Here is a 57,671-nt window from a genome sequence, read left to right as displayed (position 1 = left end):
CATTATCACGAACATTCATGCGCTCACGAATGGTTCTTGCCATACGCGATAGACCAACACCAAACTGTCCTGCTAACTGCTCTCCTACAGTTCTTACACGACGATTTGATAAGTGATCAATGTCATCAACTTCTGCCTTTGAGTTTACTAATTTAATTAAGTTTTTAATGATGGTAATGATATCTAACTTCGTCAATACCTCTTGTTCGATATCAATATCAAGTCCTAATTTTTTATTCATTCTGTAACGACCTACCTCACCGAGGCTATAACGTTGTTCAGAAAAGAATAATTTATTAATAATACCTTTTGCAGTATCATAATCTGGCGGTTCAGCATTTCGTAACTGACGGTAGATATGCTCAACAGCTTCTTTCTCTGAATTTGTAGGATCTTTCTGAAGCGTATTATGAATGATCGCATAATCACCCATATTATCATCTTCTTTGTGTAACAAGATCGTTTTTGCACCAGATTCTAAAATCTCTTCTATATGTTCTTTTTCAAGAATCGTATCACGATCTAAAATAATCTCATTACGCTCTATAGATACCACTTCACCTGTATCTTCATCAACAAAATCTTCATGCCATGTTTTTAATACTCTTGCCGCTAATTTGCGATCTAAGTATTTTTTTAAACCACTTTTAGAAACCTTTACTTCATCAGCCAGATCAAATATTTCAAGAATATCTTTATCACGCTCATATCCAATTGCTCTAAACAATGTAGTTACTGGTAATTTTTTCTTTCTATCAATATAGGCGTACATTACGCTATTGATATCAGTAGCAAATTCAATCCAAGAACCTTTAAAAGGTATTACTCTTGCTGAGTATAACTTTGTTCCGTTGGCGTGAAATGACTGACCGAAGAAAACTCCTGGAGAACGATGTAATTGTGAAACAACTACACGCTCGGCACCATTGATTACAAATGTACCGCTGTGTGTCATATAAGGAATAACACCTAAATACACATCTTGTACAATGGTTTCAAAGTCTTCATGTTCTGGATCTGTACAGTATAATTTTAAACGAGCTTTTAAAGGTACACTATATGTTAAACCACGTTCAATACATTCTTGAATTGAATATCTTGGCGGATCAACAAAATAATCTATAAACTCTAATACAAATTGGTTTCTCGTATCAGTGATAGGAAAATTATCTGAGAATGTTTTAAATAAACCTTCATCACCTCTTTCGTCTGCCTTCGTTTCTAATTGAAAGAAATCTTGGAAAGACTTAATTTGAATATCAAGAAAATCAGGATAGTCAGTAGTTAATTTGGCTGATGCGAAGTTTAATCTTTCAGTACTTTTTGTTGTTGACAATGGAGAAAATTTTAAGTTAAAACCTATGAAAATATATGAGCGATTATATACGCAAAATGGTTTAGGTCATTTCGGGATTGATTCCGAAAGACCTAAACCTAAATTGTTTAAGCTAAAAAGAGCTTACTTAAGCTCAACTTCAGCTCCAGCTTCTTCTAAAGATTTTTTAAGACCTTCAGCTTCGTCTTTAGAAACACCTTCTTTTACAGGAGCAGGTGCACTATCTACGATACCTTTAGCTTCTTTAAGACCTAAACCAGTTAATTCTTTAACTAATTTTACAACAGCCAATTTAGCTCCACCAGCTGCTTTTAAGATCACATCAAATTCTGTTTGCTCATCTCCACCACCAGCTGCATCACCACCAGCTGCAGGACCGGCTACAGCTACAGCTGCAGCAGCAGGCTCTATACCGTATTCTTCTTTTAAAATATCTGCTAATTCATTAACTTCTTTTACAGTTAAGTTAACCAATTGTTCTGCGAAATCTTTTAACTCTGCCATTTTAGTTTGTTTTAATTTTTATTATTCTAAGTTTATTGTGTGTGTTTAATTCTCTTTTTCTGATAATGTTTTTAAAATTCCAGATAATGTACCACCTCCAGATTGTAATGCTGAAATAACATTCTTAGCTGGTGATTGTAATAATCCAATGATTTCACCTATTAATTCTTCTTTAGATTTAATATTTACTAAAGTGTCTAACTGCTCATCACCAACATAAATTGATTCTTCAATATATGCTCCTTTAAGCAATGGTTTTTTAGATTTTTTACGGAATTCTTTAATAACTTTCGCAGGTGCATTACTTACTTCAGAAATCATTAAAGAAGTATTTCCTTTTAATATTTCTGGTAATTCACCAAAATCTTTATCAGATTTTTCCATTGCTTTAGAAAGCAATGTGTTTTTAACGACCGCCAATTTAACGTTTGCTTTAAAACAAGCTCTACGTAAATTAGTAGTACTTAATGCATCTAAGCCTGAAATATCAGCTAGATAGATAGTACTATTATCAGTTAATTGGCTCGTTAAATTATCTATTACTTGTGATTTTTCTTCTCTAGTCATAATTGAAAAAATTTAACTTACTTATACAACTGATTTTGCATCTATCTCAATACCAGGACTCATCGTACTAGACATGTAGATACTTTTAATATATGTTCCTTTTGCAGTATTTGGCTTTAGTTTTATTATTGTTGATAATAATTCTTGAGCATTTCCTGCAATTTTATCTGCATCAAAAGATGATTTACCTACAGCAGCATGAACGATACCCGTTTTATCAACTTTAAAATCGATCTTACCACCTTTTACATCTTTAACTGCTTTAGCCACGTCCATTGTTACTGTACCAGTTTTTGGGTTTGGCATTAAACCTCTAGGACCTAAAACTCTACCTAAAGGACCTAGTTTACCCATAATACTTGGCATGGTTACAATAACGTCAACATCTGTCCATCCTCCTTTTATTTTTTGAAGGTATTCATCTAAACCTACATAATCAGCTCCAGCTTCTTTAGCTTCTGCTTCTTTATCAGGAGTAACTAATGCTAATACTTTAACATCTTTACCAGTTCCGTGCGGCAATGTTACTACACCACGTACCATCTGATCAGCTTTTCTAGGATCTACACCTAAACGTATTGCTAAATCTACAGATGCATCAAACTTTACTTTTGTTACCTCTTTGACTAAAGCAGATGCCTCAGTTAAAGTATATGCCTTATTAGGCTCTACTTTAGCTCTAGCTTCTTTTTGCTTTTTAGTTAATTTTGCCATCTTTCTATAAAATTATAAAGTTTAAACAGGTGCGTTTCCTTTTACTTTAATACCCATTGAACGAGCAGTACCAGCCATCATTTTCATTGCAGACTCGACAGTAAATGCATTTAAATCGGGCATTTTGTCTTCAGCAATCGTACGAAGCTGATCCCAAGTTACCGTAGCAACTTTCTTTCGGTTAGGCTCACCAGAACCTTTTTTAACTTTAGCTGCTTCTAAAATTTGTACTGCAGCTGGTGGAGTTTTAATAACAAAATCAAAAGATTTGTCTGTATAAACTGTAATAGCTACAGGTAAAACTTTACCTTGTTTATCTTGAGTTCTCGCATTAAATTGCTTACAGAACTCCATGATGTTAACTCCGGCAGCACCTAAAGCAGGTCCAACAGGTGGCGAAGGATTAGCTGCACCTCCACGAACTTGTAATTTTACAACCTTACTAACTTCTTTTGCCATTTTTTAAACTTTAGCGTTATGATCTCACAAATGTTGGAAGCTATTGTGATCTCAAATATGTAACATTTATGAAATTTTTTCTACTTGCATATAACTTAATTCTAATGGTGTTTTTCTTCCGAAAATCTTCACCATTACTTCAAGCTTACGCTTTTCTTCATTTATTTTTTCTATGGTACCATCAAATCCATTAAACGGACCATCAATCACCTTAACTGTTTCTCCTATTATGTAAGGGATCGCTATATTATCACTCTGCACGGCTAACTCATCTACCTTACCTAACATTCTATTCACCTCAGACTTACGTAATGGTACAGGATCACCACCTTTTGTTTCTCCTAAAAATCCAATAACACCAGTTACAGATTTAATAACGTGTGGTAGTTCGCCACTTAAATTTGCTTCTACCATAATGTAACCAGGAAAATAAACACGCTCTTTGTTTATTTTCTTACCGTTACGAATTTGAATAACTTTTTCTGTAGGCACTAATACCTGATCAACATAGTCACTTAAACCCAAGCGCGCTACTTCGTTTTCGATATAGGTCTTTACTTTATTTTCTTGACCACCTATAGCCCTAACTACATACCATTTCTTCACAGAATCAGCCATTATCTATTATTTAAATAGGTTAAAATATTGCTCTAAGCCTAATTGAAAAACCTTATCTACAGCAAATACAGCAAGTGCAAACAATACTGAAAACACCGCTACTACCACCGTAGATTTCTGTGCTTCCGACATCGGAATCCAACTTACTTGTGTGTTCAATTCTTTAAAAGAATCTTTTATATAGTTTACAATACTCATTTTACTTTTTTTGTATGGAAAACGTATTTCCAAATTTATTAGCACGGGTTGAGAGACTCGAACTCCCGACACCTGGTTTTGGAGACCAGTGCTCTACCAACTGAGCTAAACCCGTATTTGGGTTTTAACTTTACTTTGAAAAAAATCAAAATTAGCTTACACCCGTATAGAATATAAGGTGCTTCTCTTTTCAAAGAAGCACCTATCTATAATATATCTAACTAAAAACTAGGTGTGTCTTATAAAATTTCAGTAACCTGACCCGCACCTACCGTTCTACCACCTTCACGGATAGCGAAACGTAAACCAACATTCATTGCGATTGGTTGGTGTAAATCAACTGTAATTGTAAGGTTATCACCTGGCATTACCATTTCTACTCCATCAGGTAAGTTAATTGTACCTGTTACATCTGTAGTTCTTACGTAGAACTGTGGACGGTAGTTATTATGGAATGGTGTGTGACGACCACCTTCTTCTTTTTTAAGGATATAAACCTCTGCCTTGAATTTATCATGTGGAGTTACAGAACCTGGCTTACAGATTACCATACCTCTTTTGATATCAGTCTTTTCAATACCTCTTAATAAGATACCTACATTATCTCCAGCTTCACCTCTGTCTAATATCTTACGGAACATCTCAACACCTGTAATAGTAGATGTTAATTTTTCAGCTCCCATACCAATAATATCTACAGCATCACCTGTGTTAGCAACACCAGTCTCAATACGACCAGTTGCTACAGTACCACGACCTGTAATTGAGAATACATCTTCGATTGGCATTAAGAAATCTTTTTCAACCTCACGTACTGGTTCTTCGATCCAAGAATCAACAGCTTCCATTAATTCCATAACGGTATCTACCCATTTTTGCTCACCATTAAGTGCACCTAAAGCAGAACCTTGAACTACAGGACCGTTATCACCATCATACTCATAGAAAGAAAGTAATTCTCTTACTTCCATATCTACTAATTCAAGTAATTCTTCATCATCAACCATATCACACTTGTTTAAGAAAACAACCATACGTGGTATACCTACTTGACGACCTAATAAGATATGCTCTCTCGTTTGTGGCATTGGTCCATCAGTAGCAGCAACTACTAAAATAGCACCATCCATTTGAGCAGCACCCGTTACCATGTTCTTTACATAATCCGCGTGACCAGGACAGTCAACGTGTGCATAGTGACGGTTAGCAGTTTGGTATTCTACGTGTGATGTATTAATAGTAATACCTCTTTCTTTTTCTTCTGGAGCATTATCAATAGAATCAAAATCTCTCTTCTCTGATAAACCAGCATTTGCTAATACAGTAGTAATAGCAGCAGTTAACGTAGTTTTACCGTGATCAACGTGTCCAATAGTACCAATATTTAAGTGTGGTTTGGAACGATCAAAAGTTTCTTTTGCCATGATTATTTAATTTAAATCTTAGTTATATATATTTAGTATTAATCTTTTGTTTGTTTTGAGCCAATGACGGGATTTGAACCCGTGGCCTCTTCCTTACCAAGGAAACGCTCTACCCCTGAGCTACACCGGCGTAAAGTTTTTAGTCTCTTTTACAGGAAAAGATTTCTGCCTTCGCAGAAATTTTAGAGCGAGAGACCGGGTTCACTTCGGCTACGCTCAGCACAAGCTTCTCACACCTGCACTTTTCTTTAAAAATGAAAATCTTACACAAAATTTTCATTTTTGATTTTCAATGAACCTTATTGAGCGAGAGACCGGGTTCGAACCGGCGACATTCAGCTTGGAAGGCTGACGCTCTACCAACTGAGCTACTCTCGCATTTTATCAGAAAATTTAAAATTTCTGAGTTGATAATTTCCGTTAAATAATGCTTGGATTATCTCACTTCGTTCGATGATCCTATTCGGGTACCCCGAACATTAATTTTAAATCTCAAAAAGTTTATAAAAACAAGTTTTTACCACTTTATCAATTTAAAACTATGTGGGGAGAGCAGGATTCGAACCTACGAAGTCGAAAGACAGCGGAGTTACAGTCCGCCCCAGTTGGCCGCTTTGGTATCTCCCCAACATTATTTTTATTCAAAGAACTTATATTTTTGAGCCGATAGAGGGACTCGAACCCACGACCTGCTGATTACAAATCAGCTGCTCTAGCCAGCTGAGCTATATCGGCTTATTTGTTCATTTTTTTGCATAAAAAAACAAACCGCTTTTTCTAACGGTTTGCAAATGTATAAAGTTTTCTTTTTTCTACAAAACTTTTTGAATTTATTTTTGAGAATTTTTATAAATGATGGGCGCGCTGTTTTTCTTTTCTTTTATTAAGCTGTCTTCGCAATGAATCTGCAGCTAAATCAACACATTCTTCAAACGTTCTACATTGTTTTTTCACCATGAGTTCTCCACCAGGAATATTTATTTTAATTTCAGCAATCTTATTTTCTTTTTCACTCGTGTTTTCAACTTTTAAATAAACATCAGATCCAATAATTTTATCATAGTATTTCTCTAAGTTATTAACCTTATCTTCTATAAAGTTTACCAACTTTCTGTCAACATTAAAATTTACTGATTGAATATGTACTTTCATAAACGTTAGGTTTTTGAGCTTCTCGGATGCGCTCGGTTATACACTTTCTTTAATTCATTCAAGCTGCTACTCGTATATACTTGCGTTGAAGCTAAGCTCGAATGACCCAACAATTCTTTTACAGAATTTAAATCTGCTCCTTCATTTAATAGATGCGTTGCAAAGGAATGCCTTATAATATGTGGACTTTTCTTTACTTTCGAAGAAACTTTACTAAAGTAGTTATTTATTACTCGATATACAAGTGTTCCATAGATTTTGTTTCCTTTTTTAGTAATGAATAAGACATTGTTATCTGTAAAATATTCCTTTCGAAAATCTAAGTACAAAGTCACTGTTTCTTTAATAGATTTCAACAAAGGAACGTAACGTTCTTTATTACGTTTCCCTAATATCTTAATCACTTCTTGCTGCAAATCTATATCTGAAATTTTAAGATTTATAAGTTCAGAACGCCGCATGCCTGTTGAGTAAAATAACTCTACAATAAGTCGATTTCTTATCGATTCGAAATCATTATCATTTACCAAACCTTCGATAACCAAACGCATTTCATCTTGAGAAAAGGGTACATGCATTTTTTTGGCAACCTTTAATGCCCTATGCTTTGCTAATGGGTTTTCTGCAATAGTTTTAGTTTTTAATAAAAATTTGTAGAACGCCTTTAATGAACTAATTTTTCTATTAATAGTTCTATTTGTAATCTCTTGATCAACCAAGAAAACAATCCAAGAGCGAATTTGTGAGTAATTGATATTTATAACGACATCATTATCAAAGGTAGATTTACAAAAAACTTGAAATGCCAACAGATCATCTTCATAAGCTTTTACAGTATGAGGTGAATACTTTTTTTCTAGCGACAAATACTCAGTAAATTTTTTAATAGGCATAAAAAAACCGTTAGCAAACAAAACTACAAATTGTCTTTGTTATTTACTAACGGTAAATTTTAAGTTTCTAGTGTTTTAGAAATCTATAACTCTTCTTTTGATCTAATACCTTGAACGTATTCTGCTTTTTGAATTTGCTTACGCTTTAACACAGAAGGTTTTGTAAAATGCTTACGTTCACGTAACTGTTTCATTGTTTGTGTACTTTGAAACTTACGTTTAAAACGTTTTAACGCTCTATCAATATTCTCACCATCTTTTACTGGAATTATTAGCATATTTTGATCCCTCCTTTCATGTCGTCTATGTATTTGTTTTTTAAGTTTTGGGCTGCAAAGATAAAAAGAATTTAAATATCAACAATTTAATTGCAATTTTTTTAATGTAAAAATGATATATTCGTCACCATGAAAAAATTGATTCGACTTACTAGTGTGCTTATAGTAGCACTTATCATCTTTTCGGTATTATTTTTTTTATGGGCTTCTTCACCAAATTTTTCAGAAAAAGAATATGAAAAACTCATTACAAATGAGCAGTTTGATACTGTAAATACAGATTCTACCTATAATATTATTACCTATAATATTGGTTACCTCAGCGGAATGACAAATAATAAAGCTGTTGAAAAACCAAAATCATTATTTGATACTAATTTAAAAAGAGTAATGTATTTATTTGATTCGATTAATGCGGATATTATTGCATTTCAAGAAATAGATTACCAATCTGCGAGGTCATATGAAGTGAATCAACAAAATGAAATTGCTGCTATTGGGTATAAGTACATTGCAGAAGCCGTGAATTGGGATGAAACCTATGTACCATTTCCGTATTGGCCTCCAACCATGCATTTTGGCAAGATGCTTTCTGGGCAATCTATTTTAAGTAAATATCGGTTAAAAGATCATAAACGCATTGTGTTAGACCGTGTACAAGATGCTCCATTTTATAGAGATGCTCTCTATTTAGAACGCTTAGCGCAACTGGTAAAAGTAACACTAAATAATAAAGAAATAATCGTAATTAATGTTCATTTAGAAGCTTTTGACAAACCTACACGAAAAAAACAATTTGAATATGTAGTTGATTTATTTAATAAATATGCTTTAGATTATCCTACAATCTTACTAGGTGATTTTAATAGTGAAGCACGTAATAAAAATGCAGTAATTCAAAAATTACTTAATACACCTGAAATTGGTAATGCTGCTTTTGATAAAAACAATATTATTAATACGTATGACACTAAAGATCTGTTTGAACGTATTGATTATATCTTTTATACCAAAAATTACATTGAATATGTTGATGGAAGAGTATTACAAGAGTTCGGAGATGCTTCAGATCATTTACCCGTACTAATGCAATTTAAATTAAAATAACTCTTTTTCTCTAATCAGTTTCTTAAGGATTACGATTTGACCGAGATGATAATGCGTATGCTCAACAGTGCCTTGTAAGTTTCTATAATAGTTTCCATATTTTTCTTCGACAAAGGTCTCCCAAAGTTTTTCTTCAGATAATTGCTCAACCAAAGTAGCAAATCGTTCACCATCTTGCCATACCTTATTAAGTATGTTTTCCCAATCTTCTTTTGATGCAATCTCAGGAACATCAAAACTAAATTTATCATGTGCATTCAGTTCTTTTCCTTCTAATACTCTTATGGCGGCTGCAATAAAATAATGTATATGAAAGGTAAGCGCTGCGATGGTATTAAACGAATTTATTTGAGTAGTTGCTTCTTGCCAGGTAATATCTTCGAGATGTTCTTTTAAAAAAGACCAGGTCCAGTTTTTACCAAAATGTACTTCTCTAAAATGCTTTGCTATCTGTTGAGTTGTTTTCATTTTTTAGTTAGTTCGCTTATCGTAAAGATACGGTTCCGTTTTAATACCATCGCAGCGCTTAGTACAAGTTACCTATATCGACTGATATAGCGAAGTTCGAGGAAAATTCGTTAAGAAACAAACTAAATTAAAAAACCTCATCGAGGTGATGAGGCTTTTAATCTTTAAAAGATTATAATTATTTAGGGTCTAAAATCAAATCAATTCTCTCAAGAACATCTTGTAAGTGATACCTACTCATTCTATCTCTAGTAAGACTAATAGAAGCCCTAACATCTCTTTTTAAAGTCTCTAATTCTGCTCTGGCAATTGAACGAATATCCGACTGACTTATATTCACTCTCGTAGGCTTAAAATAAGGACTATTAAAGTTAGGTATATTTTGCTTTTCAGTCGTCATTAGATATTTTAATCTATCTACATACGCCTTTTGTAAATTTCTTTTATAAGTATCTATTTTTCTGCCTGTTCGTAATTCACCCCAAACGCCTTTTCGTAGATCATTCATCATCGAAATCAAGGTGTACGCATTCGAGCCATTCAATGTCTCATTTTCAATCATTCTAGACATTCTTCCAAAATCTAAAATATTATTGAGGGTTCTTACTTGTAATCCTCTCATACGCTCAACAGTACCTGCGTATTCAGTTTTACCAATGATGTTTTTATCTAACATCCACATAGGTGTATTGAACAATTCCTTATTTACAAATTGCAATGCTTTGCGTTGCTTATCTTTAGCAACATGGGTATATACAGCACCATCTTGATCTGCAGTTTTATAATATTCATAGACACCACCAATATTATTAGATACATGACCCATGTAACGGTTAAACTGCCCCATTACTTGTCCGTGCATGGTTTTTAGATCATCATATGTTTCGCCGTCTTTGGTAGTCCACTTTTCGAGGTTCGGTACAATACGTTTTAGGTTTGCTATACCATAGGTACTTGCTTTTACTGCATCATCACCTAAATCTTCTGTTTGCGAACTCGGATCTACAACACTAAATACTTGCTGATGGCCAAATCGATACATCGGATCACCTGCATGATCGGTAATCCATTTATCTAAAGTTTTCTTTTCGTCTTCAGCCGTCTTAGCGTCTAAAATAGGACGATATCCCCAACGAATCGCATGTTTATCATACACACCAATATTTGGCATTAAAGCAACTCCTTGATCGCCTGGTTGTGCTACATAATTAAAACGTGCATAATCCATAATGGAAGGTGCCGTACCATATTTTTGTGTAAATGAAGCTGAACGTAATGAATCGACTGGATACGCAACACTACTTCCCATATTATGTGGTAACCCAATGGTATGCCCAACTTCATGTGCAGAAACAAATCGAATTAAACGCCCCATAACCTCATCTTTAAATTCTAAGGTTTGTGCCTCTGGATTAATCGCTGCCGTTTGTACAAAGAACCAATTACGTAATAACAACATTACGTTATGATACCAGTTAATATCTGATTCTAAAATTTCACCAGATCTAGGATCGCTAACGTGAGGGCCGTTTGCATTCGGTATGGGTGATGCTAGATAACGTACTACTGAATACCGAACGTCTTCAGGGCTCCATTCAGGATCTTCTTCTTTTGTAGGTGGATCTTTAGCAATAATGGCATTTTTAAACCCTGCCTCTTCAAAAGCTACTTGCCAATCTTCAATACCTTGTTTGATATATTTACGCCACTTTTTAGGAGTCGCTCTATCTATATAATAGACAATTTGCTTTTTAGGTTCTACTAATTCTCCTCTTTTAAACTTCGCAATATCTTCATCTTTAACTTCTAGACGCCATCGATCTAAAAAGCGAATCGTTTTTGTTTTTTGTGCTTTATCTCCATAATCAGCTTGTCCTCTGGCGAACCATCCTACGCGTTCATCAAACATTCTGCGTTTCATAGGTTCTTTAGGCAATAATATCATAGAATTATTCATTTCTACCGATACTGTACCCGTGCTTCCGTTTGATGGAGGTGCACCCGCAGCATATGTTTTAACATGACGTGCTTCGATGTTTAACGGATAACTTTTTACACTTTCTATAAAAGATTTATTAGCATCAAGCCTGGAAATTTTATACTGTTTCCTTCTAAAATCAGGCATACCTAATGCCTTTACATCTTTATTGAATAAATCTGTTACATCTATTACTGTTGCTGTAGAATCCTTACTAAATGCTTTAATAGGAAATGTATATAATACAGGTTCGAAGTTTGAATTAACAACCGCTTCATGAACTGGTAAGGAATCTGCAGCCACCACTTGGTGCGACACTACCCTTAGTACTATTTTCTTTCCTTTTTTCTGCCAACGGAGTACCTGTGTATTCGCTTTTCCTCCTCCAAAACCGATGCCTGAAGCGGTTTTAGCGATACGGGTTACCATCAACATTTCACGTTCTAAAAGTGAATCAGGAATTTCGTACAAGAATTTATCATCTATTTGATGCACCTTAAATAAACCTTCATCGGTCTTTGCATCTTTAGTCACCACCTTACTGTAAGGTTGAATTGCTCCTTTTTTCGGTTTAGGTTTCGGAGCGGTTGCTTCTGTTTTTCCTCTCTTATTTTTCTTTTTTGATTTTTTTTGCGCTACTACATCAGTTGTAAAACCGACCATAAATAACACAAGTAGTACTTGAGTTAGTTTTTTAATCATGTGTATAAATTTATTTGATAGTAAGTCTCAACTTTAATAAAAAAGTTACAATACAAAATTAACAAATGTTAGCGAAATATTTCTTAAGGTACTGTTAAAGAAAAAACCAGCTTAAAGCTGGCTTCTTATATTTATGTCTTCATAAGTTCTATTTCGTTCCGTTACCACAAGAGTCATTATATTCTTGTACAAAAGCTACTAAACTTTCTTCTGTATTCGAAAAAGAACCGTCTTTAGCTAATTGTGCTAATTCAGGGCAATCAGCAACTAGCTTCGCTAATTTCTTTTTAAAGCCTATAGAATAGGCTAGTGATGATGTAGATTGACCTTTCTTGTCACCTGCTTTTTTAAATACAAGTTCTTTTTTATATTTATACAAGCCTAGTTTGTCTGATTTGTGTAATACCCTTACGAAATGGTATTTAGCACCATCTAAACTCACAACGTTACCTTGTGACTCTGTTTCAGAATTTGGCTTAAATTTTACTGCTTCATATTTTCTACCATTTGCTACAAAAGAAACATTCTCTTTTGCAAAATAGTTTTTAGATTTAACCTCATCATCATCCGTTAAAGTCATAATCTTCACAGCATTCTTAAAATAGTTTGTAAGATCTAAAGAAGACATGTCAACATCATTTGTAAGTTTTAAGGTAATCTTACCTTCAACTGTTGTACCATCAGCCTTAGTAAACACTGTTTCAATAAATTTATCTTTAGCAACTTCTTTTTCTGGAACTGCTGCTACTTGTGTTTCAGCTACCTCAAGCGCATCTGAATTATCAACAGTTTCAACTGGAAAATGACGTGAATTCAATTTATTGATTGTAAATAATTCTTTTAAACGATTACTTTCTTTTAGTAGCTTTTTACCATCACTCTTATCATAATCGTTTTCAATTACTTTGTTTGCGAACTCAATAGCTTTGTCTGGCATATCAAAATGATAGTATAAACGACCAATATTATAATAACTAGCATACTTCATTTTACGATGTTTCTTTTTATCTTCAGGGTACTTAGGTACGACACTCATAAAATAATCTACAATAGGTTGTAAATTCGGCTTTATTGCATCTAAAGATTCATCATGAGAAATTTTACCTAATACTTCTTTTATATCGGCTAAAGCTTTTTTGTGACCATCGTAATCATTATTCTTTTTTGAATCTAAAATCCAAAATAATTCATTGTATGTATAAGGTTCATAACCATATAATTTATTTAAGTTTTTATTAATTCTATAAATAGCATTATTAATAAACTCATTTCTAAACTTATCTTTTAAGTTTATAGAATTATTCTTGTAATAACTTGCAGCTTTCGTATATGAATTATACTCATTACCCTTATAGGTATTCTTTGAACTTCCTAAGGCATAAGAAAGTGGTTCTCCTTGAGAGTTTTGAATTTTATAAGAGCCTCTTGTAGAATAGGTAATTACCGGAGTATAATATCTTTCGGTACTTGTTACATTACCATCTTTATCTTTATTTACTTTTTCTCTTTTAGAGATTTCAACATTATCAACTATGATATTACCAATGTTGATATCAACGTTTAAAGTTCCTTCTTTGTTTAGTTTTTCAAAACCATAAATCTTAATTTCATTCGCTACTCTAGAATTATTAGAACTTATAGCATATGTTCTGAAGTTTTCATCAAGAATTGGTTCTGTTGGAAGATTGGTATATTTTACTTTTATATACTCTCGATCTAGATCTACTTTTTGTGCATTGATAGTTATAAGACCTAAAAATAAAATGGTTGATAGTAATAGGTTTTTTCTTGTCATGTTAGGGTTTTTAAATTTTAATATTTCCTCAAACGCAAGAAGCATATCATTATTTTATCAAAATCTATTTTTATTTTTACTCATAAAATTATGCGTGATTAAGAGTAGATAAAAAAGACCCCTAATTTACTAGGAGCCTTTTTGTAAAACGATCACTACATTATTATTTATATAACTCTTCTAAGACTAAGCTTTTTTTAAAGGTTTAATTATGTGCAAAAAAAAGCAGACTACTCAATAAATTAGAGTATTGAATTTTAATTATTTAACTAGCTATTCCGCTTGGAATTCCTTCATCTAAAATTACTGAAATTTTCTATTCAATTGAGGATGTTTTGTATAGAACTCGTTCCTTTCTGGTAAAAAGTCTATTGGTTAATGGTAAAAAACGAATTAGAACCTCAAAAATGAGTCTATTTGAGGTAATGCCCGTTCAAATTCTTTTTCATGTATCAGACTATAAAACTTTCAAAGACTTTTATCTTGATTATGTATCTAAGCAGACTTCTTATTTCACAAATTTGGTCTTCTATAACCGTAGGATAGAGCTTAAGAAAAAGAGCCATTGTTGAAACTATTTTCGATCAACTCAAAAACATATGTCAGGTCGAGTATACCAGACATCAAAATGTAACCTGTGACCAACTATTTTAACAATATCTTTTCTGCCTTAATAGCATACAACTTTAAAAATAATAAGCCTTCTTTAAAAACATAATCTTATAGGTACTAATGAGCTCTATTTACCTTTTAGTTATATCGAACTCAAGTTAATTATTAAACTTTAATCTTCTTCGTTATAATATACTTTGTAGTATTTCATTTTTTTAGCTTCATCGTAACCACGTTCTAGATATTCTTCAGCTGCATCTGGGGCATCTACATCTAACTTTATCTGAATATTAGTATCTAATTTGATTTCTGTTTTAAACTTCCGCTTTTCTTTCTTCAGCACTGCTTCGGAAACAGGAAACTGATTAAAAACGACTAAGTTTCTATCTTCTTGAAATCTACTTTTATAATCATCAAACCATCCTTTATGTTGCTCTTCATCAAAAACAGAGTCTCTAAAATCATGTACATTTACAAGCTCATTCTCCTTAAAAAAATCGACTGTTCTTGCTAAGAATTGACCCTGCATTTGATTCCCTAATTCTTCTTTTACAATTTCTTCAGAGAAATCTTTACACATCTCTAGATACACCTGTGTTTGACGATTGGTATCATTCGCATATTTTATATTTAAAAAGTTCTGAATCCAATATTGTGCATCATAATTATTATTATCAACAGATAAAACAGTATTACCGTCGTCATCAGAAGAATTTAAAATAAGACAACCTTTGTCTAATTTTTTGGTACTGATTCCTTTTTGCACAAATACATCAAAGCTCTTTTCTTCCATATAGGTTTGAAAAAAATCTACCTTATTCTCTATTTTGAAGATACCTAGCGCTTGCGTTGAGGCTTCTCTATATTCAATATCTTCAAATAAAGCAACGATTACATCTCCAGTTTTTATTTGAGCCGAATTCGATTGTTCATATAAATGGTTAACAATATTTTTTGAAACCTCAACAAAACGATTATGATCTTCAAATACTTGTTTAGAATAGCTGTTAAGCTCATTTAAATTGATGTCGGCATGATGATTAAAGCGATACGCTTCGGTAGTGGTAACAAATGGCTTCAATAAGAAAGGTACCATGTTGTTATAACTTTCTTCATCAAATGTAATTACATTTTCTGAAAAAATAGTAGTTGCTTCATTAAACTTATTACCAACTTTATGGATGATACATTTAGAGATTATAGCTTTATTTCGTTTGATCATTTTATCAAATTTTAAAGCTGCAAAGGTACTTTTATTGAAAAGATTATAACATAAAAAAACCGAGGAAAACTCCTCGGAAAACTAGATTGTTTATTTAGCATAAGGTTTTTAATCTATTTTAGAGAGGATTGAATAACTAATACGGTTTCCTTTCTTGTTATAATCTTCAGATTTTACGAGACCAACGCCTTCTGCTAACCATTGTTTTGATGTTCCTGTACGTTTCATTCCCATTTTAAATTCGGTAGTATGAGAAATTACCACACAATCAAAAGTACCAGCAGGTGTTGTAATAGTTTCTTTAGCTTCTACTTTACGATTCACCATGTTAATATCCATTTTCATTTTCATAGGTGCCATATTAATAACTGCATTCATATTTGCATCTGGTAGCATTTGACCAGTTTCGAGATTATTAGGTATATCTAGATTTGTGCCTGTCATATCTATTTCCATGTCTTTATATTGTTTCATAAAATCGCCATTCATTAACGATTTAAAATCAATAGAAATTCCATCATCTTTACAAAGTACTTCATATTCAGATGTAAATACTTCTTTATTCTTTTTATCATAAAAAGCAGCACTCATTATCGCAGCATTAGCCGTTACATTTTTAACCTGATATTTAGTAGTTCCGCTGAGTTTATCTTTTTTATCAAAAATTTGAATTTCAAAAGTTCGACCATCTGTTAGCGGATAATATTTACTGCAATTGGTTTGACTATAACCAATAAATGCAATAAAAAATAATAGCAAAAAATAAAAAAGACATTTTTTCATAGCATATTTTTAATTAAAGCTAAGGCTACAAAGATTATTATATCATTCCATAATAAAGTTAAAATAAAAGAAAACCCTCTGCTTTTAAAGGGGAGAGGGTTTGTAGTTCTTTTTCTTTCTCATAACAATACATAACTCTTTCACAGCAATTACATTTTCATAGCTTTCGTAATTGTTGAACAAATATCTATACAAACATCGGTTACACAAAGTAAGTTTGTATAAATGGTATGAAATATTGTATAATTTTCAACCGCTTAATATGAAATCATGATAAATGACCATTTATACTTAAATTAGTACAATGCATACATGATTCTATTAAAATTACCTTACAATAAGTTAAATTTGATATAAAGACTATTGAAATGCTAAAAGCAGTTATTATCGATGATGAACCCAAAGCCATACAAGGGCTTTCTTGGGAACTAAGCAATTTTAGTAAAGATATTGAAGTAATAGCAACATTTACAGAACCCGATAAAGCTTTTGATTATATAAACAATACTACTATTGATTGTCTTTTTTTGGATGTTGAAATGCCTACAATGGATGGTTTTCAATTTTTAGAAAAAATTAATAATAAAGATTTTGCCGTCGTAATTACCACAGCATATAACGAGTATGCAATTAAGGCTCTCAAAAAAGAGGCTATTGATTATTTACTAAAACCTATAGATTCTGATGATTTAAAAGAAACTATAGACAAAATAAAGAAATACAACTCACGTATCATTGATGCAGATAAATTTGAACGTATATTATTGAATTTTAATAATAAGCTAACGCATAAAAAAATCACTATTAATACTGATGGTAAATTAGTTTTTTTAGAACCCAATGATATTATCTATGCTGAGTCTGATGGTAATTATGCTACACTCTTCTTACAAAATGGTAAGAGTATATTACTCACAAAAAAACTAAAGGAGGTAGGTGAAATGCTACCTGATGATGGTTTTTTTAGAGTTCACAATTCGTACATTATAAATTTAAATAAGATAAAAGAATATTTAAAAACTGACGGATATGTTGTACTCGAAAATGGAAAAAATATTCCGGTATCTAGGCAGCGAAAATCAGATTTTTTAGGGAAGGTTTAAAAATATAAAATGAAAAAACTTCTTTGTTTCATATTGGTTATTATGTTTTTTCAAGGGTCTATTTATGCCCAAAAAAAGAAATATACGGTTGATGATAGCATTGATAGTATCTTAAAATTTAGACCCGCAACCTATAAAGAAATCAATGATATTATTCGATATTATAAAAGAGACACTACAAAGCTTAAACATATTATCAAAAGATTTGGAGAAGCTGACTATTTAGTAGGTAAAACATACGCATTAAATATTTTAGGTACTAGATATCGAAACTATTCAGAATATAATAAAGCTATAAAAATCCATCAAGAAGCACTCGAAGTTGCTGAAAAAGCTAAGAGTGTAGAATTTCGCGTTTTTAGCCTCAATATGTTAGGCGTAGATTATAGGAAATTAGATGCTAATAGAACGGCATTAGATTATAATCAAGAGGCTTTAGCATTAGCTGAAACAGTAGAAAATCCAGACTTAGGGTTACGTCGTAGCATTGCGGTATCTTATAATAGTATAGGTAACATATATATACTTTTAAGGCAATATGAACTTGGTATTGAGCAATTAAAAAAGTCGCAAGAAATAGAAAAAAGTATTAATAATACATATGGTCTAGCCATTAATTATCAAAATATAGGATCTGCTAAAGAAGCAATGGGTAAACTAGATGAAGCATTAGAACATTATGAAGAATCTTTGGCAATAAATAACCCTAGTAATACGCTTGGTCGGATTATTTGTAAAAGTAGTATCGCACGTATCTATATAAAACAAGACAAACCTAAAGAAGCACTCAAACTCATTGAAGAAAATATACCTGAAGCAGTAGAGCTCAATAATAAAAAATACTTATCAGCTGAATATATAAATAAAGGATGGGCGCTAACTAAAATAAAGAGATACGAAGAAGCTGAAAAAAATTTACAAAAAGGGTTAGCATTAGCTCAAAAATATAATGTTCCTTCAACTGCGGTTGAAGCGTACAAACACCTTTACGAATTAGCAGAAGCGCAAGGTGATTATAAAAACAGTTTTAAGTATTACAAATTTGCTGATGAAATTGATAGGGAACTTGTAAGCGATAGAAACATTCAATATGTAAACGATCTCATTATAAAATACGATAGTGAAAAGAAAAACAATCAAATTGAAGTGTTGGCGAAGCAAAATGAAATTGCACAGTTAAGCTTAAGGCGTAATAAAACTATTTGGCTTACCAGTCTCATATCATTATTTCTATTAGGGACAATTCTATATTTACTATACAGACAACGACTAAATAATAACGATAAACGTATTTTAACACTTGAGCAAGAGTTGTTGCGTATTCAAATGAATCCACATTTTATTTTTAATGCGCTCAATTCTATTAAACTGTACATTATCAATAACGAACAAAAAAACGCCGTACACTACCTCAATAAATTTTCAAAGCTGATTAGAAAAATTTTAGAAGCTTCTAAAGTTAAAGAAACTTCCTTAGCAGAAGAATTAGAAACCATGGATTTATATATGAGTATAGAAAATATACGCTTTTCTAATGAAATTCAACATGAAACAACAGTAGATCCATCTATAAACTTAGACACTATAAAAGTACCTCCTTTGCTATTACAACCTTTTTTAGAGAATGCAATCTGGCATGGGTTATCTTCAAAAAAAGGAACTAAGAAAGTTACCATTAATATTAGACAACCTAATAAGCAATTTATTGAAATTGAAATTGAAGATAATGGCATTGGTAGAAAAGAATCTGCTAAAATAAAGGCAAAAAAGGTAATCAATCGAAAATCTATAGGTATTAATTTAACCAAAGAGCGCTTAGAAAATTATGTGAAAGATTTTCAGAATAGTTTTTTACTCACCTATAAAGATTTGGTTGATAATGATGATAATGCTCTTGGCACCAAACTTATCTTACAACTACCATTATCTTAATTTGTCAGGAAAAACCCTGATTTTCAAAAGGAAAACTCCTGGTTTTTATTTAAAATCAAAAGCCAATTGCTCTGGGAGGAGTTTAAATGATTTTCTATGATGCTCAGTAATTCCGAATTCTCTAATAGCATTTCTATGCTGCTTCGTTGGATAGCCTTTGTTTTGTTTCCAATTATATTTCGGAAAATCATTATGAAGTTCTTGCATATATTGATCGCGGTACGTTTTGGCAAGAACAGAAGCTGCCGCTATACTTAAATATTTACCATCTCCCTTAATAATTGTTTTATGCGGAATTTCTTGATACTTTTTAAATTTATTACCATCAACAATAATAAATTCTGGTTTTATATTTAATGTATTAATAGAACGATGCATTGCTGTAATAGACGCATTTAAAATATTTACACTATCTACTTCTTCTTGATAAACAAAGTTCACCGCATACGCTAAAGCATTTTCTTCTATAAAAGGACGCAGTGTTATACGTTGCTTTTCAGTAAGTTGTTTTGAATCATTTAAATAAGGATGCTTAAAATTCTGTGGCAATATTACAGCCGCAGCCACTACAGGTCCAGCGAGACAACCCCTGCCAGCTTCATCGGTACCCGCTTCAAGAGTGAAACCTGAATAATTTTGTAGTAACATACTAATCAAAAATAGTACTAAATGTTAACACCACATTTATATTTTTGGCAAAACTTTTTGATTCAAATAATGTACCTTTGCGCCTATTAGTAATAAACCTATGCAAAAGATATTTTTCGTATTTCTTTTTTTGCTAACCTCAACCCTAATTTTTTCTCAGATAAGACCTATAGGTCAGAGAGATTCTGGTAATCTAACAAACTTTCAAGATTCTATTAAAAATCTGAAAGAACAAAAGATAAAACTCTCTGGTAAAACTACCTATAAGGATTACAAGATTATACACTATAAGTACGACACAACCTATGTAGATACCACCTTATCTATGCGAAAATATCATCGATTTAATTACATTAGAAAAGATGATTTTCAATTATTACCCTTTCATAATCAAGGACAAACCTTTAACTCTTTAGGATATGATTTTGAATCTATTTCTTTATATCCAAAAATGGGTGCTAGCGCAAAGCATTTTAACTTTTATGAAGTTGAAGACGTAAATTACTATCGCGTAGCAACACCAACTACCGAGCTTATGTTTCGTACCGGCCTTGAACAAGGACAGGTATTAGATGCCTTATTTACTTTTAACACTTCTAAAAGATTAAATTTTTCTATGGCTTATAAAGGATTACGCTCATTAGGAAAATATCGTACCGCCTTGAGTAGCCATGGTAACATGAGAATTACAGCTAACTATCGTACTAAAAATAATGCTTATAACATAAGAGGACACATAGTTGCTCAAGATCTTACCAACGAAGAAAATGGTGGATTAACAAATGAATCTATTGTTAGTTTTGAAGCTGACGATGAAAATTTTGATGACCGTGCACGTTTAGCCACAAATTTTAATGATGCAGATAATGTATTACGTGGTAATCGCTATTTTCTAGAACATGATTATAAGATATGGCAACGTAAAGATTCTTTAAATAACACGAAATCTTATTTAAAAGTAGGTAACATTGTCAATTACGAACGTAAGCATTATGATTTTAGACAAGGCATGGCATTCACATCAGGATTTGGTGATTCGTTTAACACTGTTATTGATGATAAGTTACGTAATACTACTTTGAATACGCAGGCATATTTAGCTTTAAAAGCTCCTATTGTTTTAGGCGAGATAAAATTTAAAGCTAATTATTATGATTATAATCATGGCTATACAAGTGTTACCAGAGTAAATAATCAAGATATTCCTGCTGAGCTTAATGGAAATACAATAGCTATTGGTGGTGAATGGAAAACTAAGTTAAAGAAATTTAATATCGATGCCGAAGTTTCAACTATTGTAAGTGGTGATCTAACAGGTAATAATTTTAGAGCTACCGCAAGCTACGATCAAGATAGTTTATTCTCATTTAAAGCCACTTTACTAAATAATAATAGAGCACCTAACTTTAACTTTTTATTAAATCAAAGTACTTATTTAGCCTATAATTGGCAAGAAAATTTTAGAAATGAAATTACGAGGAGTTTATTATTTGATCTACAATCTAACACATTGTTAAATGCAAGTGCACAAATAACACAACTCGATAACTACACCTATTTTGGTGAAGCAATTGGTGATGGGCAAACATCGCCACAACAGACCACAGAGACCATTAACTATTTAAAAATTAAAGTTTCTAAAGACCTAAAAATTGGTAAGTTTGGTTTTGATAATACTATTATGTATCAAAAAGTTACCAATGGCTCTGCTATCTTTAGAGTTCCAGAATTTGTAACTAGAAATAGTTTGTACTTCACTGATCATTTATTTAAAGGAGATCCTCTTTATTTACAAACTGGTGTTACTTTTAAATATTTTACTAAATATTTTGCCAATGCTTATAATCCTATTTTGTCAGAATTTCACTTACAAAATAATCAAGAAATTGGAGGATATCCAGTATTTGACTTTTTTATAAATGCCCAAATACAACGTACGAGGCTTTTCTTTAAGATAGAACATTTTAATTCTAATATAGATAGTACCAACGATTATTACGTTGCACCTACATATCCATACCGAGATTTTGTAATACGTTTTGGGTTAGTCTGGAATTTCTTTATTTAACTTAACACCAAGTGGTTTAGCAGGCAGGTCTTTTATCCAAATACTACCATACTTTTGGGTTAAATATCTAGCCACCTTTTGGTTGTTTTCGGTTGCTTTTTTAAAAGATAAAGGATCAATAACACAATTTTCTTTTATAAATCCAACGCCATATTTCTCTTTAAAAGTTATAAACTCAGGCGGTATCGAATTATCTATTGCATGTATAACAAAATTTAAATCTGTATCAAGATCTTCGCAGATTAAATTACCATAAGTTACATTGGGTTTTATAATTTCTTTTGCGTGAGAGGTATAGGCTAAAAAGACAAATACAACACATAGTAATACTCTTTTCATAGTAGTAGATATAGGTTGAATACCTTAAAGACGACTAATCGATGAGAGAGTTGCAAATTTTTATTGAAGTTTCCCTGTAAGTTGCCTTATCTTAATATTGAAGCCAGCAAAAATTAGAGTCATGAATGGGCTTAAATAATTAAACATTGCATAAACGAAATATTCTCCCACACTTACTCCTAAAACATTAGATTGATAGGCTCCACAAGTATTCCAAGGAATTAGTACAGAAGTTACTGTACCTGTATCTTCTAAAGTTCTACTTAAATTTTCGGGGGCAAGTCCTTTATCTTCATAAGCTTTCTTAAACATTTTTCCAGGTATAACAATTGCCAAGTATTGATCTGAAGCTATAGCATTTAAACCTAAGCAACTAACAAAAGTGCTAAAAAACAAACCAAAAACAGAAGTTGCTAAACTAAGCAGAGATTTCGTGATTCTGGCTAAAGCTCCAATAGCATCCATAATACCACCAAATACCATAGCACAAATAATTAAAAATATTGTCCACAGCATTCCTTTCATGCCTCCAGATGAAAACAATTCATTCAATTTCTCATTATCAGTTGCTATTTGAGTATCTACAAAAACAGAATTAATGATCGATTTTAAATTTGAAGAGGATAAAGTTTCAAGAATACTTGTTTGAAAAATAATAGCAAAAATAGCTGCTAATATTATGCCAGTACCTAATGCTAACAAAGGTTTTATTTTTAATAGTATTAAGCCTATAACCACTAAAGGAACAACAAATAGCCAAGGGGTTATGTTAAAAGTATTATCGATAGAAGTTAATAGATTACTAATATCAGCATTTCCGCTAGTTTCTATGTTCATACTAATAATACTAAATACAATTAATGTGATTAAGATAGTAGGAATTGTTGTGAAAGTCATGTACTTGATATGAGTAAATAGATCAGTACCTGCCATTGCTGGCGCTAAATTAGTAGTATCACTTAATGGAGACATCTTGTCTCCAAAATATGCTCCCGATATTACGGCTCCAGCTATCATGCCTGGTGATATTCCTAGAGCACTACCAATACCAACTAGTGCTATACCAACCGTTGCCGAAGTGGTCCAAGAACTTCCAGTAGCAATAGAAATTACAGCTGCAATTATAACCGAAGCAGGTAAAAATATAGATGGATTTAATACTTGCAATCCATAGTAAACCATGGCAGGAATAACACCACTGACCAACCATGTTCCAGCCAATGCACCTACCAAAAAAAGTATCATTATAGGTATAAATACGCTCTTCCAATTTTCCCATACTTCTCTTAACATTATTTTCAAAGAGACTTTATTCCAAAAACCGACTAAAGCAGCAACTAGACCACCTATTAATAAAATATATTGATTTGAATAATCACCTAACCAAGCTCCATCTGCAAAAAAAATATTGTACGCTAATAAACTCATTAAGATAAAAACAGGGATTAAAGCTTCCCAAATGTTTAATTCTTTATTCTCAATAATCTTTTGATTGTCTATTTTTATTTCAGAAATAGTATTTTCTTCGTTCATGTATATTCTTTTAATAGGGTAATGATACAAAGAAATATAGTTTTATGCAATGCAATAGAACAATACCCTAGTTTAAAAATTAGTAAATTAGAGGGCAATTTAAATTTCTCATCATGAAAAAACTAACAGACTTATTACTTATTACGGTTATTGCAATCGGAACCTTTGCATTCGTAAAAAAGAATGATACTCCTGTAAAATCAGACACATCAGTAGATGAATTTCTAACTTTTTTAGAAGAAACCAAATCTTATACTATTGAATTAGCTGAAGCTATGCCAGCCGACAAATATACATTTAGACCCCATGATTCTATTCGGAGTTTTGGAGAACAACTAGCACATGTAGGTATGTCATCAAAATTCTTATTAGATATATTTGTAAAAGGCGGAGACATGCCAAGTCAAGAAGATTTTGCCAAGGCCGCAAAAATGGAAAAAGAAATGGGTAGAGATAAAGAAAAAGTGATCGCTACTATTACTACTACCTTTAAAGACATTAAAGATACCTACAAAGGCATGTCAGATGAGCAAATGAAAGAAAAATTTAAAGTTCCTTTTGACCCAAAACAACCAGAATTTTCTAAAAAAAGAGCTTTTAATTTTATTAAAGATCATATGATTCATCACAGAGGGCAAGCGCTTGTCGCATTACGTATGCAAGGTATTAAGGCACCAAGGTATAGATTGTACTAAAAAAGGAAAAGAAAATTTAGGCCTAAATAATTACGTTATCATTAATATTTCTATTTTCTTTGTGTGTTGTATGAAGATAGTATTAATTTTTGTAATGCTTATTGGTTTTTCAGGTTACGCTCAAGTTGGAGGGGAGCGCGTATTCAATTTTTTAAACATAACCACTTCAGCTAGGCAAGCTGCCTTGGGAGGAGAAGCATTAACCTTACGCAATGATGTGAATCAACCTTTATGGAATCCGTCTATCATTACCAATGATATTGATAATCAGGCATCCTTGAATTATATGGATTTTTTAGCAGACGTAAATTATGGCTCTGCTACCTTTGCCCATGTCTTTACCAGACGCGTAGGCACTTTTCATGCAGGAATTACTTTTGTAAATTATGGCGAGTTTATTGGTGCCGATGAAAATGGAGTAGAAACAGGCACTTTTAAAGCAAGAGATTTAGCATTTCAAGTAGGCTATGCGTACGATTTACCTATTGCCAACTTTTCTGTAGGTGCAAATCTTAAATATATAAGCGCTACGATAGAAAATTTTAGCTCTAGTGGTATCGCTGCCGATTTTGCTGTTTCATACTATAGCGAATTCAAACCTTATATGTTTACAGCTGTTGTTAGAAATGTAGGATATCAGCTATCTGCTTTTGATGAAATACGAGAAAAATTACCTTTAGAAGTAGCAATAGGAGCTTCGTATAAATTAGAGAATATTCCATTGCGTTGGCATATTACCTTAAATAATTTACAGCGTTGGAAAATTGCTGTGCCTAATCCTTCAGACGGGCAAACTAGCATTGATGGCGAAACCTCTGAAGAAGATATTACTTTTTTAGGAAATGCTGTACGTCATATAGCTTTTGGTGCTGAGTTTTTTCCTGAGAAAGGATTTAACTTACGATTGGGTTATAATTTTAGAAGAGGTAGAGAGTTGCGGTTGACAGAGCGTAGAACATTTGCAGGATTCACAGCTGGCTTCGGATTAAAAATGGGTAGATTTAAATTGCACTATGCCTTTAGTAAATTTCATCCGGCATCGAATACAAATACATTTTCATTAACTATTGATTTGGCTAGAACAGGTTTTAAACGTCATTAATTTTGAGTACAAAACGAAAAATAATAATTGCTATTGATGGATATTCATCTACGGGAAAAAGTACGATTGCAAAACATTTAGCAAAAGAGTTAAACTACATATATGTTGATACGGGTGCTATGTACCGTGCTGTTACCTATTATGCTATGCGACATGATTTTATTGGGTCAGATTTTTTTAAGAGAGAAGCGCTTATAGCAAAATTAAAAGAGATACAACTAGAATTTCGCTACAATGATAATCTACGATTTTCTGAAATGTATTTAAATGGAGAAAATGTAGAAACAGCCATACGTACCATTGAAGTGTCTAAATTGGTTAGTAAAGTATCTGAAATCTCTGAGGTTCGTAAGAAACTTGTAGAGCAACAGCAATATATGGGAAAAGATAAAGGTTTGGTGATGGATGGGAGAGATATTGGTACAGTGGTATTTCCAGATGCTGAGCTAAAACTATTTATGACTGCCTCACCAGAAAAAAGAGCGACACGCCGCTATAAAGAATTGCTCGACAAAGGGCATAAGGTTTCGTATGAAGAAGTGTTAGAGAATGTACAAACCAGAGATCGTATCGATTCGACTCGTAAAGATTCGCCACTTGCAAAAGCGAAGGATGCTATTGAGTTTGATAATAACGATATGGATTTACAAGAACAGTTTGAGAGGGTTTATAGCTTAGCGATGATGCGAATTGAGGGTAATTAATTTTACAATTTCGCTTATCGGTTCTGGCTATGATTAGTACGTACTAATATGCAAGTTCTAATCCGAATTCACTTGCTTTATTTATAATTCCGATTATACGGTCTTGATATTTTTCGTCTACACCCAATTCATGAATTCCGTTCGTAGCATTGTAAAACATTTTTTCCAATGCTACATAATAATCTTCGTCCCAATATCCAAAATCTTCAATGACCTCCAAGCAACAGGCAACATAATGTAATTCCAATTCCACATTAAGTTCTGTTATTTTCATTTTACGGACGGTCCGTATTATTTTTCTAGCCTCGGTTTCACGCAACTGCATATGCCGTCCACTTGGATAAACATATCTTTCGATTTCTTTTTTATATTTCTCTACAAGTTGCTTGATTTCTCCAGTTGCAAAAACGTCCAAATAGGTTTTTACGGCTGGTATTTTTTTGTACATCTCAGAAACCAACTTAATGATTTCAGTTTTGTCCATTCCGTTTAATTCTTTCTTTACTTCTCTGAAGGCCATTGCGACTATATTTTTTTCAATTTTTATTTGGTTTTTAACACATTACCTATGAAAAGTAGCGAATTTTAAAATCACTATCCTCCAGAATTATAATTTACCTTAAATTTATAAAATTCATTTCGGTTAAGGAATCAAGTCGCTATTTTTTATAGTATTGTTGGTATACGTTTTTTTTTATTTCATTTTTTATTTTAAATTTGTAACCATTGTATAAGGTTATGTAATATGGTTACAAAAGATTATTATTCGCTTTCGGAAGCGGCAGAAGTGTTAGGTAAGAGCAAAGAGACTTTACGTAGATGGGACAGAGATGGAAAGTTAGATGCACTTCGTGAACCAGTTAGTAATTATAGAGTTTATCGCAAAGAAGACATTAATTCTTTAATTGAGCCTTTATTATCCGAAATAGATAACAATATAGACAATACTGAAATCCCTCATAAAGATTATAGTGTTCTAGAATTATTTGCAGGTGCTGGTGGTTTAGCAATTGGTTTAGAACAATCAGGAATTAAATGTATGGCTTTGAATGAAATAGATAAATGGGCTTGTAAAACATTAAGAGAAAATCGACCTGAATGGAATGTTTTAGAAGGTGATGTAAAAAATTTCAGTTTTGCTAAATACAAAAATGAAGTTGAAATTGTAACAGGTGGTTTTCCTTGTCAGGCTTTTAGTTATGCAGGAAAAAAATTAGGACTAGAAGATGTAAGAGGAACTTTATTTTATGAATTTGCGCGTGTAGTAAAAGAAGTTAATCCATTAATTTGTGTTGGCGAAAATGTGAAAGGTTTACTCTCCCACGATAAGGGAAAGACGCTACAAGGAATGATTTCTATTTTGAATGAGATTGGATATAATGTTGTCCCAGTTCAAGTATTAAAAGCTATTAATTATAATGTTCCTCAAAAAAGAGAAAGATTAATTTTAGTTGGAATAAGAAAAGATATTGATGTTGAATATGAATATCCAACACCATATAATGTCATTTATAATTTGTCTGATGCTCTTAAAAAAGGTGATTTATATGATACAGATGTACCTAAATCAGAAGGCTCTAAATACCCTGAATATAAAAAGCTGATTTTAGATTTAGTTCCTCCAAAAGGATATTGGAGAGATTTGCCTCTCCACATTCAAAAAGAATATATGGGTAAGAGCTTTTATCTAGGCGGAGGAAAAACTGGTATGGCAAGAAGGATAGGTTGGGATGAACCTAGTTTGACATTAACTTGTAGTCCGGCACAAAAGCAAACAGAAAGATGTCATCCAGATGAGACACGCCCCTTTACCGTCAGAGAATATGCTAGAATTCAGACATTTCCCGATGAATGGAAATTTGCAGGTTCAATTTCGCAACAATATAAGCAAATTGGAAATGCAGTACCTTGTAATTTAGGAAAGGAACTTGGTTATTCTATTATTAAATTTCTAAATGAAGTTTATTCAAAATCAAATAAATCCGAATCCTCTATTTCTTTGGCTAAAGCGATATAACCTTTTTTGAAAAATTCTTCTGTGTCCAAGTTTAATATCATTTGGTCAAGATTGGAAACCAGCTTATTGTAGAAGTTTTCATACCCTGTAAGCCTGTGCCAAAACTCTTTACCAATTATTACAGGAAACTGCTTGTCAATTTTTTGGTAATGCTGACTTAATTGGTCTTCTTCGCCATAAAGAACACCTAGAATCAAATCAGAATTATTTAAATTCATTGAATTTGTCCTTGCTAAATTGGTAACAATTGTAAATTTTTTCAAAAGTGGATTTACATCTTCTGAATTTATTGTGTTAGGACCTGATTTAAGTTGACACCATTTTTTTCTATTGTCAATTTTGTCTGTAAATTCAATATCCATTCCTTTTATTAATGAACCTTGGGCAAGACCAAGTTCAACAAACATATTTTGAATTCGAGCCCCAAATGATGTGTTTATAGAAGTTCCTAAAATCCTGGGATAGTAAAGAGCTTTTGCAATACCTATTGGAGTGAAGTCATTCTCAAGTATTTTAGATAAATACTTAACGATAATTGGATTGATTTTATATGATTTAAGTTTAGAATGAGTTTTTAAAGAGTTTATTTTATGATTTTCGAAAATTTTATCTTTAAAATATTCTGTAATTATTTCTAAAAGTTCATTTTCAGTCATATTCAAATATAAACTTTTATTTTCTTTGAAATACGAAATTTCTCAAATGTGTGCGAACTTAAAGATATGGTTCTAGTTTAATGAACTATATCCACTGATAAGCGAAGTTCGTAGAAATTTTGGTAAGAATCAAGCTAAATTACTAAGGTATATTTAAATACTTATGAGTCTGTAAAGAGATTTTCCATTTGGGGTGTTGCATTACATAATCCACTAATAGTGGTGTCATTTTCTCTTGTTTGCTCCACTCAGGCTGTAAAAATAATTCACAAGTAGCACTAACTTTTGCAGCTTCGGCTTCAGCAAAATCAAAATCACTCTTATTATGAATAATCATTTTCAATTCATGAGCCTCTTTGTAAATTTTTTCTAAAGGTAATTTTGTTTTTTTAGGTGATAAACAAATCCAATCCCAAGTTCCCGATAGTTCGTACGCACCCGAAGTTTCGATATGTGTTTTACAATTTTTTTCTTGAAGCCTGTTCGTAAGATAACTCATATCCCACATAAGTGGTTCACCGCCCGTGATAACAACAGTATCAGAATATTTTTTAGCATTTGCTACAATAGTATCTGCATGTGTTGGCGGGTGTAAATCGGCATTCCAACTTTCTTTGACATCACACCAATGGCAACCTACATCACAACCACCAATTCTAATAAAATAAGCAGCGGTACCTGTGTGGTATCCTTCTCCTTGAATGGTGTAGAATTCTTCCATCAACGGAAGCATTTCTCCTTTGTGTACTAATTCCTTTGTTTTTATATCCATTATTTAACTGCAGCAATCACATCGATCTCTATTTTAGCATCGATGACCAAATCGGCGACAAAGGTAGTTCTTGCGGGTTTATTTTTAGGGAAATATTCGCGAAAAACTTCATTAAAATCTGCAAAATCATCTTTATTGGTTAAAATGACTGTACATTTTGCCACATGTTCCAAATCGGAGCCATTCGCTTCTAAAACCGCTTTAATATTTTCTAAAGCTTGGGTTGCCTCTGCTTTTATTCCGCCTTGAGCGATTTGCAAAGAATCATTATTGAAGCCTACCTGTCCTGTCAAATATAGGGTATTACCAATACGAACTGCTTCAGAAAAAGGAGCACTTTTTCTACGTTCAATTTTTGATTCAATAAATTCAATAGTAGATGCTTCAGTCGAAATTATTTCTTCAATTTCTTTTTCTTCATTTTGTGTAGTATTACAAGCTAAAAAAATCAATAAAGCGATTGTAATTAGTAAGAAAGTTGTTTTTTTCATAAGTATAAAGTTAAGTGCAACGAAGATACAAAATACGCGTATTTTAAATATGAAGGTTTATTTTTTGATTTGGCATTATAAATCTTATTTTTATAGCTAAATTTAAATCAACTGAATACAGAATGAGTCAAAAGGAAAAATTCTTTAACTATATAAACGAAGGTTATAAGACAAAAGGAGATTTTATCACGTTAGGAGGTGCCATGCTAGGTGAAGAAACTGTCACAGAAGCCTTTGTAAAAATACCTTTAAAAACCTTAAATCGTCATGGTTTAATTGCAGGAGCCACGGGTACAGGTAAGACAAAAACCTTACAGGTATTAGCTGAGAATTTATCTGATAAAGGAATTCCGGTATTGTTAATGGATGTAAAAGGTGATTTAAGCGGATTGGCGCAACCAAGCCCTGGGCATCCTAAAATTGATGAGCGTCATGAAAAAATAGGATTGCCATTTGAGGCAAAACCATTTCCTGTTGAAATATTAACGATTTCTGAACAAGACGGTACGCGTATGCGAGCTACTGTTTCAGAATTTGGTCCGGTTTTATTATCTAGAATTCTAGATTTAACGGAAACACAAAGTGGTATTGTAGCAATTTTGTTTAAGTATTGTGATGATAAGAAATTACCCTTACTTGATTTAAAAGATTTTAAGAAAGTACTTCAGTTTGCTACCCAAGAAGGTAAGAAAGATATAGAAGAAGAATACGGTAGAATCTCTACAGCTTCAACAGGGGCGATCTTACGTAAGATTGTAGAAATAGAACAGCAAGGAGGTGATCTCTTTTTTGGGGAACGCTCTTTTGAAGTAAATGACCTTGTCCGTGTTGACGATAATGATAGAGGTGTAATATCGGTATTACGTTTAACCGATATTCAAGATAAACCAAAATTGTTCTCAACATTCATGTTGCAGCTTCTCGCAGAAATATATAGTACATTTCCTGAACAAGGAGATTCTGGGAAGCCAGAATTGGTGCTATTTATAGATGAAGCACATTTAGTATTTGACGAAGCTTCAAAAGCGCTATTAAGTCAAATTGAGAGTATTGTAAAATTAATTCGCTCAAAAGGTGTTGGCGTTTTCTTTGTAACGCAGAACCCTAAAGATGTACCAGAAGATGTACTAGCTCAATTAGGTTTAAAAATTCAGCATGCGTTACGTGCTTTTACGGCAAAAGATAGAAAGGCCATTAAATTAACAGCAGAGAACTATCCTGATTCTGAATATTATGAAACCAAAGAGGTATTAACGAGTTTGGGAATAGGAGAAGCTTTGGTATCTGCACTCAATGAAAAAGGGATACCTACACCATTGGCCAGAACAATGCTGAGGGCTCCTATGAGTAGAATGGATGTGCTATCATCATCAGAATTAACAGATCAGATCGCAAAATCTGATATTGCCAAAAAATATAATGAAGAAATAGATCGTGAGAGTGCCTATGAAATGTTGAATGGTAAGATCGATGAGATTGCAAGGCAAGAAGAAAAAGAACGTAAGGCAGCCGAGAAAGAAAAGGAGCGCAGAAGAGAATCATCAAGAACAAGGCGAAGTACACGTATGAATCCCGTTTTAAAAGTGGTAACAAGTGCAACGTTCATAAGAGGTGTGTTAGGTGTTTTAAAGAAGGTAATAAGATAAATATGAGACAAATTTTAGGTATTTTAATGATATGTTTTCTTTTTGTACAATGTAAAAAAGAAAATAATTTTACGATTGATAAAGGTCAATTAGGTAAGATTACAGATAAGACACAAACTCAAGAATTAAAAGAGATCTTTGCTAAAGATTCTTTGGTAAGTAGAAAAGGAGAAGGTGAGTTCGCCGATGCGCCATTCGATGAGTATTTGGTATATGAAAAAGGAGGTAAACATTTGTTGACTTTGATCCCTAAAGAACAGCATGATTCTATTTCTGTTATAGAGAGTATTCAAATTTTTGATAGTAGATACAAAACGGCAAAAGGACTCAATTTGAATTCTACTTTTAAAGATATTATTGATAATTATACAGTTAATAAAGTTGAATCTACTTTTTCGAATGCAGTATTGTTTGTAGATGAGTTAAATGCAACAATTGCCATCAATAAAAAAGAGATTGGTCTCGAGGAGTTTAGTTTTCAAAAAGTGCGCCTAGACCAAATACCTGATAATGCGAAAATTAATTATTTTACACTTTGGTTTGATTAGATAGCATTTTCGATATCTCGAAAATAACTTATGGAAGAAGAACTTAAAAGCTTATCGAAACGTGCTGTAGAAAAGTATGTTGAAACTAAGAAGTATTTTGCTAAGCTAAAGAAGAAAAATCCCAAACGATTAGACTTTTTAATGCAAGAATTGCATGACGATGAATTTGAACGTACTAATTGCTTAAACTGCGGTAATTGTTGCAAAACTACGAGTCCTATATTTACTGATAAAGATATTACGCGTATTTCGAAGTATTTAAGAATAAAAGAACGACAGTTTGTTGATCAATATTTACAAAGAGATGAAGACGATTTTATGGTACTAAAAAGCGCCCCATGTACTTTTCTTGATATTTCAGACAATACTTGTTTTATCTATGATGTGCGACCCAAAGCCTGTGCAGAATATCCACATACCAATAGAAAGAAGTTTATTCAACTTACAGACATTACCTTAAAGAATACAGAGGTATGTCCTGCGGTTTTTACTATTGTTGAAGACTTGAAAAAGAAGTTACCACTTTAGTAAGCAACCAAAAGTTAACAACTGCATTATATAAGCAAACCGTTACTCATGAAAAAAGTTATATATCTTTTTGCTTTTCTAATGCTTTTTGTAGGCTGTAATTCTGATGATAATTTACATGATGAGTTGAATGAGAATCGTCAACTTTGGGAGTCAAAGCAAATCGTTGATTATCAATGGAAGGAGCGTTTAAGCTGTTTCTGTGATGGTCCTTTAGAGCGTGATGTTTATGTATTGAACTTACAAAAGGATAAAGTTGAGTTTGACGAAACAGGTTATGATCCTGAATTTTTAGAAGAAGTAAGAGCACGTGTTTTTGAGAATGCGCATACCGTTGAAGATGCTTTCAATTTAGTGGAAGAATTATTAAATGGTAGTGCTGATTCTTTTAAAGTTGAATACGACGCTACATATGGATACCCCAAACTCATTGGTATTGATTACCATGAAAATGCTATCGATGATGAAATTGGATATATCTACACTAATTTTGAGATTATCTCTAATTAATTAATCGTAAAGAAGATACTTCTTTCTAATGTTTTTAAATTTTTCTAAATCTCCTTGCCAGGTACTTCTAATTTCTTCAGCCGATAAACCTTGTTCGATTTGTTGTTGTAATTTAGTAGTTCCTGCATGAACAGTAAAAGTTGGCCCAAAGAATTTTTCTGATGTAGGAGTTCTCTTATAAGCATCGATCAACCATTCTAAATTCACTTCACTTAATTGTTCCTGTTGCCTAAGATCAACACCGTTGCATAACTTGCCTTTATGTTTTGGGTATTTAGCACCAAAATTGGCTTGTGGGGTATAGCTAAAATCAGTTTTAGCAAAAAATGGAGCACCATAGATTTGAAACTGCATTTCTGTACCACGCCCTGCATTAATGGTTGTACCCTCAAAAAAACCAAGACTTGGGTATAAGTTGATCGCTTTGTCATTAGGTAGATTTGGTGAAGGTCGTATGGGTAAACTATACTCAGTTTGATGCGTGTAATTTCGTAACGGAATTACGGTTACATCACATTTAATTCCATTAGCCAACCAACCTTCTTCATTGATCATATTGGCATATTCACCAATAGTCATTCCATATACTAATGGAATAGGATTCAATCCTAAGAAACTTCTGTGCTCTAGCTCTAAAATAGGCCCATCTATATAATGTCCATTAGGGTTGGGTCTATCTAAGACGATGACTGGTATTTTTGCTTCAGCACAAGATTCCATGACATACTGTAATGTTGCGATATAAGTGTAAAAACGCACGCCGACATCCTGAATATCAAAAACTACAAGATCAAGATCTTTAAGTTGTTCTTGTGAAGGTTTTTTACTTTTTCCATGTAATGAGATAATAGACAGTCCTGTTTTACTGTCTTTACCGTCTTCTACATGTTCGCCAGCGTCTGCTTTGCCACGAAAACCATGTTCGGGAGCAAATACTTTTTGAATTTTAATATTTCGGGCTAATAAACTGTCCACAATATGAACGTGCGCTATTCTACTGAATTTTGTAGCATCTAAAATTTCATTTGTATGCGTATCAACACCGTCATTTATTTTTTTAAATATAACTGAAGTTTGATTAGCAACAACTCCAATATTTTTATTTCTTAAAAGTGATAGGTATTTTTCGGTGTTATTTGCACCAACAATAACTTCTTTTTTTAAGGGTTTATTTGGTACAGATTTTGAAGTGCCTTCTTTGATTTGAGACTTGCACGAAATCATCCCCGAAAGGCAAATTAAAACCAAAAAGAAATATGTACTTTTGATCGATATTTTAATCATCTACATTGAATTACGAGTTATTTATAGCCAAACGTATTATAGCTGGGAAACACTATAAAAGTAGTATTTCGTCACCAATAATAAAAATAGCCATTGCAGCCATTGCATTGGGTATGATTATTATGATGATTGCCATTGCAGCAAGTTTGGGTTTGAAACATAAGATAAAAGAAAAGATATCTGGATTTAATGGGCATGTACAACTCACAAATTATGAAGACAATAATTCGCAGATTACGATAAATCCTATTTCTATAGAACAATCATTTTATCCTGATTTCAATGCTGTCGATGGTGTAAAAAATGTACAAACCTATGCAACAAAAGGAGGCATTATTCGAACCGAAACAGATTTTGAAGGGATCATTTTAAAAGGGGTTTCGAAAGATTATGACTGGTCTTTTTTTAAAGATTATTTAATTGAAGGTGAGTTAGTTACTTTGTGTAATGAAATGTCTAATGACGTGCTTATTTCAAAAATTACGGCCGATAGATTAGGTTTTAAAGTAGGCGATACGTTTAACACTTTTTTTGTTAAGGACGATCCTAAAAAAGCACCGAATGCTCGTAAGTTTACTATTGTAGGTATTTATAGTTCAGGATTTCAGGAGTTTGATGAAAATTATGTACTTGGAGATATTAAGCAAATTCAACGCTTAAACAAATGGGAACAAGATCAGGTGGGTGGATTTGAAGTATTGCTTTCTAATTTTGATGAAATTAAAACAAAAGGAAGAGAGATCTATGCAAATGTTCCATCAACGATGAATGCGCAAACGATCAACGAAAAATTCCCGACAATTTTTGAATGGATGAGCCTTTTTGATGTAAATACTTATGTAATATTGGGTATTATGATCTTAATAGCGGGGATCAATATGATCACTGCTTTATTAGTACTTATTCTAGAACGCACACAAATGATTGGTATTTTAAAAGCCTTGGGAAATGATAATTGGAGTATTCGAAAAATATTTTTGTACAATGCCACGTATTTAATAGCTGTTGGTTTGTTTTGGGGTAATGTAATTGGTATAGGTATTTTATTAATTCAAAAGTACTTTGGTGTGGTGAAATTAAATCCTGAAACTTATTATGTAAATCAGGCACCCGTATATTTAGATTTCGGATATATTATATTACTCAATATTAGCACGTTGGTTTTATGCCTGTTGATGCTTTTAATCCCGTCGTATATTGTTAGTAAAATAAGTCCGGTTAAAGCCATAAAATTTGATTAAATTTGCTTTCCGAAAAATGATTCTAAAATCCACAAAAAAAAATATACAATGAAATACGATATTATAGTTTTAGGAAGTGGTCCAGGTGGCTATGTAGCTGCCATTAGAGCGGCGCAATTAGGTTTTAAAACTGCTATTGTAGAAAAAGAAAGCTTAGGAGGTATATGTTTAAACTGGGGTTGTATTCCTACCAAAGCATTGTTAAAATCTGCACAAGTTTTTGAATATTTAAAACATGCCGAAGATTATGGACTTTCTGTAAAAGATGCTTATAAAGATTTTGACGCGGTTGTAAAACGCAGTCGTGGTGTAGCCGATGGCATGAGCAAAGGTGTTCAGTTCTTACTAAAGAAAAACAAGATTGATGTAATTGAAGGTTTTGGTAAGCTAAAACCAGGAAAAAAGATTGATGTAGAAGGCAAAGAATATAGTGCTGACCATATAATTATTGCAACAGGAGCGCGGTCGCGTGAATTGCCAAGTTTACCTCAAGATGGTAAAAAAGTAATTGGTTATAGAGAAGCGATGGTATTACCCAAGCAGCCTAAAAAGATGATTGTTGTGGGTTCTGGGGCTATTGGTGTTGAGTTTGCCTATTTTTATAACTCAATGGGTACAGAAGTAACTATAGTCGAGTTTATGCCTAGTGTGGTTCCAGTAGAAGATGCTGAGGTGTCAAAACAGCTTGAGCGTAGCTTTAAAAAGAATGGAATTAAGATCATGACTTCTGCTGAAGTTACTTCAGTAGATACTTCAGGAGATGGTGTGAAGGCTACAGTGAAAACTAAAAAAGGTGAGGAAGTATTAGAAGCTGATATTGTATTGTCTGCTGTGGGTATAAAATCAAATATTGAAAATATTGGTTTAGAAGATGTAGGTATTGTAGTAGATAGAGACAAGATTTTGGTAAATGATTACTACCAAACCAACATACCAGGTTATTATGCTATTGGTGATGTAACACCAGGTCAAGCATTAGCGCATGTTGCTTCTGCTGAAGGAATTTTATGCGTAGAAAAGATTAAAGGAATGCCTGTAGAAGCGTTAGATTATGGCAATGTACCAGGTTGTACCTATTGTACACCCGAAATTGCCTCTGTAGGATTAACTGAAAAGCAAGCCAAGGATGAAGGATACGATATTAAAGTAGGAAAGTTTCCATTTTCGGCGTCTGGTAAAGCCAGTGCGGGCGGAAACAAAGAGGGTTTTGTAAAAGTGATATTTGATGCTAAGTATGGTGAATGGTTAGGTTGCCATATGATTGGTGCTGGTGTAACAGATATGATAGCTGAAGCTGTACTAGGTAGAAAACTAGAAACAACAGGTCACGAAGTTTTAAAAGCTGTGCATCCACACCCAACAATGAGTGAAGCAGTGATGGAAGCTGTTGCAGATGCGTATGATGAGGTAATACATTTGTAAAAGTCATTGTGAGGAGGTCTCATTGGAGAACGTGGCAATCACGTCATCCTGAACTTGTTTCAAGATCTCATAGAAAAAGACTTTAGACAAAAGAAAAACAATTAAAAAGCCAGGATTTTTACTTTTGACACTATTCCATAAAGTGTGTAAACTTATATCGAGGGTTGCAACCCTCGATATTTTTTTTGATTAATTTTAAACTTTACACACTTGGTGAGGTACTACCTTCTTTTAAGAAATTTCCCAATTATGGTACAAAATCCCGCTTTTTACTGATTCTTATTTTTCTTCTTTTCGAGCTTTTCTACCTTTTTTACCATACTTCCCTCTTTTACCTCTCATTTTGTGAGCTTTTCGCTTAGTCATCTTTTCCCATTTCTCGAATTGCTCAGTAGATAAAATACTTTTCATTTCTTCTTTATGGGCTATTGCTTTTTCTAAACGTGCAGCTCTCTTTTTATATTGCTCTTCGCTTGATGGCTTTTTACCTTCTTCTTTCATGGCTTTACGTTCGGCCATTTTTTGTTTACGCTCTATAGCATTCTGCTTATTGATCTCATAAATTTGCTCTTGTTGTTTTTTAGAGAGATCAAGACTTAATGTCATTTTTTTTGTTTTAAGATCAGCGATTTGTTCTGGGGTAAAATTTGGTTTTTCACGCTTTTGATCACCACGCTGTGCGAAAACACCAATGGTTAATAAGGCGATTAGTACTGTGCTTATTACTTTCTTCATCTTTTAAATTTTATGATTATTAATTAATTTACGATGTTAAGACTTGATTTGAATAAGAAGGTTTAAAAGCAAAAAACACTTTAACAAAGCTTTAACAAGAAGAAAATTAACGGTTATTGATTACCTCGACAAAATTGATGTTTTTAAATTTATTGGCGGCTTTAAAATAATCGAATTTTAAGCGAGGTTTTTGTTCCTCTAGACTCCCATTCGTAAATGAACGTTGTAAAATGTCTTCAACTAAAAAATCGATAGCTTCTTCTTCGGGTTGGTATTCTTTTTTTAGGGAGAGTTTAAAAAGATTGGCAGTAGAATTATACCAAAAGGCTTTCCAACCGCTACGATATTCTTTTACAAGATCAAATGCAGTAAGACCAGTTTGTCGATGTAATAATTTGATGAGAATTTTACCTTCTGTACGCGTCATTTTTTTGAGTTCTTCAGTAAATTCTTCTTCCATATACTTCTGCATCTTTTTCGTATGTCTTTTACGCTTTCTTTTCGAACGAATCTTTTTTAATTGATCATTTAATTGAATAAGTCGGTCTGCAGCTAGTTTTGCATAAGGATAGGCTTTATGCACTTTTTTCCAATACCAATAATAATAACGACGTTCTTTTGTGTTTTTGAAGTTGAGTTTATTTAAAACGGTAACTTCATCTAACGAAATAATAATAGAATCACCTTCAACAATAATTACATTATTAACAAGAGAATCTAACTTGATCTCTTGCGATGAAATAAAAATGCTCGTTAAAAGAACTATAATTATTAAAATACGTTTCATTTTCCTCTTTTATGTGGTATTTTCAAATACTATTCCAAAAGTAAAACATTCAGAACATACCTATGAAAGATTAACGTTTATTTAGGCATAAATTGTTAATTTCGTTAAAAATTAATTTCAATATGGCCAAAAAGAGCATACTTACTAAAAAATCACTTGATTTTCTTGAGAAATATTTAAACAACGCTTCACCTACAGGATACGAATGGGATGGGCAAAAAATATGGATGGATTATTTAAAACCTTATGTAGATGAGTTTGTTACTGATACATATGGTACGGCGGTAGGAGTCATTAATCCGAAAGCAAAGTATAAAGTTGTTATAGAAGGACATGCTGATGAAATTTCGTGGTACGTAAATTATATTTCAGATAATGGTCTCATTTATGTGATTAGAAATGGAGGTTCTGATCACCAAATAGCACCGAGTAAAGTTGTAAATATACATACTAAGAAAGGTATTGTAAAAGGTATTTTTGGCTGGCCAGCTATTCATACCAGAAGTAGAGCTAAAGAAGAACCACCCAAACCCGATAATATTTTTATCGATGTAGGATGCGCTAATAAAGAAGAAGTCGAAAAATTAGGTGTACATGTAGGCTGTGTAATTACCTATCCTGATGAATTTCATATTCTTAACGGAGATAAATTTGTATGTCGCGCTTTAGACAATCGTATGGGTGGTTTTATGATTGCTGAAGTAGCACGATTATTAAAAGAAAATAAAAAGAAATTACCTTTTGGTTTATATATCGTGAATGCGGTTCAAGAAGAAATAGGACTAAGAGGTGCGCAAATGATCGCAGAACGCATTCAGCCAGATGCCGCTATTGTTACCGACGTAACACACGATACCACAACACCCATGATTGATAAAAAGAAGCAAGGGCATTGTGAGATTGGTAAAGGGCCAGTGGTTGCGTATGCACCTGCAGTTCAACAGAAGCTTCGCGATATTATTACCGAGACTGCTGAAGCGAAAAAGATTCCGTTTCAGAGATCAGCATTATCAAGAGCTACGGGTACCGATACAGATGCTTTTGCCTATAGTAACAGTGGTGTTGCCTCTGCTTTAATTTCATTACCATTGCGCTATATGCATACTACGGTTGAAACTGTGCATAGAGAAGATGTAGAAAATGTTATCAAGTTAATTTATGAATCATTACTCAGAATAAAGAATGGAGAAACCTTTAGTTATTTTGACTAAAAGATTTTTTTAAAAATATAAGCTGTCTTTTTCGGGCAGCTTTTTTTATTGCTCTTTGCAAATGAATTACATTTGCACAATGCAAGACCAACAATCGAAGCCTGAACTAGAATTTGTAATTTTAATGGCTTCATTAATGTCTATAGTGGCATTGTCTATTGACGCTCTCTTACCTGCCTTACCTAAAATTGGAGCCTATCTAAGCGTGGTCAACACCAATGATAATCAGTTATTGATTACCATGATCTTTTTAGGTCTTGGTTTTGGACAACTTATTTTTGGTCCGCTATCCGATAGTTTTGGTAGAAAACCTATAGTATTTGCAGGTTTTATATTATTCATTATTGCAAGTATTATCTGCGTGACCACTAAGAATTTTGAGATGATGATTTTCGGAAGAGTGCTTCAAGGAATTGGATTATCATCCCCAAGAACTATGGCAATAACGATTATACGAGATAAATACAGTGGCGATTATATGGCAAAGATTGTTTCAATAGTAGTCATGGTTTTTATTTTAGTACCTGTTATTGCACCAGCTTTAGGACAGTTTTTACTAAACTTTTACCATTGGAAAGCCATTTTTTATATCAACTTGATTTTTGGACTTCTGGTAATGCTCTGGTTTTGGAAACGCCAATCGGAAACATTGAAACCTAAAAATAAAATACCCTTTTCATATAATTTATTTATTAACGGAACCAAAGAGTTTTTAAAATATAAAGAAGCTGTTGCCTTTACCTTTGTATCTGGATTTATCACAGGTTCTTTTATGGTGTATTTAAGTACTTCACAGCAAATATTTGAGCAACAATATAACTTGGCTGAACTGTTTCCGTATATTTTTGCCAGCTTAGCCATCTCGGTAGGTTTGGCTACTTTTTTAAATAGTAGATTAGTGATACGATTTGGTATGTGGCGTATTGCTTACACAGCAGTAATTGCCTATACACTTATTTCATTATTGTATATCGTTTTATTTAGTTCGGGAGAAAACCCTTCGGTTACTGTTTTGATTGCTTTTTGTGCAATTCAGTTTTTTGCGATTGGTTTCCTTTTCGGAAACCTTCGGGCACTCGCTATGCAGCCATTAGGCCATATTGCGGGTATCGGTGCGGCAATTAATGGATTTATATCTACAGTAATGGCGGTACCTATTGCGAATTATATTGGTAGTTATGTTAACGATTCTGTATTACCATTATTTATTGGTTTTTCAATTTTCGGATTTTTATCTTTACTCATATTTTTATACGTAAAACGAAAGAAACTACATGTAGTGAATGCTTAAGGTTGCACTTCATCCTATTTATCATCACCCGCTGCCTAACACGCATCGTTTTCCGATGGCTAAATATTCATTATTACCACAGCAATTATTAAGAGAAGGTACGCTAACCGAGGATAATTTTTTCATACCGCAAAAAGCATCAGAAGCTACTATTTTGTTAACACATGATGATATATATTGGCAAAAGTTGAAAACCTTATCACTTTCAAAAAGCGAAGTACGAAAAACAGGATTTCCAATGTCTCAACAATTAATAGATAGAGAGGCTACATTAGTTGGGGGTACTGTTGCTTGTGCTACACATGCTTTCGAGTATGGCTGCGCTATGAATATTGCTGGTGGAACACACCATGCCTTTTCTGATAGAGGAGAGGGGTTTTGCTTGTTAAATGACAATGCAGTTGCTGCAAATAACTTAATTCATAAAATGTTGGTAAAGAACATTTTAATAATTGATTTGGATGTACATCAAGGAAATGGAACAGCTCAAATTTTTAAAGACAATGACGCAGTATTTACGTTTTCGATGCACGGAAAAAATAATTACCCGTTTCACAAAGAAACCTCAAATCTAGATGTAGCACTCGATGAAGGTATGAAAGATCAAGAGTATTTATATTTGCTCGAAAAGTATTTGGATGAGATTCTAATAGGTTTCTCTCCAGATTTTATATTTTTTCAATCGGGTGTAGATGTTTTAGAAACGGATAGATTGGGTAAGTTAGCACTCACTATAGACGGATGTAAAAAACGTGATGAGATTGTTTTTAAAACGGCTAAAGAATTAGACATACCAACAGTTGCATCGATGGGTGGTAGCTATTCGCCAGATATCAACCACATTATCGAAGCACATGCTAATACCTATAGAACTGCGCAAAAAATATTTTTTTAAGCTAGTTTGGAAACATGGTTTTGTCTAAACCTGGTACGATACGCAATGCATTTTGATAATATACTTTTTTAAGTACTTCGTCAGATAGGTCTAACCCGTACATTGCCCAAAAAGCATGGTATTTTTTATGATAGGGGAAGTATTCATCGTCAGATTCTAAAACTCTAAAATAGGTAGGGAATTCTTCAGGTTTCCAACTATCTTTTCCAAATAAAATTCTGTCCTGATATTGGGTAAAGAATTTTTTAGCAAACCGTGGTTGTCTTCCCAATTCGGCAATAATAGCACCTATTTCCACCACCATATTGGGCATTTCATCCATAAGTTGACCAAGTTTTGTAAGGTCATTAGCAAACCAACCCATATGTGCATTGATAAAGGTGGTTTTAGAATGCTTTTTAAATACATTATGCTGTTCTTGAATAATTTGTTCCCAAGGAGCAGGGTTGTTTGCATCGCGTTTTCTTCTGGGTCTAGTTTTTAATTCTAGCCAGCGTTCATTGTCACCATCAAAAGAGTCCCAAAAAGATTTAGGGTCGGCAGCATGAATTAATACAGGAATGCTCAATTCACCACATTTTTCCCAAATAGGATCTAATCTTGGATCGTCAATGGCAATACGATTACCATTTACATCTTTATTACGTAACCCTAGACTTTTATAGATTTTTAGACCTCTAGCGCCATTCTTTACGTCTTGTTCTAGTTGTGCTGCTGCGTTTTTACCCCAATCTTTTTCGCCAACACCACCAAAATTAACATTCGCAAAAACTACAAAACGATTGGGTGCATTATTGGCAATATTTTTTACAGATTTTTGTAGATCTTTTCCCGAACGACCACTTAAATTCACCATAATAGCCATGTTTAAGGTATCCATAGCAGCCACTACGGGTGCTAGGTTTTGCTCTGGCATATTATATTGATGCCCATGTATGTCGATAAACGGGAACTTAGCTTTTTTTATGATCTTACCTGGTACAACTAAAGTAGATTTAGGATTGTATTCTTCGAATGTAAGATCCTGTGCCTGAATCACTAACATTGAAAAAAGTAACACTATGCTTAAAAGTATTTGAATTTTCATGTATTTGGTATTGAGCATTAAAGATAGGTATAGTACTAAGTACGTAATAAACTTTAATATATGTTTAACAAAGTAGCAAATTTAGTTTTTCAAAGCTTAATTCGGTAAAATCATTAATAACAAGATCTGCTCTGCTATAATCTTGATTCGTAGAATGCAGACTATTAAAAGCTACACAGTAAATACCTGCCTCTTTAGCAGCAATCACTCCATTGGTAGCATCTTCAATTACAATGCATTCTGATCTATCATAGCCACTAGCTTCAGCAGCTTTTTCAAAAATCTCGGGATGCGGTTTTGAAGCTTTTAGATCTGCACCACTGAGCTTCGCTTTGAAGTAGTTATTGAGATCAAAACGTTCGAAAATACGATTGATATTTGGCAACGATGCTGAAGAAGCTAGAATCAATATCAATCCATGATCATGATAATCTTTTATCAAATCTAAAACACCATCTATTAATTGCAAACTAGTGTCATTTTCGAATAAATACTTAAAATGCTTTCTTTTTAACTGTACTAATTCAGAAGGAGTTTGTTTTAGCTTAAATTCTGTTACCAATCGCTCACAAATAGGGTAAGTAGCTTGCCCTGTAAATGATGTAAAAAGTTCTTCAGAAACATTAATATTAACGTCATCAAACATGTTAAAATAGGCTTTACGATGTAGGGGTTCAGTGTCAACGATCACACCATCCATGTCGAATAATACTGCTTTGATCATGTTAATTACAGCGCATTATCAATTATACTTTGCACTACTTCTGGGTTTAACAAGGTGGAAGTATCACCTAAATTACTGGTTTCATTCGAAGCTATTTTACGCAGAATACGGCGCATGATTTTACCACTTCTCGTCTTGGGTAATCCAAATGTAAACTGAATTTTATCTAGTTTGGCGATAGGGCCAATTTTTTCTGAGATTAACTGATTGATTTCTTTACGTAAGTTATCATGATTTCTGCTTTCGCCAGTATCTTTTAAAATAACATAGCCATACAAAGCATTTCCTTTTATGTCATGAGGGAAGCCTACGATAGCAGATTCAGCCACAGCAGGATGTTCATTAATAGCATCTTCGATAGGCGCAGTACCCAAATTATGCCCTGAAACAATAATTACATCATCTACACGGCCTGTAATTCTGTAGTAACCTACTTCATCACGAAGGGCTCCATCACCTGTAAAGTACATATTGTCAAATGCTGAGAAATAGGTGTCTTTATAACGTTGGTGATTTCCCCAGATGGTTCTTGCCATTGAGGGCCATGGAAATTTAATACATAAACGTCCATCAACTTGATTACCCTGAATCTCGTTACCGTTTTCATCCATTAAAGCAGGTTGAATGCCGATAAAAGGCAAGGTTGCATAAGTTGGTTTTGTAGGTATAACATACGGGATTGGCGTAATCATCATACCACCGGTTTCAGTTTGCCACCACGTATCGACGATTGGGCTTTGTTTTTTACCAATATTGTCATTATACCAATTCCAAGCTTCTTCATTAATAGGTTCGCCTACGGTACCGATAACTTTAAGAGAGGAAAGATCATATTTTTCTACATGTTCTAATCCTTCCTTTGCTAAGGCTCGAATCGCTGTGGGTGCGGTATAAAACTGATTTACTTTATGTTTTTCAACGAGTTCCCAAAAGCGTCCAAAATCAGGATAGCTGGGCACACCTTCAAACATTACGGTCGTGGCTCCATTCGCTAGAGGCCCATATACAATATAGCTATGTCCAGTAATCCAGCCAATATCTGCGGTACACCAATACACATCATCTTCACGATAATTAAATACATTTTTAAAGGTATAGGCTGTATATACCATATAGCCCGCTGTGGTATGCAACATTCCTTTGGGCATTCCAGTAGAACCAGAAGTGTATAAAATGAATAAGGGATCTTCAGCGTCCATAATTTCTGGTTCACATTCCGCAGAAGCATTCTCTAGTAAAGGTTGCAACCAGTAGTCTCTACCTGCTTTCATTTGAATAGCTGATGCGATGCGCTTAGCAACCAATACGGTATTTACACAATCACAACTTTCAAGTGCTTCATCAACGATACCTTTTAGATCAATGGTTTTTGCGCCCCGAAATGAGCCATCAGATGTAATTACCATTTTTGCCTCACAGTCGTTAATTCTTGTCGCCAATGCCGCGGCAGAGAAACCTGCAAAAATAACGGAATGTATGGCACCTATGCGTGCACATGCTAATACTGATACTGCCAACTCAGGAATCATTGGTAAATAGATACAAACGCGATCACCTTTTCTTATTCCTTGTTGCTTCAAAACATTGGCAAATTTATTAACCCGTTCGTGTAATTGCGTATAGGTAATATGTTGAGTTCCTTCGTTAGGGTCATTAGGTTCAAAAAGAATCGCCGTTTTGTTACCTCTAGCGGGTAAATGTCTATCGATACAATTTTCGGTAATGTTTAATTTAGCCCCTTCAAACCATTTTACTGATGGTTTTGAAAAGTCATAACTCAAAACATTATTCCAACGCTTACGCCAAAAAAAATGTTCTTCGGCGATTTCTTCCCAGAACATTTTAGGATTCATAACCGATTTGCGATACACTTGAAAATATTCTTCTAAACGTTTTATATGGTAGTTGCTCATAATTAAATATCAAGATTGAATGTTTAAAAGTATAACTTATGGTTACATTTCGCAAAAAATACAGCTAGAAGAAATGAAATTAACTATTAACAACATTAAAGACCCTTTGAAACACATGAGAAACTATTGTTAAACATATCTAATTTTCGATTATAAGATATCTCTCATTTTAAAGAATTTTTTTGGTGTTTTTGTTATGGTGATCATTTTTAAAACAATTAAATAAAAGAGTAAGTGTATCTCGAAGTTCTTGGTGTGTTACAAGAATCATAGTAGTGATGGTTAAAACTCTTACTATATCTACTGATTCTACACGCTGTTTCATTTCTATTCGAAAATGGTAGCTTTGATTTTATTCCACATTTTGGACAGTAAAAAACCAGAAATTATGGCGACTACAGTCAAGGCAATAGCATAGTTATAATCTCCATATATCCAATAACCTGTAGCAAACATAGAACTGTAAATTAAAATCATAGCTAAAATCATAGCTAAAATTCCAGAAGGGACGCTCCAAGGCTTGGTATCTGTAACAATTTCTTGATTAGCATTTTTAGCATCAGAAATAGTCTTTTTCCATCCTGGGCCACCAGGTTGAATTTTTTTATAGAAATCAAATAGCGTTTGATCTGTTTCAGGCTTCGTCATATACGTTACAGTTAACCAAACAATGGTTGTAATTAATACTACCATTGGAAATTTAGCATAGGATGGGAGCATGCCAATAACTTCTACTCCAAGTTCATTGTTATGTGTAAATAACCAATCACCTAGGGGAGTAAATCCGAAAATAATAGATACAATTCCAGAAACAAACATAGCTGAAATTTCACTCCATGCATTGATACGCCACCAGAACCAGCGTAAAATAAAAATTAGCCCTGTACCAGCACCAAACATGATAATAAATTTAAATAATTGAAGTGCATCCTGAAGAAACAATGCTAAAAATGCACTTAACACCATTAAAATTACCGTAGATAATCTACCTACCGCTACTAAACGCTTTTCTGACGCATCTGGTTTAATCTGTTGCTTATAAAAATCATTTACTATATAAGACGAACCCCAATTTAGATGTGTTGAAATAGTGCTCATATAAGCGGCTATCAAAGATGCAAGCACCAAACCTAAAAGTCCGCTAGGTAATTTCGTAAGCATAGCAGAATAAGCCAGATCATGCCCTAGTTTATCATCTGTTACATTGGGAAAAGCTTGCTGTATACTAGCAATATCAGGAAACACAACTAATGATGCTAGAGCTACTAATATCCAAGGCCAAGGGCGTAACGCGTAATGCATAATATTAAAGAAAAAAGTTGCATTTATAGCATGATTTTCGTCTTTAGCAGCAAGCATACGTTGTGCAATATATCCACCGCCACCAGGTTCAGCTCCAGGAAACCAAGAACTCCACCATTGCACAGCAAGTGGTATGATGATTAAAGTTATTAGCATTTCTTTATTATTAAAATCTGGAAATATGTTGATTTTATCTACTACATTGGGATGCGTTATTAAATTGCTTACACCACCTACCTCTGGTAAATTAACACAAAAATAGGCAGCCCCTATAGCGCCACCCATTGCTACAAAGAACAATAAAAAGTCTGTATAAATTACACCTTTAAACCCACCGAGAGCGCTAAATGTTACTGTTATTAAACCAGCACTAATCACTGTTTGCCAAGGCTCAAGCCCTAGCATGATGCTACCTATTTTTATCGCTGCTAATGTGACACCAGACATTGCTATAATATTAAAAATTACACCTAGATATATTGATCTGAAACCTCTTAAAAATCTTGCAGGTTTACCACTATAGCGTAATTCATAAAATTCAATATCTGTAGTAACATTAGATTTTCTCCAGAGCTTAGCATATACAAAAACAGTTAGCAATGCAGTAATTAAAAATGCCCACCATTCCCAGTTGCCAGAAACACCATTTTCTCGAACTAGATTTGTTACAAAGTTTGGAGTATCAGTAGAAAATGTAGTGGCTACCATAGATACACCTAACAACCACCAAGGCATGCTTCTTCCAGAAAGAAAAAATTCAGTAGAGTTTTTTCCTGACTTTTTAGAAACGTAAATCCCTATTGATAAGGTGATTGCGAAAAATGAAAAGATAAGAATATAATCGAAAGTACTTAATGATACCATGAGATAGTTTTAAGGTTTTGTAATGTAGTAAAATTATTTAGTGTTAATAAATTATTTCTACGATCGACATTTAATTAGGGCTGAACGTCTAAAAGACATCTTATGTAATCAAATCATGCGAGTATTAGACATGCATTTTATAAAGATTTAATAGGTTTTTAGTATAATTTTTTTTGCATGATTTACATATTTTCTTCCGATAGGTATTCGTTTAGAATTAATTTCTACAGAGTTTCCTTCAATGCTAGTAATTTTATCTATTGCAATTGTATAAGATCTATGAACTCTTAAAAAATTATCTTTCGGTAGTTCTTCTGTAAGGCTTGTAAGAGATTTATGCGCTAGGTAGGACCCTGAAGTGGTGAATATTTTAACATAATCTTTTAGACTTTCTATATAAAATATATCACCATAAATAATCTTTACAAGCTTTTTGTCTACTTTAAGAAAAAAATGAGATTCTTCATTATTGAAAATTCCTTCATTTTTAAAGCCTTTTTGATTGTATATTTGTTGGGTAATTTTATTAATTGATTTTAAGAATCTATTAAAAGGTATAGGTTTTACTAAATAATCTAACACATCTAAATCATAACTTTCAACAGCATATTCTCTGTATGCAGTAGTAATAATTATGTTGGGTTTAGTTTCTAAGGTTTTTACAAATTCCAACCCGCTCATTTTTGACATATTGATATCAAGAAAAATAGCATCAATATCTTGCTCTTCAATTACTTCTATTGCTTCAATCGGATTGTTAAAAGTGGCTATTAGATTGAAATTTCGAAATTCATGTAAATAATTTTTAATTACTTCAATAGCTAAAGGTTCGTCATCTATTATGATGCAATTAATTCTCATTAAATAGGTAAGGTTAGATTTACAACATATTTATCGTCAAAGATATTCGTTTTTAAGTTAAAATTATTCTCATATAATAATTGAAGACGCCTTTTAACATTTTCTATTCCGATTCCATGCTTGGTTCTAGGGTTGATATGAGGGCTAAAATTATTTTTAACATTGAAGAGTAGTTCATTGGCTTTCTTTTCAAAATAAATATCTACGCATATATTATCGTTATTTTTAGTGCCGTGTTTAAAGCAATTTTCTATAAAAGGTAAAAAGAGTAATGGAGGCACATCTATATCTTCGATATTCCCTTTAATTTCTAAATTAGCTTTTATGACATTGCCATATCTTAGTTTTTCAAGTTCTAAATAACTATGAATGTAGTTTATTTCTTTTAATAAACGAATTGATGACCCTTTAGCATCATATAAAACATACTGCATTATTTCAGATAATTTTAGAATTACTTCAGGAGTATAGTCTGATTTTTCGATTGCTAAAGCATATAGATTATTAAGTGTGTTAAAAAAAAAATGAGGTTGAATTTGAGTTTTTAAAAAACTCAATTCTGAACGTAATTTTGCTTTTTTCAATTCATCATTTTTTCTTTTTTCAGCAATCCAATCTACAGTAAGTTTTATTGCTGACGCAAATGTTATTACATAAACTTGTCCTAAAGCAACAGCAATTATATGATTAAATGTAAATGCTTTTTGTACTCCTTCAGCTTCAGGCCAAATATTCTTTGTTACTAAAAAATAAATTAATCCTGTTCTAATTATATATAAGAAAGTTAGAGAAATTAAAAAATACACAAAAAATAATATATATTTTTTTCTAAGAATAAATTGAGGGGTGAGATAATATACTGTGAAGTAAGTTACAGCAATATTTAACGAAAATTCTACAAGATTAGATTTAAACGAATACCAATAATCATTAAAATAACTACCCCACCGTATTATGTTGAATAGAAAATAGCTAACCCAAAAAATAATATGATATTTAAAAGGGATACTATAACTAGGATTTTTAAGCATACTTAGCAAATCAAATACAAGTAAAACATGATGATAAATTCACAAATATAGATCAAAAAATGAGATGCGGTCAAAATGAACGGCTTTTCAATATTAAAATGTCATTCATGGCGAATTTGGTGTTGTTCGTATATTAAATTTCAGTAATGTTAGATTAGCTATTATTTTTAATGCTGATTTAACTAATTTAATAATTTATTTATGGAAAAAGGTAAAATACTATTATTTATAATTTTTTCTTTAATGCTGTCAATTTGTGTGACCGCCCAAGAGAAAAGTATTTCTGGTACAGTTACTTCAAAATCTGATGGAGAGCCATTACCTGGTGTTAGTATCATCATACAAGGAACTAATAAGGGTACGCAAACTGATTTTGATGGAAAATATACCATAGAAGCATCGGTTGGTGATGTTCTTAACTTTTCATTTGTTGGAATGAAAACTACCTCAATAACCGTTGGATCCTCAAATACTATCGATGTGGCATTAGAAATAGATGCTGCAGCTTTAGACGAAGTAGTTGTAACAGCTTTAGGGATTCAAAAGACTAGAAAATCATTAACCTATGCTGCACAAGATATTAATGCTGATGAACTTAGTAGGGTTAAACAAACTAATCCTGTTAATAGTTTGTCAGGTAAAGTTGCAGGAGTTGTAATCAATAGAAGTGCTTCTGGAGCTGGCGGGTCTGTAAAAGTAACTTTAAGAGGTAACAATTCATTTGGTAATAATCAACCATTATATGTGGTTGATGGTGTACCTTTATCTAATGCTTCAATTGTTGGTCAACCTGGTCCTGGTGGAACTATTGGTGGTGGTCAACCTTCAGATACTTTTGGAAGTATCTCTGGAGGTAATCAAGATGGGGGAGACGCTCTATCTTTAATAAATCCTGATGACGTTGAGTCATTAACAGTTTTAAAAGGAGCATCTGCATCTGCTCTGTATGGTAGTGCGGGTTTAAATGGTGTAATTTTAATTACAACAAAAAAAGGTAGAGCTGGTAGCTTTAGAGTAGATGTTTCTTCAAATATTACCGTTGATGATGCGGCATATTTCATTGACTTTAATGATGCCACCCAAAATAGTATTGATGATTTTTTAGATTCGGGTGTTACAAATATTAACTCTGTTTCATTATCTGGAGGTACTGAAAAAGCGCAGACGTATTTTTCTTATTCAAATAGTTTTGCAAATGGTATAATGCCAACCAACAAATTAAAGCAGCATACCATAAATTTTAGAGAGACTGCACAATTTTTTGACAACAAATTGAAAGTAAGTGGTAATATATTAGCATCTACTCAAAAAATTAATAATAGACCAGTATCAGGGCTATATTTTAATCCATTAGTTGGAATTTATGGTTTTGATTCTCCAGGTGAAAGCTTGTCTGATTATGCAAATTTTGAAGAACTTGACCTAGCCAGAAATATAATGGCACAAAGATGGTATAGAGCAACTTCAGATATTGAACAAAATCCTTATTGGATATTGAATAGAAATCCTAATGAATCAACAAATAAGAAATTATTGGCCTCATTAAGTTTAAATTTTAAGGTTAACGATTGGCTGTCGATTCAAACTAGAGGTACTTACGATCAATCATTATTGGATTTTGAGAGTAGAATTTATGCAACTACCGAAGCTACATTAGCTCCTTTAACAGGTAGATATATTCTTAATAAAACTGATATTACCCAGTTGTATGGAGACATTATAGCTACTATAAATAAAGAAATTTCCGAAGAAATTTCGTTCAATGCTAATATAGGTGGTAGTGTAACAAGAAATACAACAGAAGTATTTAATGCAGATTCTGGTACAAATGGAGGTTTACAATTTGCGAACGTTTTTTCTTTGCAGAATTTCAATGCCAATCCTTCGGTATCCTTTAATCAATCAAGTTTAAAGAATAGAACGAACTCTTTATTTGCAAGTGCTACCATTGGCTTTAATGATAAAATATTTGTTGATTTGACTGCTCGTAATGATTGGACATCAACATTGCCAGATGGTAACAACTCGTTTTTTTATCCATCTTTTGGTGTAACAGGTGTTTTAAGTGAATTATTTGATTTAGGTAACAATGTTTCATTTGCCAAATTAAGAGCTTCTTATGCCGAAGTTGGTAATGGTTTTGCTACTGATGCAATAGCTCCCAACAGACAAATATTATTTGGTAATGGTGTAAGTGCTACAGACCCTATTAGACCGTTTCCAGGTACGATACCTGAGCCAGAAAGGCAACGTTCTTTTGAAATTGGTACGGAATGGAGATTTTTAGATAATCGTTTAGGTTTTGATATAGGGTATTATAGAACGAGTACAATAAATCAATATTTTCCATTCCCAACATCTGCTGCGATTATTGGAGCAACCAGTGCTGGACTGAATTCAGGTGATATTGTGAATAGTGGTTTCGAGGGTACTGTGTTTTATATACCTGTAAGAAATGAAGATTTTAAATGGACAAGTACTCTTAATTTTGCTGCTAATGATAATGAAATAAAAAGTATTTATGATGGAACTGTTGCGGATGGATTAATTGAGCCTTCTTTCTTTGTTGTTTCTGGTAAGGGAGTAAATACTTTTGGATCCTACTTAGTTGAAGGAGGTTCTTTTGGCGATATTTATGCGCAAGTTGTTAGACGAGATGCAAATGGGACACCAATAGTAGATGGCGGGGCTCTATTACAAGACGAGGATGATCTTGTTGATGGTTTAAAAAAAGTTGGTAATGCGAATCCTGATTTTACATTAGGATGGAATAATTCATTTGAGTATAAGAACTTTACATTAGATTTCTTAATAGATGGTAAATTTGGCGGAGAAACGGTTAGTATGACTGAAGGTATTGTAGAAGGTCTAAGTAATAATTCCGCAAGAGAGACTGCTAACGGAACCATTAATGTGGTGGATTTAGGAGGAGTAGCATCTACATTAACTGCTCAAGAATTTTATGGGTTAGCTGGTGGTAGAAATGGTTTTACGGGTGAATATGTCTATAGTGCAACGAATGTAAGGTTAGCAGAAATTGCGTTAGGTTATAATTTTAATCTATCGGAAAACTCGTTTTTTAAATCTATTAGGGCTTCTTTAATAGGAAGTAATTTATTCTTTTTCTATAAAGATGCTCCACATGACCCTAATATAGCATTAAGTACAGGTAATGCATTACAAGGTGTTGATGTTTTAGGATTACCTTCAACAAGAAGCACTGGATTGAATATTAAATTAACATTTTAAAAAATACTATTGATGAGAAATAATAATAAGATAGTAGTATATATATATATTGCAATACTAAGCTTTATGATGTCATCTTGTGATAATGGTTTGGAGGAATTAAATCAAAACCCTAGAAATATTACACAAGAGCAATTAGAAGTAGATTTTCAACATGTAGGATCGTTATATAAACCAATCTTTGAGAGTATTTATCAATATGCTCCAGCTTGGTCATATCAATTACAGCAAAACTTAAATGCTGATGTATATTCTGGTTATCAGACAAATCCAAGACCATTTATTGCTGGCGCAAATAACACAACTTATAATTTAGTAAGTGGGTGGAATAATTTTATTTGGTCTGTCCCTTATTCTAATGTAATGAATAATGTAAAGTCAATCACTGACTTGACCGATCCAGATTTTCCAACATTGAATGCAGTAACTTTAATTTTAAAAGTTGCAGCAATGCATCGAGTATCTGATGTATTTGGTCCGATTGTTTATACAAATTTTGGAGATCTTCAAAATGCAGGTGTTTATGATTCTCAACAGGAAGCATATAATGCATTTTTTGCAGACTTAGACACCGCTGTAGCAGCCTTAATGGCTGATATCGATAGCCCAAGATTTCAGGCATTCGATTTATCTTATGACGGAAATTATACCCAATGGGTTAAATTAGCAAACTCGTTACGTTTACGTTTAGCTATACGTATTTCTAAGGTAGATCCAGATAAAGCAAAAGCTGAAGGTGAAAAAGCATTGTCTCAGTCTTTAGGTGTAATGGATGCGAACTCAGATGGTTTCTTTGTGAATAGTTCAATAGATCACCCATTGCAAACAATTGATAATTCATGGGGAGATATTAGAATGAATGCTTCTATGGAATCTATTTTAGTAGGATATAATGACCCAAGAATTGATGCATTTTTTCTTGAAAAAAACCCTAACGATAACACAACTGTACCAGTTGTTCCTGGTAAGTTAAAAGGAGTAAGAGGTGGTTTACCTTTATTACCAGGATATGCTGATGAATTAGCTCAAAAAGCAGATTATATTAATTTTGCTGTGTTTAACGATGATATACATACATCTAAAGTACAATTAATGACAGCAGCCGAGGTTAGTTTTTTAAAATCGGAGGCAGCTTTAAGAGGTTGGACAGGTGCTGGTGATGCGCAGGCGAATTATGAAGAGGGAATTATGAAATCTTTTGATCAGCATGGTGTTAGCGGAGCAGCCGCTTATATAGCAGATAATACTTCAACATTTATTGATTATGTAGATCCGGTGAATTCTAGTAACAATATTGCAGCTATGAGTGATATTACTATTAATTGGAGTGATGCCACTACTGACGAAGAAAGATTAGAAAAGATTATTACACAAAAATGGATAGCGATGTTTCCTGAAGGGCAAGAGGCATGGAGTGAATATAGACGTACAGGTTATCCTAAGATTTTCCCAGTAGTAAGTAACCAAAGTGGTGGTACTATTGACACGAATATTCAAATTAGAAGAATACCATTTGTAGACAGTGAACTATCTACCAATGCTGATGGTGTTGCAAATGCGGTTACATTATTAGGAGGCCCAGATAATGGCGGAACCCGTTTATGGTGGGATACAGGTGGTCCTAATTTTTAATAGAGTATTTAATTTTCGTAGTTATAATGTTTTTTGAATTAGTTTGAGTAAACGGGAGATATTTATATTTCCCGTTTATTTTTTACTACAATTCTCTATAAAATCTAAATTCTCTAAATATTCTTTTTAGCGCAGAATTAATGTCGTTTGTCGAAATTATATTGGTTTGGGATATTAATCATCTAGTTTTACTTTAAAGTTCTAAGTATGGATTTGATTATAAAAGAGAAAAAAAATTTAGCATTTAAACCTGCTGGCCAATTTGAAGAAACTAGGTTCGAAAAAATTCATAATGTAATTTTCGAAAATTCTAAAGAAGGGTCGATAACAGTAGCATTAGAAATCGCAGATTTAATTAGAAATAAAGCAGCGAAAAATGAATTTTGTGTGCTAGGATTGGCTACTGGTTCTTCACCAATTAAAGTATATGAAGAATTGGTAAGAATGCATAAAGAAGAGGGTTTAAGTTTCGAAAATGTTATCACTTTTAATCTTGATGAATATTTACCAATGCAAAAAAATGATGTTCAAAGTTACTATTACTTTATGCATGAACATCTATTCGATCATATAGATATTTTGCCAGAGAATGTAAATATACCAGACGGTACTATTTCTAACGATAGTATTTATCAATATTGCATAGATTATGAGTTAAAAATTAAAGAAGTTGGAGGGCTTGATTTTCAATTATTAGGTGTTGGTAGAACAGGTCATATCGGTTTTAATGAACCGGGTTCACATTTAAATTCTGGAACCCGTAGTATCACTTTAGATCATTTAACAAGAGCAGATGCAGCCGCATCTTTTTTAGGAATTGAAAATGTGCCTAGAAAAGCAATAACTATGGGAGTTGCTACGGTAATGTCTGCGAAAAGAATTGTTTTGCTTGGTTGGGGTCAACATAAGGCAAAAATTTTAAAAGAAACAATTGAAGGTGAAGTTTCCTCTCAAGTACCTGCTACATATCTTCAATATCATAATAATACGACATTTGTTCTTGATGAAGAAGCGGGCTCTGAATTAACTAGAAACAAAACACCTTGGCTTGTGGGTCCTTGTGTTTGGACAAAAGAATTAAAAAGTAAAGCAATTGTTTGGCTTTCTGAAATTACAAATAAGTCAATACTAAAACTTACTGATAAAGATTATAATGATCATGGTATGTCAAGTTTAATTGCTCAAGAAGGAACATCTTATGATCTGAATATACAAATGTTCAATAAGTTGCAACATACAATATCTGGATGGCCAGGAGGAAAACCTAATGCAGATGACACCAATAGACCCGAAAGAGCATTGCCAGTTAAAAAAAGAGTAATCATATTCAGCCCGCATCCAGACGACGATGTAATCTCTATGGGAGGTACCTTTGACCGTTTAGTAGAACAAGGGCATGAAGTACATGTGGCTTATCAAACTTCTGGTAATATCGCCGTTTCAGATGAAGAAGCCTTAAAATTTGCTGAAGTGTGTAGTGAAATTCTAGGTAGTTCTGCTGAACTTGAAACAATTATAAAAAGCTTTAAAAATAGTACATCAATTGACACTCTTGAGGCTAGAAAATTAAAAGGTACTATTAGAAGAAGTGAATCTTATGCAGCAACAAGATATATTGGATTGCCAGATGAAAATGTTCATTTTCTCGATTTGCCGTTTTATGAAACAGGAACCATTAAGAAAAATAGACCTTCTGAAAGTGATTCAGCAATTATGTGTGATATAATAACAGAAATCAAACCTCATCAAATTTATGCTGCTGGAGACTTGGCAGATCCGCATGGAACGCATAAGATATGTTTAGATATTTTATTCGAATCCCTAACTTATTTGAAATCAAAAGATTTTATGAAAGATTGTTGGGTATGGTTATACCGAGGTGCTTGGCATGAATGGGCAATACACGAAATTGAAATGGCTGTACCTATGAGTCCAGATCAAGTCTTAAAAAAACGTAAAGCAATATTTTATCATCAATCACAAAAAGATGGAGTTATGTTTCAAGGAGATGATAATAGAGAGTTTTGGGTGAGGGCAGAA

52 protein-coding genes, 5 tRNA genes and 1 pseudogene (2 of these 58 running past the window's edge) are annotated in these 57,671 nt (G+C 33.0%); 21 read left to right on the top strand and 37 right to left on the bottom strand.

Translation table 11 applies throughout. The features are described from left to right. The 16 genes from rpoB to rpsU all read right to left on the bottom strand — a co-directional run. Nucleotides 1-1,336: the 5' portion of a DNA-directed RNA polymerase subunit beta gene (rpoB, locus tag AC1EUY_RS02275; protein ID WP_480193874.1), read on the bottom strand. 2,480 nt of this gene lie to the left of the window's left edge; the window shows 1,336 of its 3,816 coding nt (coding positions 1-1,336); it begins with the start codon at nucleotides 1,334-1,336; its stop codon lies beyond the left edge, outside the window. Nucleotides 1,337-1,459: 123 nt separating this feature from the next. After that, a complete protein-coding gene (gene rplL, locus AC1EUY_RS02270) occupies nucleotides 1,460-1,840 on the bottom strand; it encodes a 50S ribosomal protein L7/L12 (protein WP_480193873.1) in 381 nt (126 codons plus the stop codon). A gap of 45 nt (nucleotides 1,841-1,885) precedes the next feature. Next, complete coding sequence (gene rplJ, locus AC1EUY_RS02265; RefSeq protein WP_480193872.1) at nucleotides 1,886-2,407, bottom strand: 50S ribosomal protein L10; 522 nt, start codon at nucleotides 2,405-2,407, stop codon at nucleotides 1,886-1,888. Nucleotides 2,408-2,428: 21 nt separating this feature from the next. Continuing rightward, a complete protein-coding gene (rplA, locus tag AC1EUY_RS02260; RefSeq protein WP_480193871.1) occupies nucleotides 2,429-3,121 on the bottom strand; it encodes a 50S ribosomal protein L1 in 693 nt (230 codons plus the stop codon). Between the two features lie 21 nt (nucleotides 3,122-3,142). After that, entirely contained in the window at nucleotides 3,143-3,580 is a 438-nt protein-coding gene (gene rplK / locus AC1EUY_RS02255) for a 50S ribosomal protein L11 (protein ID WP_480193870.1), read from the bottom strand. A gap of 66 nt (nucleotides 3,581-3,646) precedes the next feature. Then, nucleotides 3,647-4,198, bottom strand: coding sequence for a transcription termination/antitermination protein NusG (nusG, locus tag AC1EUY_RS02250; RefSeq protein ID WP_480193869.1), 552 nt, complete (start codon nucleotides 4,196-4,198; stop codon nucleotides 3,647-3,649). A gap of 6 nt (nucleotides 4,199-4,204) precedes the next feature. Beyond that, a complete protein-coding gene (gene secE / locus AC1EUY_RS02245; RefSeq protein ID WP_480193868.1) occupies nucleotides 4,205-4,396 on the bottom strand; it encodes a preprotein translocase subunit SecE in 192 nt (63 codons plus the stop codon). A gap of 42 nt (nucleotides 4,397-4,438) precedes the next feature. Further along, nucleotides 4,439-4,511 (bottom strand) — tRNA-Trp (locus tag AC1EUY_RS02240). A 124-nt stretch (nucleotides 4,512-4,635) separates the two neighbouring features. Continuing rightward, entirely contained in the window at nucleotides 4,636-5,820 is a 1,185-nt protein-coding gene (tuf, locus tag AC1EUY_RS02235) for an elongation factor Tu (protein WP_480193867.1), read from the bottom strand. Nucleotides 5,821-5,878: 58 nt separating this feature from the next. Continuing rightward, nucleotides 5,879-5,950, bottom strand: a tRNA-Thr gene (locus AC1EUY_RS02230). 175 nt (nucleotides 5,951-6,125) lie between these two features. Continuing rightward, a tRNA-Gly gene (locus AC1EUY_RS02225) sits at nucleotides 6,126-6,198 on the bottom strand. 166 nt (nucleotides 6,199-6,364) lie between these two features. Then, nucleotides 6,365-6,447 (bottom strand) — tRNA-Tyr (locus AC1EUY_RS02220). A 34-nt stretch (nucleotides 6,448-6,481) separates the two neighbouring features. Further along, nucleotides 6,482-6,555, bottom strand: a tRNA-Thr gene (locus AC1EUY_RS02215). 111 nt (nucleotides 6,556-6,666) lie between these two features. Then, nucleotides 6,667-6,972, bottom strand: coding sequence for a ribosome hibernation-promoting factor, HPF/YfiA family (hpf, locus tag AC1EUY_RS02210; protein ID WP_480193866.1), 306 nt, complete (start codon nucleotides 6,970-6,972; stop codon nucleotides 6,667-6,669). 5 nt (nucleotides 6,973-6,977) lie between these two features. Further along, a complete protein-coding gene (locus tag AC1EUY_RS02205) occupies nucleotides 6,978-7,865 on the bottom strand; it encodes a tyrosine-type recombinase/integrase (RefSeq protein WP_480193865.1) in 888 nt (295 codons plus the stop codon). Between the two features lie 83 nt (nucleotides 7,866-7,948). Continuing rightward, nucleotides 7,949-8,143 (bottom strand): 30S ribosomal protein S21, encoded by a 195-nt coding sequence (gene rpsU / locus AC1EUY_RS02200; protein WP_480193864.1) that lies wholly within the window; start codon nucleotides 8,141-8,143, stop codon nucleotides 7,949-7,951. A gap of 129 nt (nucleotides 8,144-8,272) precedes the next feature. Between rpsU and AC1EUY_RS02195 the strand changes: the two genes are divergently transcribed. Then, complete coding sequence (locus AC1EUY_RS02195; protein WP_480193863.1) at nucleotides 8,273-9,250, top strand: endonuclease/exonuclease/phosphatase family protein; 978 nt, start codon at nucleotides 8,273-8,275, stop codon at nucleotides 9,248-9,250. On the opposite strand, the gene AC1EUY_RS02190 is transcribed toward AC1EUY_RS02195, so the two are convergent. The 3 genes from AC1EUY_RS02190 to AC1EUY_RS02180 form a co-directional block, all read right to left on the bottom strand. Next, nucleotides 9,242-9,718: a DinB family protein gene (locus AC1EUY_RS02190; RefSeq protein WP_480193862.1), complete on the bottom strand. Its 477-nt coding sequence runs from the start codon at nucleotides 9,716-9,718 to the stop codon at nucleotides 9,242-9,244. The genes AC1EUY_RS02195 and AC1EUY_RS02190 overlap by 9 nt on opposite strands. A 178-nt stretch (nucleotides 9,719-9,896) precedes the next feature. Continuing rightward, nucleotides 9,897-12,398, bottom strand: a complete 2,502-nt coding sequence (locus AC1EUY_RS02185) for a zinc-dependent metalloprotease (protein ID WP_480193861.1) — start codon at nucleotides 12,396-12,398, stop codon at nucleotides 9,897-9,899. 148 nt (nucleotides 12,399-12,546) lie between these two features. Beyond that, a complete protein-coding gene (locus AC1EUY_RS02180; protein WP_480193860.1) occupies nucleotides 12,547-14,193 on the bottom strand; it encodes a hypothetical protein in 1,647 nt (548 codons plus the stop codon). Between the two features lie 549 nt (nucleotides 14,194-14,742). On the opposite strand from AC1EUY_RS02180, the pseudogene AC1EUY_RS02175 reads away from it, so the two are divergent. Continuing rightward, nucleotides 14,743-14,911, top strand: a pseudogene (locus tag AC1EUY_RS02175) (transposase); the annotation flags it as partial. Between the two features lie 66 nt (nucleotides 14,912-14,977). Here AC1EUY_RS02175 and AC1EUY_RS02170 read toward each other — a convergent pair. Both AC1EUY_RS02170 and AC1EUY_RS02165 read right to left on the bottom strand, forming a co-directional pair. Continuing rightward, nucleotides 14,978-16,027 (bottom strand): nucleoid-associated protein, encoded by a 1,050-nt coding sequence (locus tag AC1EUY_RS02170; protein WP_480193859.1) that lies wholly within the window; start codon nucleotides 16,025-16,027, stop codon nucleotides 14,978-14,980. Between the two features lie 108 nt (nucleotides 16,028-16,135). Continuing rightward, nucleotides 16,136-16,810, bottom strand: coding sequence for a TapB family protein (locus tag AC1EUY_RS02165; protein WP_480193858.1), 675 nt, complete (start codon nucleotides 16,808-16,810; stop codon nucleotides 16,136-16,138). A gap of 368 nt (nucleotides 16,811-17,178) precedes the next feature. On the opposite strand from AC1EUY_RS02165, the gene AC1EUY_RS02160 reads away from it, so the two are divergent. Together AC1EUY_RS02160 and AC1EUY_RS02155 are read left to right on the top strand one after the other, a co-directional pair. Further along, on the top strand, nucleotides 17,179-17,913 hold the full coding sequence (locus AC1EUY_RS02160) for a LytR/AlgR family response regulator transcription factor (RefSeq protein ID WP_480193857.1): 735 nt from the start codon (nucleotides 17,179-17,181) through the stop codon (nucleotides 17,911-17,913). A gap of 9 nt (nucleotides 17,914-17,922) precedes the next feature. Beyond that, entirely contained in the window at nucleotides 17,923-19,845 is a 1,923-nt protein-coding gene (locus AC1EUY_RS02155) for a tetratricopeptide repeat-containing sensor histidine kinase (RefSeq protein ID WP_480193856.1), read from the top strand. A gap of 45 nt (nucleotides 19,846-19,890) precedes the next feature. Here the strand turns inward: AC1EUY_RS02155 and AC1EUY_RS02150 are convergent, their stop codons facing one another. After that, nucleotides 19,891-20,493, bottom strand: a complete 603-nt coding sequence (locus tag AC1EUY_RS02150; RefSeq protein ID WP_480193855.1) for a ribonuclease HII — start codon at nucleotides 20,491-20,493, stop codon at nucleotides 19,891-19,893. Between the two features lie 100 nt (nucleotides 20,494-20,593). On the opposite strand from AC1EUY_RS02150, the gene AC1EUY_RS02145 reads away from it, so the two are divergent. After that, nucleotides 20,594-22,561: a putative porin gene (locus tag AC1EUY_RS02145; protein WP_480193854.1), complete on the top strand. Its 1,968-nt coding sequence runs from the start codon at nucleotides 20,594-20,596 to the stop codon at nucleotides 22,559-22,561. Here the strand turns inward: AC1EUY_RS02145 and AC1EUY_RS02140 are convergent. Beyond that, entirely contained in the window at nucleotides 22,538-22,900 is a 363-nt protein-coding gene (locus AC1EUY_RS02140; RefSeq protein ID WP_480193853.1) for an FEKKY domain-containing protein, read from the bottom strand. The two genes, AC1EUY_RS02145 and AC1EUY_RS02140, sit on opposite strands and share 24 nt — an antisense overlap. 60 nt (nucleotides 22,901-22,960) lie before the next feature. Beyond that, nucleotides 22,961-24,433 carry a Na+/H+ antiporter NhaC gene (nhaC, locus tag AC1EUY_RS02135; RefSeq protein ID WP_480193852.1) on the bottom strand — a complete coding sequence of 491 codons (1,473 nt, stop codon included), beginning with the start codon at nucleotides 24,431-24,433 and terminating at the stop codon, nucleotides 22,961-22,963. Nucleotides 24,434-24,546: 113 nt separating this feature from the next. Between nhaC and AC1EUY_RS02130 the strand changes: the two genes are divergently transcribed. The 3 genes from AC1EUY_RS02130 (at nucleotide 24,547) to cmk (ending at nucleotide 26,934) form a co-directional block, all read left to right on the top strand. Then, a complete protein-coding gene (locus AC1EUY_RS02130; protein WP_480193851.1) occupies nucleotides 24,547-25,128 on the top strand; it encodes a DinB family protein in 582 nt (193 codons plus the stop codon). A gap of 70 nt (nucleotides 25,129-25,198) precedes the next feature. Next, nucleotides 25,199-26,230: a type IX secretion system protein PorQ gene (porQ, locus tag AC1EUY_RS02125; protein ID WP_480193850.1), complete on the top strand. Its 1,032-nt coding sequence runs from the start codon at nucleotides 25,199-25,201 to the stop codon at nucleotides 26,228-26,230. A gap of 2 nt (nucleotides 26,231-26,232) precedes the next feature. After that, nucleotides 26,233-26,934 (top strand): (d)CMP kinase, encoded by a 702-nt coding sequence (gene cmk / locus AC1EUY_RS02120; RefSeq protein WP_480193849.1) that lies wholly within the window; start codon nucleotides 26,233-26,235, stop codon nucleotides 26,932-26,934. Between the two features lie 43 nt (nucleotides 26,935-26,977). Here cmk and AC1EUY_RS02115 read toward each other — a convergent pair whose 3' ends face one another. Next, a complete protein-coding gene (locus AC1EUY_RS02115; RefSeq protein WP_480193848.1) occupies nucleotides 26,978-27,454 on the bottom strand; it encodes a DUF6155 family protein in 477 nt (158 codons plus the stop codon). 225 nt (nucleotides 27,455-27,679) lie between these two features. Between AC1EUY_RS02115 and dcm the strand changes: the two genes are divergently transcribed. Next, nucleotides 27,680-28,951, top strand: coding sequence for a DNA (cytosine-5-)-methyltransferase (dcm, locus tag AC1EUY_RS02110; protein WP_480193847.1), 1,272 nt, complete (start codon nucleotides 27,680-27,682; stop codon nucleotides 28,949-28,951). Here the strand turns inward: dcm and AC1EUY_RS02105 are convergent. The 3 genes from AC1EUY_RS02105 to AC1EUY_RS02095 all read right to left on the bottom strand — a co-directional run bounded on the left by AC1EUY_RS02105 (nucleotide 28,897) and on the right by AC1EUY_RS02095 (nucleotide 30,870). Then, the gene (locus AC1EUY_RS02105; RefSeq protein ID WP_480193846.1) at nucleotides 28,897-29,607 is read right to left on the bottom strand and encodes a PmeII family type II restriction endonuclease; all 711 of its coding nucleotides are present in this window, start codon (nucleotides 29,605-29,607) and stop codon (nucleotides 28,897-28,899) included. The genes dcm and AC1EUY_RS02105 overlap by 55 nt on opposite strands. A 142-nt stretch (nucleotides 29,608-29,749) precedes the next feature. Further along, the gene (locus AC1EUY_RS02100) at nucleotides 29,750-30,379 is read right to left on the bottom strand and encodes a 7-carboxy-7-deazaguanine synthase QueE (protein ID WP_480193845.1); all 630 of its coding nucleotides are present in this window, start codon (nucleotides 30,377-30,379) and stop codon (nucleotides 29,750-29,752) included. Next, a complete protein-coding gene (locus AC1EUY_RS02095) occupies nucleotides 30,379-30,870 on the bottom strand; it encodes a RidA family protein (protein WP_480193844.1) in 492 nt (163 codons plus the stop codon). Before AC1EUY_RS02095 ends, AC1EUY_RS02100 begins: the two co-directional genes overlap by 1 nt. Nucleotides 30,871-30,992: 122 nt before the next feature. On the opposite strand from AC1EUY_RS02095, the gene AC1EUY_RS02090 reads away from it, so the two are divergent. Genes AC1EUY_RS02090 through AC1EUY_RS02075 form a run of 4 tightly spaced genes read left to right on the top strand, consistent with a single transcriptional unit; the run spans nucleotide 30,993 to nucleotide 34,102 of the window. Further along, entirely contained in the window at nucleotides 30,993-32,516 is a 1,524-nt protein-coding gene (locus AC1EUY_RS02090) for a helicase HerA-like domain-containing protein (RefSeq protein WP_480193843.1), read from the top strand. Nucleotides 32,517-32,518: 2 nt separating this feature from the next. Continuing rightward, entirely contained in the window at nucleotides 32,519-33,064 is a 546-nt protein-coding gene (locus AC1EUY_RS02085) for a hypothetical protein (RefSeq protein ID WP_480193842.1), read from the top strand. A 30-nt stretch (nucleotides 33,065-33,094) separates the two neighbouring features. Further along, entirely contained in the window at nucleotides 33,095-33,592 is a 498-nt protein-coding gene (locus tag AC1EUY_RS02080; RefSeq protein ID WP_480193841.1) for a YkgJ family cysteine cluster protein, read from the top strand. Nucleotides 33,593-33,640: 48 nt separating this feature from the next. Then, nucleotides 33,641-34,102 (top strand): DUF6174 domain-containing protein, encoded by a 462-nt coding sequence (locus AC1EUY_RS02075; protein ID WP_480193840.1) that lies wholly within the window; start codon nucleotides 33,641-33,643, stop codon nucleotides 34,100-34,102. Here the strand turns inward: AC1EUY_RS02075 and AC1EUY_RS02070 are convergent, their stop codons facing one another. Then, nucleotides 34,103-35,386: an exo-beta-N-acetylmuramidase NamZ family protein gene (locus AC1EUY_RS02070; protein WP_480193839.1), complete on the bottom strand. Its 1,284-nt coding sequence runs from the start codon at nucleotides 35,384-35,386 to the stop codon at nucleotides 34,103-34,105. Between the two features lie 5 nt (nucleotides 35,387-35,391). On the opposite strand from AC1EUY_RS02070, the gene AC1EUY_RS02065 reads away from it, so the two are divergent. Together AC1EUY_RS02065 and lpdA are read left to right on the top strand one after the other, a co-directional pair. Then, a complete protein-coding gene (locus AC1EUY_RS02065; RefSeq protein ID WP_480193838.1) occupies nucleotides 35,392-36,627 on the top strand; it encodes an ABC transporter permease in 1,236 nt (411 codons plus the stop codon). Between the two features lie 48 nt (nucleotides 36,628-36,675). Next, a complete protein-coding gene (gene lpdA, locus AC1EUY_RS02060) occupies nucleotides 36,676-38,049 on the top strand; it encodes a dihydrolipoyl dehydrogenase (RefSeq protein WP_480193837.1) in 1,374 nt (457 codons plus the stop codon). Nucleotides 38,050-38,328: 279 nt separating this feature from the next. Here the strand turns inward: lpdA and AC1EUY_RS02055 are convergent, their stop codons facing one another. Both AC1EUY_RS02055 and AC1EUY_RS02050 read right to left on the bottom strand, forming a co-directional pair. Next, complete coding sequence (locus AC1EUY_RS02055) at nucleotides 38,329-38,784, bottom strand: hypothetical protein (RefSeq protein WP_480193836.1); 456 nt, start codon at nucleotides 38,782-38,784, stop codon at nucleotides 38,329-38,331. A 106-nt stretch (nucleotides 38,785-38,890) separates the two neighbouring features. Then, nucleotides 38,891-39,571, bottom strand: coding sequence for a DUF4294 domain-containing protein (locus tag AC1EUY_RS02050; protein WP_480193835.1), 681 nt, complete (start codon nucleotides 39,569-39,571; stop codon nucleotides 38,891-38,893). A gap of 122 nt (nucleotides 39,572-39,693) precedes the next feature. Between AC1EUY_RS02050 and AC1EUY_RS02045 the strand changes: the two genes are divergently transcribed. From AC1EUY_RS02045 to AC1EUY_RS02035, 3 genes are all read left to right on the top strand, one after another. Then, nucleotides 39,694-40,782 carry a M42 family metallopeptidase gene (locus tag AC1EUY_RS02045; RefSeq protein ID WP_480193834.1) on the top strand — a complete coding sequence of 363 codons (1,089 nt, stop codon included), beginning with the start codon at nucleotides 39,694-39,696 and terminating at the stop codon, nucleotides 40,780-40,782. Nucleotides 40,783-40,861: 79 nt separating this feature from the next. Beyond that, complete coding sequence (locus tag AC1EUY_RS02040; RefSeq protein WP_480193833.1) at nucleotides 40,862-42,073, top strand: multidrug effflux MFS transporter; 1,212 nt, start codon at nucleotides 40,862-40,864, stop codon at nucleotides 42,071-42,073. Then, nucleotides 42,066-42,968, top strand: coding sequence for a histone deacetylase family protein (locus AC1EUY_RS02035; RefSeq protein WP_480193832.1), 903 nt, complete (start codon nucleotides 42,066-42,068; stop codon nucleotides 42,966-42,968). The genes AC1EUY_RS02040 and AC1EUY_RS02035 overlap by 8 nt, the downstream gene beginning before the upstream one ends. A gap of 1 nt (nucleotide 42,969) precedes the next feature. Here AC1EUY_RS02035 and AC1EUY_RS02030 read toward each other — a convergent pair whose 3' ends face one another. The 6 genes from AC1EUY_RS02030 to AC1EUY_RS02005 form a co-directional block, all read right to left on the bottom strand. Continuing rightward, complete coding sequence (locus tag AC1EUY_RS02030; RefSeq protein WP_480193831.1) at nucleotides 42,970-44,055, bottom strand: amidohydrolase family protein; 1,086 nt, start codon at nucleotides 44,053-44,055, stop codon at nucleotides 42,970-42,972. Between the two features lie 64 nt (nucleotides 44,056-44,119). Then, nucleotides 44,120-44,779: an HAD family hydrolase gene (locus tag AC1EUY_RS02025; RefSeq protein ID WP_480193830.1), complete on the bottom strand. Its 660-nt coding sequence runs from the start codon at nucleotides 44,777-44,779 to the stop codon at nucleotides 44,120-44,122. A 5-nt stretch (nucleotides 44,780-44,784) separates the two neighbouring features. Next, nucleotides 44,785-46,692: an acetate--CoA ligase gene (gene acs / locus AC1EUY_RS02020; protein WP_480193829.1), complete on the bottom strand. Its 1,908-nt coding sequence runs from the start codon at nucleotides 46,690-46,692 to the stop codon at nucleotides 44,785-44,787. A gap of 327 nt (nucleotides 46,693-47,019) precedes the next feature. Beyond that, the gene (locus AC1EUY_RS02015; protein ID WP_480193828.1) at nucleotides 47,020-48,858 is read right to left on the bottom strand and encodes a sodium:solute symporter family protein; all 1,839 of its coding nucleotides are present in this window, start codon (nucleotides 48,856-48,858) and stop codon (nucleotides 47,020-47,022) included. A 147-nt stretch (nucleotides 48,859-49,005) separates the two neighbouring features. After that, nucleotides 49,006-49,719 (bottom strand): LytR/AlgR family response regulator transcription factor, encoded by a 714-nt coding sequence (locus AC1EUY_RS02010; protein WP_480193827.1) that lies wholly within the window; start codon nucleotides 49,717-49,719, stop codon nucleotides 49,006-49,008. After that, entirely contained in the window at nucleotides 49,719-50,525 is an 807-nt protein-coding gene (locus tag AC1EUY_RS02005) for a sensor histidine kinase (RefSeq protein WP_480193826.1), read from the bottom strand. Before AC1EUY_RS02005 ends, AC1EUY_RS02010 begins: the two co-directional genes overlap by 1 nt. Nucleotides 50,526-50,951: 426 nt before the next feature. Here AC1EUY_RS02005 and AC1EUY_RS02000 point away from each other — a divergent pair, with 426 nt between their 5' ends. The 3 genes from AC1EUY_RS02000 to nagB all read left to right on the top strand — a co-directional run. Next, nucleotides 50,952-53,999 carry a TonB-dependent receptor domain-containing protein gene (locus AC1EUY_RS02000; protein ID WP_480193825.1) on the top strand — a complete coding sequence of 1,016 codons (3,048 nt, stop codon included), beginning with the start codon at nucleotides 50,952-50,954 and terminating at the stop codon, nucleotides 53,997-53,999. 12 nt (nucleotides 54,000-54,011) lie between these two features. Next, entirely contained in the window at nucleotides 54,012-55,631 is a 1,620-nt protein-coding gene (locus AC1EUY_RS01995; protein WP_480193824.1) for a RagB/SusD family nutrient uptake outer membrane protein, read from the top strand. Nucleotides 55,632-55,838: 207 nt separating this feature from the next. Beyond that, a protein-coding gene (gene nagB, locus AC1EUY_RS01990) for a glucosamine-6-phosphate deaminase (RefSeq protein WP_480193823.1) crosses the window boundary here: on the top strand, nucleotides 55,839-57,671 show its 5' portion. The gene runs 90 nt beyond the window's last position; only the first 1,833 of its 1,923 coding nucleotides appear in the window; its start codon is at nucleotides 55,839-55,841; its stop codon lies off the right edge, out of view.

This window comes from Maritimimonas sp. 2210JD6-3 (assembly GCF_056591795.1).
This window is presented reverse-complemented; position numbering and strand designations above follow the sequence as displayed.

Excerpts from the sequence above, each read along its gene's own strand:
- rplL (WP_480193873.1), bottom strand. The coding sequence starts at position 1,840 with ATGGCAGAGTTAAAAGATTTCGCAGAACAATTGGTTAACTTAACTGTA.
- rplJ (WP_480193872.1), bottom strand. The coding sequence starts at position 2,407 with ATGACTAGAGAAGAAAAATCACAAGTAATAGATAATTTAACGAGCCAA.
- rplA (WP_480193871.1), bottom strand. The coding sequence starts at position 3,121 with ATGGCAAAATTAACTAAAAAGCAAAAAGAAGCTAGAGCTAAAGTAGAG.
- rplK (WP_480193870.1), bottom strand. The coding sequence starts at position 3,580 with ATGGCAAAAGAAGTTAGTAAGGTTGTAAAATTACAAGTTCGTGGAGGT.
- nusG (WP_480193869.1), bottom strand. The coding sequence starts at position 4,198 with ATGGCTGATTCTGTGAAGAAATGGTATGTAGTTAGGGCTATAGGTGGT.
- secE (WP_480193868.1), bottom strand. The coding sequence starts at position 4,396 with ATGAGTATTGTAAACTATATAAAAGATTCTTTTAAAGAATTGAACACA.
- tuf (WP_480193867.1), bottom strand. The coding sequence starts at position 5,820 with ATGGCAAAAGAAACTTTTGATCGTTCCAAACCACACTTAAATATTGGT.
- hpf (WP_480193866.1), bottom strand. The coding sequence starts at position 6,972 with ATGAAAGTACATATTCAATCAGTAAATTTTAATGTTGACAGAAAGTTG.
- AC1EUY_RS02205 (WP_480193865.1), bottom strand. The coding sequence starts at position 7,865 with ATGCCTATTAAAAAATTTACTGAGTATTTGTCGCTAGAAAAAAAGTAT.
- rpsU (WP_480193864.1), bottom strand. The coding sequence starts at position 8,143 with ATGCTAATAATTCCAGTAAAAGATGGTGAGAATATTGATAGAGCGTTA.
- AC1EUY_RS02195 (WP_480193863.1), top strand. The coding sequence starts at position 8,273 with ATGAAAAAATTGATTCGACTTACTAGTGTGCTTATAGTAGCACTTATC.
- AC1EUY_RS02190 (WP_480193862.1), bottom strand. The coding sequence starts at position 9,718 with ATGAAAACAACTCAACAGATAGCAAAGCATTTTAGAGAAGTACATTTT.
- AC1EUY_RS02185 (WP_480193861.1), bottom strand. The coding sequence starts at position 12,398 with ATGATTAAAAAACTAACTCAAGTACTACTTGTGTTATTTATGGTCGGT.
- AC1EUY_RS02180 (WP_480193860.1), bottom strand. The coding sequence starts at position 14,193 with ATGACAAGAAAAAACCTATTACTATCAACCATTTTATTTTTAGGTCTT.
- AC1EUY_RS02170 (WP_480193859.1), bottom strand. The coding sequence starts at position 16,027 with ATGATCAAACGAAATAAAGCTATAATCTCTAAATGTATCATCCATAAA.
- AC1EUY_RS02165 (WP_480193858.1), bottom strand. The coding sequence starts at position 16,810 with ATGAAAAAATGTCTTTTTTATTTTTTGCTATTATTTTTTATTGCATTT.
- AC1EUY_RS02160 (WP_480193857.1), top strand. The coding sequence starts at position 17,179 with ATGCTAAAAGCAGTTATTATCGATGATGAACCCAAAGCCATACAAGGG.
- AC1EUY_RS02155 (WP_480193856.1), top strand. The coding sequence starts at position 17,923 with ATGAAAAAACTTCTTTGTTTCATATTGGTTATTATGTTTTTTCAAGGG.
- AC1EUY_RS02150 (WP_480193855.1), bottom strand. The coding sequence starts at position 20,493 with ATGTTACTACAAAATTATTCAGGTTTCACTCTTGAAGCGGGTACCGAT.
- AC1EUY_RS02145 (WP_480193854.1), top strand. The coding sequence starts at position 20,594 with ATGCAAAAGATATTTTTCGTATTTCTTTTTTTGCTAACCTCAACCCTA.
- AC1EUY_RS02140 (WP_480193853.1), bottom strand. The coding sequence starts at position 22,900 with ATGAAAAGAGTATTACTATGTGTTGTATTTGTCTTTTTAGCCTATACC.
- nhaC (WP_480193852.1), bottom strand. The coding sequence starts at position 24,433 with ATGAACGAAGAAAATACTATTTCTGAAATAAAAATAGACAATCAAAAG.
- AC1EUY_RS02130 (WP_480193851.1), top strand. The coding sequence starts at position 24,547 with ATGAAAAAACTAACAGACTTATTACTTATTACGGTTATTGCAATCGGA.
- porQ (WP_480193850.1), top strand. The coding sequence starts at position 25,199 with ATGAAGATAGTATTAATTTTTGTAATGCTTATTGGTTTTTCAGGTTAC.
- AC1EUY_RS02115 (WP_480193848.1), bottom strand. The coding sequence starts at position 27,454 with ATGGCCTTCAGAGAAGTAAAGAAAGAATTAAACGGAATGGACAAAACT.
- dcm (WP_480193847.1), top strand. The coding sequence starts at position 27,680 with ATGGTTACAAAAGATTATTATTCGCTTTCGGAAGCGGCAGAAGTGTTA.
- AC1EUY_RS02105 (WP_480193846.1), bottom strand. The coding sequence starts at position 29,607 with ATGACTGAAAATGAACTTTTAGAAATAATTACAGAATATTTTAAAGAT.
- AC1EUY_RS02100 (WP_480193845.1), bottom strand. The coding sequence starts at position 30,379 with ATGGATATAAAAACAAAGGAATTAGTACACAAAGGAGAAATGCTTCCG.
- AC1EUY_RS02095 (WP_480193844.1), bottom strand. The coding sequence starts at position 30,870 with ATGAAAAAAACAACTTTCTTACTAATTACAATCGCTTTATTGATTTTT.
- AC1EUY_RS02090 (WP_480193843.1), top strand. The coding sequence starts at position 30,993 with ATGAGTCAAAAGGAAAAATTCTTTAACTATATAAACGAAGGTTATAAG.
- AC1EUY_RS02085 (WP_480193842.1), top strand. The coding sequence starts at position 32,519 with ATGAGACAAATTTTAGGTATTTTAATGATATGTTTTCTTTTTGTACAA.
- AC1EUY_RS02080 (WP_480193841.1), top strand. The coding sequence starts at position 33,095 with ATGGAAGAAGAACTTAAAAGCTTATCGAAACGTGCTGTAGAAAAGTAT.
- AC1EUY_RS02075 (WP_480193840.1), top strand. The coding sequence starts at position 33,641 with ATGAAAAAAGTTATATATCTTTTTGCTTTTCTAATGCTTTTTGTAGGC.
- AC1EUY_RS02070 (WP_480193839.1), bottom strand. The coding sequence starts at position 35,386 with ATGATTAAAATATCGATCAAAAGTACATATTTCTTTTTGGTTTTAATT.
- lpdA (WP_480193837.1), top strand. The coding sequence starts at position 36,676 with ATGAAATACGATATTATAGTTTTAGGAAGTGGTCCAGGTGGCTATGTA.
- AC1EUY_RS02055 (WP_480193836.1), bottom strand. The coding sequence starts at position 38,784 with ATGAAGAAAGTAATAAGCACAGTACTAATCGCCTTATTAACCATTGGT.
- AC1EUY_RS02050 (WP_480193835.1), bottom strand. The coding sequence starts at position 39,571 with ATGAAACGTATTTTAATAATTATAGTTCTTTTAACGAGCATTTTTATT.
- AC1EUY_RS02045 (WP_480193834.1), top strand. The coding sequence starts at position 39,694 with ATGGCCAAAAAGAGCATACTTACTAAAAAATCACTTGATTTTCTTGAG.
- AC1EUY_RS02040 (WP_480193833.1), top strand. The coding sequence starts at position 40,862 with ATGCAAGACCAACAATCGAAGCCTGAACTAGAATTTGTAATTTTAATG.
- AC1EUY_RS02035 (WP_480193832.1), top strand. The coding sequence starts at position 42,066 with ATGCTTAAGGTTGCACTTCATCCTATTTATCATCACCCGCTGCCTAAC.
- AC1EUY_RS02030 (WP_480193831.1), bottom strand. The coding sequence starts at position 44,055 with ATGAAAATTCAAATACTTTTAAGCATAGTGTTACTTTTTTCAATGTTA.
- AC1EUY_RS02025 (WP_480193830.1), bottom strand. The coding sequence starts at position 44,779 with ATGATCAAAGCAGTATTATTCGACATGGATGGTGTGATCGTTGACACT.
- acs (WP_480193829.1), bottom strand. The coding sequence starts at position 46,692 with ATGAGCAACTACCATATAAAACGTTTAGAAGAATATTTTCAAGTGTAT.
- AC1EUY_RS02015 (WP_480193828.1), bottom strand. The coding sequence starts at position 48,858 with ATGGTATCATTAAGTACTTTCGATTATATTCTTATCTTTTCATTTTTC.
- AC1EUY_RS02010 (WP_480193827.1), bottom strand. The coding sequence starts at position 49,719 with ATGAGAATTAATTGCATCATAATAGATGACGAACCTTTAGCTATTGAA.
- AC1EUY_RS02000 (WP_480193825.1), top strand. The coding sequence starts at position 50,952 with ATGGAAAAAGGTAAAATACTATTATTTATAATTTTTTCTTTAATGCTG.
- AC1EUY_RS01995 (WP_480193824.1), top strand. The coding sequence starts at position 54,012 with ATGAGAAATAATAATAAGATAGTAGTATATATATATATTGCAATACTA.